Raw genomic sequence first — 57671 nt, forward strand, 5'->3', positions numbered from 1 at the left:
TAATGGCTGCCGTTTCCATATTCCGCAATCCGCAATCCGCAATCCGCAATTTACTTGGTTGCTTCGTCAATCTTTAAATCCTTCGCCTCGACCAGCAAGACCAGGACGTGCTCCAGGCGATCAATGGGGGCTGTGGGCTTAATGACAATTTTATTGAACGGCGCGTTCGGGTCTTGCTCGATGCGCTCGACCGTGCCGATCAGCAAGCCTTTCGGGTAGATGCGGTCCAGCCCCGTCGTCACCACCGATTCGCCTTCCTGCACCTCGATGGCCGTCGAAATGTTCTTCAGTTCGCAGTGCGCCAGGTCGAGGCCGCGCACTTCGCCCATCGCCCGCGAGGTTTGCAGCATCGCGCCGACGCCCGCCTGTTTGTCGGTGATCACCTGCACGGTCGCGAAGTTCGGGCCGACCGAAATGACCCGCCCGACAATCCCCCCGGCGGTCATCACCGGCATATTGAGGCGAACCCCGCCGAGCGTGCCGCGGTCAATCGTCAGGCGGCGAAACCAGGTTGTCGTGTCACGGGCGATGACGTTGGCCGCCAGGCTGTGGTAATCGGCATGCGGCGGCAGAGCCAGCTGTGTGCGCAGGCGCTCAAGCTCGACGGCGCGCTCGCGCAGGTCGTTCAGCTCGCCGAGCAATTGATCGTTCTTCTCGCGCAGGTCGATGTTTTCGGCGCGCGCGTGGCGCAAATCAATGTACCCGGCAAAGAAGCCGGTGACGCCCGAGACCGCGCCATTGACGATGCGCTCGACAAACGCCAGCGGCGTCATTATCCATGTGCCGAGGAGGGATTGCTCGCTCTCGGGGTGTTTGGCCAGCGCCGACATCAAGACCACCTGGCCGAGCAGCAAAGCCGCCAGCCACCACGCCGCCTTCCGTTGTGAAGCAGGACTCGCCGTCATAGCCACGACGACGGACGACCGATGACCGGCGACCGCCGTCGGTTCGTCTTGCGGCGGTCAACGGTCGGTCGTCGGTCGTTACAAGGAGTGATGCACCATGGTGTTTTCCCAGCTCACGCGGTTGAGCAGGTCAAAGTCGGCAAGCATCTTGCCGGTGCCGAGGGCGACCGACGAAAGCGGATTTTCGGCAAGCGAGACCGGCACGCCGGTCTCGTGCATCAAGCGCTTGTCAATGCCCTTGAGCAGCGCGCCGCCGCCGGTCAGTACGATGCCGCGCTCGGCGATGTCGGCGGATAATTCCGGCGGGGTGCGCTCAAGCGCCACGCGGACGGCGTTGACCACCGTAGAGATGGGATCGGCCAGCGCCTCGCGCACTTCCTCATCGGTGATGGCGATGGTGCGCGGCACGCCTTCGATCAGGTTGCGTCCCTTGATCTCCATCTGCAACGGCTCTTCCATCGGCCAGGCCGAGCCGAGCTCGATCTTGATCGATTCGGCGGTGCGCTCACCGATCAACAGGTTGTACTTGCGCTTGATGTATTGAATGATGGCTTCGTCCAGCTCATTGCCGGCGACGCGCACGGCGCGCGAGTAGACGATGCCCGACAGCGAGATGACGGCGATGTCGGTGGTGCCGCCGCCGATGTCAACGATCATGTTGCCGTAGGGCTCAGTGATCGGCAGGCCGGCGCCGATGGCGGCGGCCATGGCTTCGGCGACCAGGTAGACCTTCGAGGCTTTGGCGCGGTAGGCGGCGTCTTCGACGGCGCGGCGCTCGACCTGTGTAATTTCGCCGGGGACGCCGATGACGACGCGCGGGCTGATCCACGAGCGCCCGTTGTGGGCCTTGCGGATGAAATGTTGCAGCATCTTCTCGGTGACTTCGAAGTCGGCGATAACGCCGTCCTTCATCGGGCGGATGGCGATGATGTTGCCGGGCGTGCGCCCGAGCATTTCCTTGGCCTCTTTGCCGACGGCCTCGACCTTATTGGTGATTTTGTTGATGGCGACGATGGAAGGCTCGCTGACGACGATGCCGCGCCCTTTGGCGTAGACTAGCGTGTTGGCGGTTCCCAGGTCAATGGCGAGATCGCTTGAAAATGGGTTGAACAGATTTCTCATCTTCTTTACTTTGTGCTCTCCAATCAATTCATGGGCCGCGCCGCTCGCGTGGCCAGGCGGCGGCCCAAACGACTTTCCTCAAATCAGGGGGGCGGCTAGTTGGACCGAGTCCTTACGATGCTGTTTGGCTTCGTACATGGCCGCGTCAGCCAGTTCAATGAGCTTTTCAGCTATCGCCGCATGCTCCGGGTAGCTGACAACACCGAAGCTGGCGGTCAAATGAATTTCGGCGCCGACATTGCCGGTGAAGCGGTGCCGGGCAATCGCTGCGCGGACGCGCTCAGCCATCTGCATGGCCGCCTGCGAAGCGGTCTCCGGCAGCATCAGCACAAACTCGTCGCCGCCGTAGCGTGCCACAAAATCCGACTCGCGCACCGAGGCGACCAGCAACTGCGCCACTTCGGTGAGCGTAAAACTGCCTGCGCGATGGCCGTACACATCGTTGACCGATTTGAAGCCATCCAGGTCAATGAAGACGACCGAGACCGCCGAGCTATAACGCCGGGCGCGGCGAATCTCGGCGTCGAGCGATTCGTAGAGGTAGCGGGCGTTGTACAGGCGCGTCAGATCGTCGGTCAGGGTCTGCCGCGTGGCGCCGCGATGCTCGATGGCGTTACCGAGCGCCAGCCCGAACGAGTGGCTCAAGACGCCCAGGTCGCATGCCTCATCTTCGCTGAACGGCTCGCGCCGCGCCGCCAGCACGACGCCGATCAATCGCGGCCCGGCTACCAGCGGCGCGACAAGCATCGCCGCCGGCGCGTCGGTTGTCTCGCCGCTCCGCACCGCAACCATCTGGCGCTCGCGCGCCGCTTCGGCCACCGGCGAAGTGTGGTCGCAGAGGTCAACGAAGGCCCCGATTGGGACGGCGGCGACGTTCGTGGCGCGCACGATTTCCAGGTGGTCTGCGTGCATGTCTTTCAGATAGACGGCCCAGGCATCGGCGCGCAGCAACCGATTGAGCGCATGGAGCGCGCGCTGAATGATCTCGTCCGGCGCCAGCGAACCGTGGAGCGCGATGGCAGCTTCAAAGAGCTCGTGTTTTATGCCCGTTTCTTGCATCTGCAAACACAACAGGCGGAGCCATCAGCGAGGCGTCTCAGGCCCCGGCGGCCTCATAGCGAGGCGGCGCGCGATGGTTTCCGCCCGACCATTCAAGTGACTTCCCAGCAGAGCAAGAGATGATACAAGGGAGAACGACGATGCGGGCTTAAAGCCGAAGCGGTGGATGAGTCGCGTTTAAGGTGTCGTGAGACCGCCCGGCATCGCTCACCGAATGCGGCTGCCGGTCTACCTGGAATCTACTACTCGCCTCGCGCCGGTTCAGTCTGCTCCCATTCTTCGTAAACTCTTCAGAGAATGAAATCTAACACGCACCTATCTAACGCGCAAGAACTATTGCATAACCGTGGCGCGGAATTATCAAAAAGGCGGGGCCTGAAGCGGGCGGGCCGCGCCGCTGGTCTCACCGCCTGAAACCGTCTGGGCGGGCCGGCTGGCGTCTAAAAAGAGAGCGGGCCGGCTGCGCGAAGCAACCGGCCCGGTTGAAGGGAAGTCGGAGCCTCCCTGTTTATCGATGATTACGCCTTAGCGCAGGGTTACCGGCGGCGCGGCGGCTCCGCAAACACAGGTGTCATTGCGGATGTCGCGATCACTGATTACGCAGATGGTCTTGCCTGCCGGCACTTGCAGCGACGCAGTGCCGTTGGGCGGCGAACCACCGGCGTTGAGGTTGATCTGCACGCGCCGGTCTGCGGGAACATGCGACAGCGAGTAGGTGTTGCCGGCGCGCGTCACCTTGGCGCGACCCGTGAAGATCGTGCCGTGACAGCACCAGCGGTATTCACCCGTGATCGTGTTGAACAGCACCGTGTTGTTGCAGCCCTCGAAGTCATCCTGCAACCTGCCGTCGAAGACCGAGACGGTAAAGCTGCACGTCGCGGTGTTGCCCGATGTATCAGTCGCCGTGCAGGTGACCGTGGTTGTCCCAATCGGGAACATCGAGCCCGAAGGCGGCGTGCAAGCGGTGGTCACGCCGGGGCAGTTGTCCGACGCCACCGGCGGCGGGTAAGTAGCCGTCGCGCCGCTTCCAGGTGCCGGGGAGACGACAGTGACGTTGGCCGGACAGGTGATCGAAGGCGGCTGCGTGTCGTTGACCGTGACGGTAAACGTGCAGCCTGGGCCAGCCGTCGTCGTGCAGGTGACGGTGGTGGTCCCCTTCTGGAAGGTTGAGCCCGAGGTCGGCGTACAGGCGGCCACGCCGCAGGTGCCAGTGGTCGTGGGATCGGCGTAGGTGACGACGGCACTGCACTGGTTCGGGTCGGTCGATTGGGTCTTGTTCGGCGGACACGTGATCGTGCAAGGCTGACACGGGCCGTTGCCGGCGGTGTCGCAGATCAAGCCGTCAACACTGACGCTGTAGCCGCTGCAATCGCCGGTCGACATCGTTTGCACGACGACGACCAGTACAGTATTGGCCGGCACGTTGACCTTGAACGAATTGGTCGGCTGCGGGCTGCCGCCCGGATCGCCGAGATAATTCGTGCAGAAGTTGGCCGGGTTGTAGCTCGTCAGGTAAGCCACGGCCATGATCTGGTTGACCGCCGCCGTCCCGCAACTCGTAGTTGTCGTGATCGTCACGCAGGCCGCCGTCGGGCCATTGGTGAAGTTGTAGACATCGTAGAAATGCGGGTTCGTATCGCCGGCAAGGGCTCCAGGACAGGTCTTGGTAGTGCCACAAGCGGAGACGACCGAATCGCGGCCCATGCGTCCGGTCTGTGTCGTATCGCCGGCAACCAGGCTTCCTGAGACGGTCTGCGTCGTGCAACCGCAGGTCGGCAGCGAGAAGTTCATCGTGCTTGATCCGCCCGTGAAGGTGACCGTCAGCGTGAAGTTGATCGTCGTGCCGCAGACGAAAGCATTCGACGTGCTTACAGAGAATGGCACGCTGTTGGTCGAGGTGGCGCCCTCGGCCGTCGCCGGGTACGGCGAATTCGGCTGGGTGATGGTCACGCCCGCCGTCGAACTGGAGAGTGTCGCCGTGATGTTCGCGCCGGTGATGCAGCCATCATTCAGGATGGTCACGTTGAGGTTGTTACACTCACTCTTCTCGATGACGCCATCGCCGTCGCCGCCGGAGATCGCCGCTGACGAGTAGAGGAACTTCGCAACGCCGGTCAGACAGCCGTTCTGCGTCGTCGTCGCGCCATCGGTGATGGTGACCATGAACGGGCCGGTCGTCATGCAACTGTGTGGCGCCGAGGTGATCGTCACCGAGTAGGTGCCGGGGGCGAGTTTCAGCGAATAGGTGCCGTTGGCCACCGTCGTCGCCGAGAAGCCGTCGGAAGGCCCGCCCGTCGCCGTCACCGTGGCGTACTGCACCGGCAGGCCGGTATCGCAGAAGGTCACCGTGCCGGCGAGCGTGCCCTGCGCGGGCGCCTGGCACGAGGCGAATCGCACCTTGCCGATGCGCGTCCGCCAGTTAAAGGTCGTAGCCGTCGTGGTGTAGTACTCGTTCGTGTACCAGAAACTGCAATCGTCCGATGGATCGAGCGCCATGGCGCTGTAATCGCCCCAGCGGTTGTTGGTGCCGCGCTGCACGCCGGCGCCGGTATACATCGCGCCTTCGCCCTGGAACAAACCGTTGGGCGGATCATTGAAAGCGCGCGCCGCGTAGTACAGCGAAGGGGTATGGCCGGCGGTCACGCCCGACCGCGTGTAGCCGACCATCAGGTTGCCCTGATTGTCCATTGCGGCGCTGGCCATCCAGCGGTTGTCGCCGCTCGCGCCGTTGCCCGCGTCGGGCGAGAAGGTCGCCTGCTCGTTGACGCTGTAGAGGCCGCCCGGCGACGTCTTGCGCAGCTCGAAGTAGCGGAAGGCCGCCTGATAGTTAGCGGCGCTGCTCGGCGCCACCCCGCTGGCATTGACCGTGAAGTTACCGACCAGCGATTCCGTGCCGTTGCGGTTGATATACTGGAGCCGGTTCATCAAGCGCGTCGAGACCGAGTCGAGCCGGTCGGTCGAGTTATTGCCCGCCGGCGGCGGCTGCTCGACGTCGCCGCGCCCGCTGGGGTTGCGACCGTCGAAAGCGGCCAGCGCCAGTGGCGTCGGGTAGGTGCTCTCGGTGCGCTCGGTAAACGTCGACAGCGCCGGCGTCGTGAAGTCCGCATGGAAATCGAAGAGCCGCAAACCGTCCGCCGGGTCGCCGAGATCGTTGTCTGTGAAATAAGCGAAGACTTCGGGGGTGCCCGCCGCCGGCGGCAGAATGCCATCCTGGTCTGCCGGCAGCATGCCGAAAATGAATTCCGGGTGCGTCGCCAGATTGAGGTTGAAATAAATCAAGCTGGCGGTCGGGTCGCCGTTGAGCATCTTCTTGCGGTCGAAGGCAAACGCCCCTGTCCCATCATTGGGGCCGCCCATGAGGAACTGGTTGGAGGTCATGTAGTAGCCGTCCGGCCAGACGCCGAAGTGCGGGTAATCGGGGAACTCGTTGCCCGGCAGCACGAAGTCGTATAGATACCAGGAGCCGGTCGGGTCGCCATTCTTCGAGACGGCGATGGCTTCGTGATACGGCGGCATCGTGCCGGTTCCGGTGAAGACGAACTGGCTGATCATCCAGCGGTCGGCCATGCGGTCGTACAGGACGATGGGATCGCCCGGATTCAGCACCGTCACAATCCCGCTGAGTGACGCAAACAGGGTGTTCAGCTTAAAGTAAGGCACGAGCAGCGTGCCGCTCTTATTAAAAATGCCAACCGTTGTATTGTTGGTCATCTGGATATAGTGGTTCGGGCCGACATCACCGACCGTATCGGGCGGCGCGCCCGAATTGCCATCCGTGAAGGCGATGCCGTCAAAGTCCAGCGATGGCGTCGGCAGCGCCGATGGCGTTCTTATATTCGAACGGGTTTGCAGCGCGCCATCGAAGGAAGCCTTGCTGTTCCCCCATGAGCGCACTTCCTCGCTGTTCTTCTCGTTGATCTCTTGCGGCTCGACCTCTGGCGCGCCGGGCTTGGCGCTAATGATCGAGCGGTTCGCGGTGGCAAGCGAGCGGACCGGCTTGCTCACGGCGAAGTCGACCGCCTGGGAGTATTGCGGCGTAAGCACGGCTTTTTGCCCAGGACGGCCAGGCTTAACCGCGGCTGTTTTGGCGCGCGGCGCGCCGCCAGTGGGCGACGACCTTTGACCGTCCCGTTGCGCTTGACTGGGCCAAAGCCAGGCGCCGGCCACGAAGAGGAGAATCGTACAGATGCCTGCCAACCTGAATTTCATAGAATCCTCCGGGAAAGTGTTTTGCTGAAAGACATTGAAAGCGGACAAACAATAAAGCTGTACCGCACCTTTTCGGTTACATCAGAAACCTTCGAGCGATTCGACTGCGATATTGATTGCCGTAAGGAATTGCGAGATAAAGCTTCGGGCCAAGTGTGCTGCTACCTGTCGGGCGCTATCCTACTGCTTAGTCAACAGCGAAGTCAAGCCGAGGCCAGAGGAATTCTCATCGCGGGCCAGTGAGTTGCCACGAGAATTGAAGGCCGCGCAACCGCGTGGTAAAATTGAACATAAGTTGGGAGGGAGATTCCCTAGATGATTAGAGAGTTGAAACACACGCCGCGCATCGTCCGCCGCAACCTCTTCGGCGACTAATTCCCTGCCCTTTGAGCCTTGCTCTGAGCCGCGGGATTTTCGATCCCGTCCAACATTCAAGCAAACTGACGAGGAGGCTTTATGCAGACTATGCCGAAGAAACACCTGCCGGAGATTAAGACGGCGCTGCCTGGCCCGCGGGCACAACAGATGCTCGAACGGGACGCGCGCTACATTTCGCCGAGCTACACGCGCAGCTATCCGCTGGTCGTCCAGCGCGGTTACGGGGCGATGATTGAAGACGTTGACGGCAACCTCTTTTTGGACTTTAACGCCGGCGTCGCTGTCGCCGCGCTCGGCCACGCGCACCCGGCGATCAGCGAAGTCATCTACAAACAGGCGCAGGAGTTCACGCACATCTCCGGCACCGATTACTACTACCCGCACCAGACGGCGCTCGCCGAAAAACTGGTCGCCATCACGCCGGGTGAGTTCGCCAAGAAGGTTCACTACGGCAACAGCGGCGCTGAAGCGATGGAGGCGGCGCTCAAGGCGGCGGTCTATGCGACGGGCCGGCAGAAGTTCATCGCCTTTCGCGGCGCATTCCACGGGCGCACCTTCGGGACGCTGTCGCTGACTGCGTCGAAGGCGGCACAGCGCCGCGGCTTCGGCCCGCAGGCGCTCGACGTGACGCACATTCCTTATGCCAACCCGATCCGCTTCCCGCTTGAGCGCCGCGCCGGTGAAAGCGTTGGCCGCCGGGTGGCGCGCTACCTTGAACAGACGATCTTCAAAACGACGGTGCCGCCCGAAGACTGCGCCGCCATCATCGTCGAGCCGATTCAAGGCGAAGGCGGCTACGTCGTGCCGGATGCTGATTTCTTCCCAGAGCTGCGCCGTATTTGTGACCAGCACGGCATCCCGCTCGTCGTTGACGAAGTCCAATCGGGCGTCGGGCGCACCGGCAAGATGTGGGCGATTGAGCATACCGAAGTCGTGCCTGACATGATCTGCATGGCGAAAGCCATCGGCGGCGGTCTGCCGCTCGGCGTGCTGGTGGCGCGCGCCGATTTGATGAGCTGGCACGTCGGCGCGCACGCTTCGACCTTCGGCGGTAATCCTGTGGCGATAGTCGCGGCGCTCAAGACCATTGAGCTGCTTGAAGGCGGCGTGATGCGGAACGCCGCGGATGTCGGCGCGCACTTGATGGAGCGCCTGCGCGAGCTTCAGCAAAAGCATAAAGTGATTACCGACGTGCGCGGGCGCGGGCTGATGATCGGCATCGAGATTGCCCGCGACGCCGAAAGCCTGGAGCCGTGGACGGCGCTGCGCGATCAGGTCGTCCTCGAATGCTTCAATCGCGGGGTCGTCGTGCAGGGCGCCGGCGAATCAGCTATCCGCTTCTCGCCGCCGCTGATCATTGACCTTGAGCAGGCCGACTTCGCCGTCCAGGTGCTGGACGAAGCCATCGAAGCGGCGATGAAGTAGTCGCAACTACAAATACAAAAGCGGGAGGCAGCCTGGAAAGCCGCCTCCCGCGCCTGCCAATCAACCTGTCAGCCGTTCACTTGAAAGCGCTCGATCTGCGTCGCTTTGCCATTGCGCTCGTCAATCTCGACGACGACGCCGCAAACCTTCGCGCCCTCGGTCGCCGTCTCGAACCGCGTCGGCATGCCGCGCAAGAAGCGCCCGATGATCAAATCGCTCTGAACGCCGATGACGCTATCATACGGCCCGCTCATGCCGAGGTCTGTGATGTAAGCGGTGCCGCCTTTTAAGACTTGCTCGTCGGCGGTCTGCACATGCGTGTGTGTGCCGACGACCGCCGAGACGCGACCATCGAGATAACGGCCAAGCGCCTGCTTCTCTGAAGTGGCTTCGGCGTGATGGTCAACCAGGATGATGCGGGCGCGGCTGCTGACTTCGCCGATCAAACGGTCGGCGGTGCGGAAGGGGCAATCGCTTGGCGCCATGAAGACGCGGCCTTGCAGATTGATCACCGCCACAGGCGTGCCCGATTGTGTCGAGCCAACCCAGGCGCCGCGCCCCGGCGTTTCGGGCGCATAGTTGGCCGGGCGCAGCAGGCGCGGCTGGTTTTCGATGTAGGCGATCACTTCGCGCTTGTCGTAGATGTGATTGCCTGAGGTCATCACGTCAACGCCGGCGCTCAGGATTTCATCGCCGATCTTGGGAACGAGGCCAGCGCCTTCGGCAGCGTTCTCAACATTGGCGACAACGAACTCGGCTTCGTGCTGCACCTTCAACTGCTTCAAGTTGGCGAGCAAAGCGCGGCGACCGGGCTTGCCGACAACGTCGCCGATGAGAATGACTTTCATCTAACCTCCGTTTCTATGATTCAATTAAACCACAGATAGAATCAAATGATGAATGACGAATGATGAATGATGAATTGCCGACTGGGGCCAGATTGTTTAGATAATCCCCTGCCGTTTCCTCTTTTATACAGCATTCATCACTCATCATTCATCATTTCCCCTGGTCGCGAGCTGATGCTATAATGCCCGACCGGGACGGCCTCACGCACGTTGCCCTCGATTTCAAACGAAAAGAGACGCGGTTATGAAACGGGTATTTGTACTGTTTATTACGATTGCTCTGCTGGCGGCGCTGACCGTCCCCGAGGCACTGGCGAAGCGTTCGCGAGGCGGGCGCGGCTCGTCACGCGCTCACGCGGCGCGCGGCAAGTCGGGCCGCCGCGAGGCGCGCAGCCGATCTTCGCGTGGCCGCGCTGAACGACGCGGGCGCAACGAGCGGGCCGACCGACGCGGGCGCGGCGAGCGTGCAGGGCGGCGCGGCAAACTGTCGCGGCGCGAACGGCGCGAGCTGGCACGCAGCGAGCGCAGCGAACGCGGCGGGCGGGTGCGCGAGCGCATCGTCGTGCGCGGTCGCCACGGTCGCCGCGTCGTGCGCTACCGCTATGTGCGCCGCCGTTCCGAGCCTGAAGTCGCGCCGGTTGCCGCCACGCCGCACACCTCTGGCAGCGGCATTCCGACCGAGCGCGTGTTAGAGATTCAGAACGCGCTAATCAAGGCCGGTTACCTTACGGGCCCGGCCTCCGGTCAATATGACGACGCCACGGTTCAGGCGATGAAAGGATTTCAAGCCGCTAACGGCTTTCCCATGACCGGCGCACCATCTGCACCGGCGCTCAAGAAGCTCGGCGTTTCCAAGCGCAGCAACGACGGCTTTGCGATGCCCGTCAATAGCGTCAGCGAGGGTGAGCGCAAGGCGCGTCCGCCACAGACGCCGGAATAAAGATCAAGCCGCAAGGCTCGCCGTCAACTGTCGAGTTAAGCGCCCGTCGCGAATCACAGTTTTATCAGCGCCGGGCTCAGTCGCGAATTGTCAATCGCGGGATTTGGCTTTGCCGCCGACGACGATTGGGCTATAATCCCGCTCGGAAGAACCGGAATCGCTAACCGTCAAAGAAGCGGTCAGATTGTTTATAGGGACTGGCCTCCCCCTCGGTTCATCAAACTGATTGCTGAAAGGTTGTATCGCGTATGCCAGAGGAGTATTTCATCGAGCGGTTACGCGCTCAGGAAGACGAGATTAAATCCCTTCGCGCGATATTCGAAGCCGCCCACCAGCGTGGCAATAAGAAGCTGATGGGCATTTCGCGCAAGAAACTCGAAATGGCCATGCGTCTGCGCGAGATGTATCGCCGCATGCTCAACCGCGAAGGCGTCTCTCTCTAACCGTTGCCAGTTGTCAGTTGCCAGTTGATCACAGCTTTGTCCGATGCATTAACTGACAACTGAGAACTGACAACTGGCAACGGCTCTACCTACCTGCTGCCGATCCGCACACGCAAGCCGGCGCTGAAGTTCAAGCGATAAGCCGGATAGCCAAGCACTTCCTGATAATCCTGATTCAAGAGATTCTCGATTCGCGCAAACGCCCGCAGCGCCCGGTTGAGGCGATATGAGCCCGATAGATTCAGCTTCGCATAGCCATCGTTGGTGAACGCGCGCCCCGCGCCATCGAAGCGCGCCCCGGTCACCGGGTCTATGTCGCGCCGCCGCCCGACCAGCGAGCCATCGAGCGTGACATCCCAACGATCAGCTACCCAGCTTGCTTCAATCGTCCCGGCGTGGCGCGGGCGGCGAATCAAGGGTAAGCCGAGTTCGGGATTCAAGAGGCTCGCCGCGCGCACCAGCCGCGAGCGCAGGAAGGTGTAGCTCGCCTGGAGCCGCAACTGCCTTGTCGGTCGTGCCGCGCCCGCCAGCTCAAGGCCGCGCGCCGTCGAGCGTTCGACATTGATGAAGTTTGTCAGCGTCCCATTCTCCAATTTCACAGGCCCGAAGGTCAGCGGGTCGAAAACAAAAGCGATCTGGTCGCGGAAGCGGTTGTCGAAGTAAGTCAGGTCAAGGCTCGCCCGGCGATTCCAGAACTCCTGCGACACGCCGGCATCAAAACTGATGGCGCGTTCGGGATTGAGCGCCGGGTTGCCGAGAAAGAAGAAGCTCGGGCTGAAGGCTTCGATCAAGCGCGGCTCTTTGATGCCTGTGCCGAAACTCGCCTTGACACGCGTTGCGCCCAGCGCCGCGCTCTCCTGATGGCGACGCGCCAGCACGGATGCGGCCAGCCGAGGGTTGGCGCTGGTGCCGAACCCGACATGGCCTGTGGGCGCAGTCGAGCCGAGTGAGATTAAAGTTGCGCGCAGGTCCTCCGGCACGTTTGCCGTGTTGCGCTCGACGCGGACGCCAGCGGTGATGAACAGGCGCTCGCGCCACGCCAGTTGATCCTGAACATAGACGCCGAGATTGTTCCGCGTCGGCGCGACGCGGCTGAAGCCATCGTCGAAGACGCCCGACTCGTGCTCGAAATCGAGGCCGCCGGTCAAGACATTCGCCCTGCCGAGCGCCGCGATGATTTGATACTGAAAGCCTGCACGCTTTTCATGATCGGCAAAGCTGAAAGCGAAATCCGCGCCGAAGGCGAACGGCGGCAGCGGCGGCGTCTCTGGCTGCGTCAAGTCCTGGGCCACTGGATCGAAGTTAAAGGTCTCGAACTCCGAAAAGATGAATCGCGCCGTTTGATTGATGCGCGGCGTGATGCGCCATTCCAGCCCGGCGCTTGTGGCCAGGTCACGATGCTTCTGGCGCTCGTCCGGGTCCGCAAACAGCAAGCCGGTCGAACCGGCAACGCCAAGCGTGCTGTTATCTGTGCGCGCCGTGACCCGCAACTCCAGGTCGGCAGCGAATTGCCATCCGAGATTCGCCGAGGCCGAACGGTTGATGTAATCGCTATTACGAAAGCGACCATCCGTCGTTTGAAAGCCGAAGCTGCTTGCGTAATCGAAGCGCCCCCGCCGGCCCGCCAGCCGCGCCGTCTCGCGGTGAAAGTCGAAGCTGCCGCCTTCGCCGCTCAGCTCGAACTCAGGCACCGCCGTCGAGCCGCGCCGCGTCATCAGTTGCACAGCGCTGGTCATAGCGTCAGAGCCGAACAGGGCACTCGCCGGGCCGCGCACGACTTCGACGCGGTCGAGGTTTTCGGGCGTAAGCGGCGCGAAGTCGAACAATCCGCCTGCCGAGTTGACCGGCACGCCATCAATCAGCACTTTGTTGTAATCCGATTCGCCGCCACGCGCAAAGACTGAGGTGATGCCGCCGCGCCCGCCGCTCTGCGCCACCACGAGGCCGGGAATCAAACGCAAGGATTCGGACACTAGCGTTTGATTCATGCGCTGCAAGTCTTCGCCGGTTATCACGCTAATCGAGCCGCCCAGCTCTGCGGTCTGTGCCATCGTGCGCGTCGCCGTGACGACCATGCGGTCGGTGATAGCGGCGACGTCGAGCCGCAGGTTAACGCTCGACGTCGCATGCGCCGGCACGTCAACGCTCACGGCTTCAGCCTGGGTAAAGCCGGTCGCTTCGGCGCCGATGGTGTAATGGCCCGCGGCAATGTCGTTGATCCTGAATTGTCCGCTCTCGTCTGTGCGCGCCTCGGCAACGATTGCACCGGCACGGTCATGGAGGATGACTCGCGCGCCGGCGATTTTCGCGCCGGACGGATCGCTGACAACCCCTGTGACCTGCCCGCGCTCGGCGGCGATGGCAATCGGGGTGAAGATCAAGCAAGCGATGATGACCACGAGTCGCGCAACGCGTTGTGTGGTAGGCAAGCTCGCCAATGAATCATTCAACATAAAACGCTCCTTTCGTCCGGCTCCGCCACTCGGCATTCAGGACTTTCGTGAAACCGTGATGCGCGGCGCGCCGCTTGCCGGGTTGGCGTCAACGGTGAGCGGCGCATGAAAGACTTCGCTCAGATTAGTTTCAGTCATTACATCAGCGGGCGGCCCGTGCGCGGCGATTTCGCCCGCTTTCAGCAGCAGCACGTCGGTGGCGAACTCTGCCGCCAGGTTTAATTCGTGGGTGATGACGATGGCCGACATCTCGCCGCCATCGGTCAGGTGCCTGACCAGCTCAAGCATTTTCACCTGATGCTCGATGTCGAGATTGGCCACAGGCTCGTCCAACACCAGCAGGCGAGGCGACGCCACCAGCGCCCGCGCCAGCATGACTCGCTGGCGCTCGCCGCCCGAAAGCTCTTGCACACGACGCGCGGCGAACCCTGTCGTTTCTGTAAGCTCCATCACACGCCGCGCCTCGCGCAAATCCTCATCGCTTTCAAAGCCGATCAAGCGGCCCTGCGCGAATCGCCCTTGCAGCACGTACTCCAAAGCCGTCAACGGAAACATCAGGCTCGATTCCTGCGCGACGTAGCCAATCAGCCGCGCCGCCTCGCGCCTCGACATCGCCGGCAGGTCGCGGCCTTCGAGCAAGAGCCTGCCGCCGGCCGGGCGTAGAATGCCGACGATCAATTTGACCAGCGTGCTCTTCCCCGCGCCGTTCGGCCCCAGCAATGCCAGCAACTCGCCCGCGCGCAGCGCGAACGTCAGGCCCTTTAACACCGGCCCGGCGTAGCTGAATCGAATGTCGCTGACTTGAAGCATGATCTGGTTTTGGGTGTCGGGTGTTGGGCAGAAAACCGCGCCGGCCCCCAACACCCGACACCCGACACCCAACACCTCCCTCAACTCGTTCGCCGCAGTAGATAGATAAAGACCGGCGCGCCGATGAGCGCCGTGATGACGCCGATGTTCAACTCGCGCGGCGCAATCACCGTGCGCGCCAGGGTGTCGGCGAGTAACAGAAACCCGCTGCCCGCCAGTGCCGACGCCGGAATGACGAGGCGGTTGTCGCTGCCGCCGACCAGCCGCACCGCATGCGGAATGATCAGGCCGACGAAGCCAATCGCGCCGCTCACCGCGACTGCCGCGCCGGTGATTAGCGACGCCGCAACGTAGACCATCAGCTTGACGCGCTTGACTTCGACGCCGAGCGCCACGGCGTCGGCTTCACCGACCATCAACAGGTTCAGGCCGCGGGCGTTGGCGTAGATGGCGACGATGCCCGCCAGCACGAACAGACTGACCAGCGGCAACAGCGAGGTCTCGGCGCTCATGTCGCCAATCAGCCACGAGATGACGCCGCGCTGCCGCGCTCCCGCGGCGGTCGTTACTAGAAAGATCACCACGGATGAGAGCAAGGCGTTGGTAATCACCCCGGCCAGTACCAGGCGTTCGGACGAGCCGCCTTGCCGGCTCTGCCCCATCGCGTAAACGAAGGCGATGGTCATCACCGCGCCGGCGAACGCCGCGAGGGGCCGGCTGAGCGGCAGCGATTCGGCGAAGACCGTGGCGACAATCGCGCCGATGGCCGCGCCGCTCGACACGCCAAGCACGCCGGGGTCGGCCAGCGGGTTTTTCAGCAATGCTTGATAAGCCGCGCCGGCGACGGCTAGCGCGCTGCCTACGACCGTCGCCATCAAGGCGCGCGGCAAACGAATCCGGGCAATGATGATCTGCTGTTCAGGTGTAACCTCTGCGACTTGTCCGCTCAGTTTGGCAAAGATGATCTTGAAGATTGCCGCCAGCCTCACCGATTCGCTGCCGACGCTTACGGCGACGATCAACAGCCCGGCGACTGCCAGCAACAAGACGGCGAGTGTCACCGCCAGCCGCCGTGCCGTCAGCCGCTCACGGCTGATGAGTCTTCCTGTTGTCGCCATGCCTGTCATCGTTCGGTTGCGCGATTCAGTGATTGCCCGGCTTAAAGATTTCCGGGTGAAGCTCTGCGGCCATCTGTTCCAGGCCATCAACAATGCGCGGGCCGGGCCTGAGCATCAGGTTGTCATCGATGTGATAGACGCGGCCCGCCCTGGCCGCCGGTGTTTCTTTCAGCCGGCCGGGTAACGGCGCATCCTGCGCTTGCAGAAAGATCACCTCGGGGCGAGCGGCCACGGCGGTCTCCAGGCTGTACTGCGGATACTCCGCGCTTTCGTTTGCCGAGATCGATCTGCCGCCGGCGCGTTCAATCAAGTCGTTGACGAAGGTGCTGCCGCCGGCGGTGATCAGCGGCTCGGCGTTGAGAATAACCAGCACGCGCAGGCGCTCCGCTCCCGCCAGGCCGGCATCAATGGCGGCCATTCGCTTTTGTAATGAATCCGACAATTCGCGAGCGCGCTCAGTCGCGCCGGTCAGCGTGCCAATGCGCTCAATCGTGTCGGTGACGTCGCCGACACGCCGCGGGTTGCTGATATAAACGGGGATGCTGAGATCATCGAGCTTAGCGATGAACTGCTCTAACTGGCTTGAGGTCGAAGCGATGACGAGGTCGGCGCGCAAGGCGACGAGCTTTTCGACGCTTGGGCGCACGGTGTCGCCGACTTTCTCTTTGCCGGTTGCCTCTGGCGGGTAATCGCAATACGAGGTCACGCCGACGACGCGGTCGCCGAGGCCGAGCGCGAATAAGATTTCGGTGATCGAAGGCGCGAGCGAGACGATGCGCTGCGGCCTTGCTGGAGCGTTGACCGTGCGGCCTAACTCGTCGGTGACGGTTTGCCCGCCGGCGGGTGACGTCCGCCGCGTCGAGCAGGAAGTAATCAGGCAAGCGGCGAGCAGCAAGATGATGACGCCCGGCCGTCTGCGGCTCCGGGTTGCCCTGCTTTGCAGTTTGAAAAAAGCGCGCAAATGAAAAGCTCCCGCCGATTCTTTCGCGAAAGAACTCGGCAGGAGCGTTAATGCGGGCAGCCCTGGCCACGACCCTCTCACGCGGAAGGCAATCGGCTATGGCTTCGGGCAGGTCTCCTGACTTAGTCTCGTGGACGGCCAGACATTGGCTGGCATCCTGCCGCCGGCGGCCTTCCCGGTTGATGACCGGTGGCCCTGAGGCCGGCGACTTCGAGAAGCAATACAGTGGCGCGACCGTGCGGGATTCTCACCCGCTTCCCTATTCTCCTCGAACTCGCGTCCGAGGCACCCGAAGCGCTCACACTAAAAAAGAACAAAACTAAGAAGCAGCAAATTAGCACGTGCCGGCAACCTGAGTCAAACGACGCCATCCGCTAAACGAGCTTTGGCATCGCGACGCATCAAGGCTATGATGTGGGTTCAGGGCCGGCGGGGTGCCGGCTCGCCGCCATCTGCCATCTTCTCTTGAAAGGACGACTGCCATGTCGCAAGCGCAAGCCGACGAATTTGCCGCCCTCGACGCCACCGCTCAGGCCGAGCTGGTGCGCCGCAAAGAGGTCAAGGCCATCGAGCTGGTCGAAGCCGCCATCAAGCGCATCGAGCGGATCAACCCGACACTCAACGCCGTCATCACGCCGATGTACGACGAGGCGCGCGCCACCGCGGCCGCGGCGCTGCCCGACGGGCCATTCAGCGGCGTCCCATTTCTCTTGAAAGACTTGCTCGCCGCCTACGCAGGTGTGCGCATGGCGTCAGGGTCAGAGTTCGTCGGAGATTTCACGCCAGACTATGACTCTGAGCTGACGGCTCGCCACAAACGCGCAGGGCTGGTCATCGTCGGCAAGACCAACACGCCGGAGTACGGCATTCTGCCGACGACGGAGCCGACGCGCTTCGGCCCCTCGCGTAATCCCTGGGACACGACGCGCAACACCGGCGGCTCAAGCGGCGGCTCGGCAGCGGCGGTCGCCGCGGGGTTGGTGCCGATGGCGCATGCCAACGATGGCGGCGGCTCGATTCGCATCCCTGCCTCGTGCTGCGGCGTCTTCGGATTGAAGCCGACGCGCGGGCGCAACCCCCTGGGGCCGGATTTCGGCGATATATTCAGCGGCCTGGTCGCCGAGCACGCCGTCACGCGCTCTGTGCGCGACAGCGCCGCGCTGTTGGATGCCACAGCCGGCCCTTCGCCGGGTGATCCCTACTACGCACCGGCGAAGGCCCGACCCTTCGCTGAAGAAGTCGGCGCGCCCACAGGCGCGCTGCGCATTGCCTTGATGACACAAACTCTGCTCGGCACGCCCGTTCATGAAGACTGTGTGAAAGCGGCGCACGACGCCGCGGCACTGTGCGCCGAGCTGGGCCACGAAGTCGCCGAGGCCGCGCCCGTCATCAACGGCGAGCTGTACATGAAATCCTTTATGGCGCTCTGGTCGGCGGGCTGCGCGTGGACGATTGACGGATTGGCGCATGTCCTGGGCCGCGAACCGCAGGAAGATCAGTTCGAGCCGGGCACCTGGATGCTTTATCAAATGGGCAAGCAGACACAGGCGACCGATTACCTGATGGCCTTGCAGTGGCTGCAAGGCATGTCGCGCACGGTGGCGCAATTTATGACCGACTACGATGTGTGGCTGACGCCGACGCTTGGCGAGCCGCCGGTGCCGCTCGGCTCATTCGACGCGCAGCCTGATGACCCGATGGCGGGGATGCGGCGGGCGACTCAGTTTGTGCCCTACACGCCGATCTGCAACGCGACGGGCCAGCCGGCCATGTCCGTGCCGTTGTATTGGAACGAGGAAGGTCTGCCCATCGGCACACACTTCATCGGCAGGTTCGGCGACGAGGCGACGCTGTTCCGGCTGGCGGCGCAGCTTGAGCAAGCGCGACCCTGGGCCAAACGTCGTCCGCCGCTGAGCGCGGTCTGATACCGCGCGACGAGAAGCTGTTTATCATGCCGCGCATCTCTTACGTGATCGAAACAAGGACCGCCGCGGTCGAGCCGGGTGAAACGATCCTGCAAGCCTCGCTGCGCGCCGCCATCCCGCATGCCCATGCCTGCGGCGGTCAGGCGCGCTGTTCGACCTGCCGCGTTCAGATCGTCGAAGGGCTCGATCACTGCCCGCCGCGCAATGAGCGCGAAAGCGCGCTGGCGACGAGATTACACTTCGCGCCGGAGATCCGCCTCGCCTGTCAAACTGCCGTCATCGGTGACGTGAAGCTGCGCCGCCTCGTGCTCGATGCCGAAGACATCAAGCTGACGGCGCAATCCGGCACGACCGGCGCAGCCGCCTCGATTGGCGAAGAGAAGAAGCTGGCCATTCTGTTTGCCGACATTCGTGGCTTCACACCGTTTGCCGAACACTTGCTGCCTTACGATGTCGTCCATGTGCTGAACCGCTACTACTACGAAGTGGGCCGCGCCATCAGCGATAACGGCGGCCGCATAGACAATTACATGGGCGATGGCCTGTTGGCGCTTTTCGGAATTGACGATTCGAAAGACGCGGCGCAACAGGCGGTGCGCGCGGGGCTCGGCATGATCGCGGCGGTCGAGCATCTGAAGCCGTATGTCGAAAAGATTCATGGTAGGAGCTTTGAAATCGGCATCGGCATTCACTATGGCGAGGTCGTGGTTGGGGCAATCGGCGCGCCCGACATGAAGCGGGTCACGGTGATCGGCGATGCGGTCAACCTGGCTTCGCGCATCGAGTCGGCCACCAAACGGTGCGGCGCGCGGCTGTTGATCTCGGAAGCGACTTTTGACGAATTGCGCGAAGTGATTCAGCCCGGCAACAGTCACCGCGTTGAGCTGGCGGGCAAGAGCGGCGAGTACCTGCTTTATGAAATCGGCGGCTTGATCGAGCCGACCAGTTGAATCAGCCGCGGGTGTGAATAAACCGCAGAGGCCGCAGAGGGACGCGGAGGATTGATTTGTCCTCCGCGTCCCTCTGCGATCTCTGCGGTAATCCTGCCCATGTCATCACGCAATCTCACCGCCAATCGCCGAGCAGGCGGCGCGTCTGCACCAACTGGCCGAAGTGATAGGCATTGTGGTCTGCCACCAGCAACAACTGGCGCAGGTAGGTGCGCCCTTCGCCGTGCGGAATCTCCGCCGTCAAATCACGGTCTTCATCTGCCGCCAGCTCGATCAAATCATTAAGGTCAGAGGTGAACCGCCGCACAGAGTCTTCCCACATCTCATCGGTGACTTCGGCGACCTGGGCCGGCCAGTAGCCCGCCGGCCAGTCGGGCGATTGCCAGTTGGCGTCGAGCGTATAGTGCAGGATGTCTTCCTGCGCGATGCGTATATGCTCCAGTTCTTCCCAGACCGAATGCGCCGCGTCAGCCGGTCGCACGTGGCGAAGCTTCGGGTTGACCTTTTGCAGCGCGGCCTCGGATGAAACGTGCGCCGAGCCGCCGCGTAAAAATTCAACCACCGTCTTTCTGAGCGCCTTGTCATTCATCTTTCATTCCCTCGACTATTCGATCTCGCCATCGTCTTTGCGCAACTGCTTGGGAGTCAGCAGCCAGACGAGCTTGCCGTGCCCGTCTTCAACGTCGTCCCAGCTATCAACCTGGAACTCGATGCAGGCAATCGCCGCCGTCGGCATACGCCCGCGCTCGCCGGACAGCCGCGTCAGCAGGTCTTCAAAGCCCGGATTGTGGCCGACCAGCAGCACGCGGTGGCACTCGTCCGGCAATCGCCGCACGATCCGCATCAACGCCGCGGTCGAGGCGTCGTAGATCGCTTCGTCGAAGGTGAGCGGCGCGGTCAAACGGGCTTCAGTAATTACCGCCTCAATCGTTTCGCGGGCGCGCCTTGCCGGCGAGCTGACAATACAATCCGGCGCGGAATCGAGCGCCGCCAGCGCCTGCGCCATGCGCGGCGCGTCGCGGCGGCCCCGCTCGGCCAGCGGGCGGTCAAAGTCGCGCAGGCTGGCATCGTCCCAGTTCGATTTCGCATGCCGCATCAGTAGCAACGTCTTGACATTCATGTTTGGGTCCCCGGCCTCCTGCTTTCATGCTACTCGACTCGGCGTCCGCGCGCGACTCCCGTCGGCAGAATTCAGGGGCCGCCGGTCGGCAACTCGCCTGACTCCGCCCGACGTGTTAGGATAAATCTTCCAGAACAGCTTATGAGCGGACTTGCAGGCAACACGTTTTTTGAAGGCCCGGCGGGGCGCATCGAAGCCATCCTTCGCGATGCCGAGCCGCCTGTGCGACGCGCCGCCATTGTCTGTCATCCGCACCCGCTCTTCGGCGGCACGATGCATAACAAGGTCGTCTTCCGCATCAGTCGCGCCTTTCAAGAAGCCGGGTTCGCGGTGCTGCGCTTCAACTTTCGCGGCACGGGTCGCAGCCAGGGGACGCACGACGAAGGGCGCGGCGAACAAGATGACCTGCGCGCCGCCATCAGCTTCATCGAGCAGAAGTACGCTGAGGCGGAGGTCTGGCTGGCCGGCTTTTCATTTGGCGCGGCGGTGATGTTGCGCGTCGCTTGCGGCGACCCGCGCATCGCGGCGTTGATCGCGGCGGGCGCGCCGGTCTCGAAATACGATTTCAGCCAGTTGATTCACTGCGGCCGGCCCAAGCTCTTTGTGCAAGGCGGGCTCGACGAATTCGGCTCGCCCGCCGAGCTGGCGCGCTTTGTCGCGAGGCTGGACGAACCGAAAACCTTGAAGGTTATCGAAGGCGCGGATCATTTTTTTGCCGGCCATCTCGACGAGCTGGCGCAAACCGTTACCGACTTCATTGCGAAAGGCTGACCGTCACCGGTCGTTGTTTACCTGATGCAGAAACGAAACCTCATTAAGAGATTCAAGATTGCCATTGTCGCATTCTTTTTGATCACCGCTATCGTTGGACTGCGCTCGGGGCGCGCGGCAAGCGGAGAGCAAGAGCAGCCACGCCGCCCGCTTGAATTTGTTGCCGTCACAGCGCCGCTTGAGACCCGCGCCGGCACGGATGATGGCGCGGCCTTTGCCATTCAGTTCATCGGCAGCACCCACGGCAGCCTCGAACCGTGTGGCTGAAAGCCCCCCCGGATGGGGGGACTGGCGCGGCGCGTCAGCTACGAAAAACTGTTCAAGGAAAAAGTCGGCGGCATCCCTGCGCTCATCGTCGACAGCGGCAACTCGTTTACCAGCGAGAGCAACGCGCATGGCGGGCCGCGGCCCGACGTACAGGTCAAAGACGACTGGATTTTGAAGTCGTACGATGACTTCAAGGTTGATGTCATCAACGTCGCAGCGCCCGACCTGCGCTATGTCGCGACGCTGCTGGCGAAACCGGAATATGCACGCCATGCGGGCGAGCGGCCCGCGCTCAAGCGGATGGTTTCGGCAAACACCGCGGGCGATGCGGCCCGCGCCGTGAGCCTGCCGCCTTTCGTCGTCCGCGAAGTTCCGGCGCGCGCGGCCAACACCAAACCCGTGCGCGTCGCCTTTGTCGGTTTAACCGAAGCGGGCGACAGCCTGCCGCATGGCTTTCAGATCAACGACCCGGTTGAAACCGCGCGCCGCGTCGTCCCCGAAGCGCGCAAGCAATCCGACCTCGTCATCGTCCTCGGCTACTTCAAAGCCGACACCGCCTCACGCCTGGCGGCTCAGGTTCCGGGCATTGATGCCATCATCGCCAGCAACAGTCAGAGCGAAGGCACTTTTTTCACCCCGCCACTAACTGTCGGGCCGACGCTGATTCTCTTCACCTCTTACGAAACGCGCATGCTCGGTGAGCTGCGCGCTTACCGCGAAGCATCGGGCAAGTATTCGTTGCGCACGCGCTTCATCACGCTCGACGAAACCTTCCCCGATGATGCCGCCTCGATGAAACTGGTCAATGCGGCGCGCGATGCCGAAGAGCAGACGCGCGGCGAATCGAAGAAATTATTGGAGAGCTGGCTTGAAGCCTCGCGCAACCCGACGGCGGCCGGCGGCGCGGGGGCGGCTTACATTTCTTCGCAAGCCTGCGCCGGGTGTCATCAAGCGCAGTACATTCAGTGGGCTAACAGCGGCCACGCGCACGCCACCGACAAGCTGCCGCCGCGCTGGTCGGAATTTCAAGCCGGCTGCCTGAGCTGTCACGCGACCGGGCAGCGGACGGACGCGACCGGCAAGCTCGTGTTAGCCAGATTACAAAGCGTGCAGTGCGAGCAGTGTCACGGGCCGGGCGGCGAGCATGCGCAAAAGCCCGCCAAGGGATACGGTCGCGTCGGCAACGTGCAACAGATGTGCGCCACCTGCCATACGCCTGAGATGAGCCCGAAATTCGATTTCGCCTCCGCCTGGGCAAAGATCAAACACTGAATCGCTTCGGGGGTCAGCCTTCCACACGATGCGGCCCGCGTCACCAGTTTATTCGGGCTGGTGACGCGGGTCACGGCATCCCATGTGGCGCAATCTGTTAGATTGCGCCACATGGCAAACACAATCGGAAACGGCTCTAGGAGCTGGTTTGATCGCCGGGATTCTGCGCGGCGAGATGTTGCTCGCGCAACTTGAACTTCTGCACCTTGCCTGAAGCGGTCATCGGGAATGATTCGACGAAGCGAATATGGCGCGGCACCTTGAAGCGCGCGATTTTGCCGTCGCAGAAGCCGCGCACGTCGTCGCCGGTCATCGCCTCGTTGGCATTCAGGCGAATGGCCGCGGCGATCTCTTCGCCCAAGCGCTCGTCCGGCAAGCCGTAGACATAGACATCGGCGATCTTCGGATGCCGCCGCAGCAAATCTTCGATCTCTTTCGGCGCGACGTTCTCGCCGCCGCGAATGATGATTTCTTTGATGCGCCCGGTGATGCGTATATAGCCGCTCTCGTCTATAGTCGCCTGATCGCCGGTGTGCAGCCAGCCGTCCGCATCAATCGCTTCAGCGGTCGCCCTGGGATTGTTGTAGTAGCCGCGCATCACGTTGTAGCCGCGACAGCACAGCTCGCCGGCGACGTTCGGCGCACACGGCTCGCCGGTCGCCGGGTCAATGATCTTCACTTCAACTTCGGGCAGCGCGCGCCCGACCGTCTGTGTGCGCAGCTCGACGCTGTCTGTGCGCGGCGTGACCGTGATGCCCGGCGACGCTTCGGTTAAGCCATAAGCGATAGCCAGCTCCGTCAGATTCATGCGCCCCATGACCTTGCGCATCAAGGGCTCGGGGCAGAGCGCGCCGGCCATGACGCCTGTGCGCAGACTCGACGTGTCGAAGCCGTGATAATCCAACTGCTCAAGCTCGGCGATGAACATGGTCGGCACGCCGTAGAGCGCCGTGCAGCGCTCGCTCTCGACCGCTTGGAGCACGCCGAGCGGATCAAAGGTTTCCAGCGGCACGATGGGCACGGCGTGTGTGTAAGCGCCGAGCACGCCGATGACGCAGCCGAAGCAATGAAAGAAAGGCACCGGCACGCAGAGCTTATCTTGCGGCGTGTAACCGAGCGCTTCGCCTAGCCAGTAGCCATTGTTGACGATGTTGCGGTGCGTCAGCATCACGCCTTTCGGAAAGCCCGTGGTGCCCGAGGTGTACTGCATGTTGATCACCTCATCGAGGTCTTGCGCCGCAAGATGCGCGTCGAGGCAGGCGTCGCTGACGCTTTCGGAGCGCGCCAGCAGCGAATCGTAGCGAATCATGCCGCCGGGATGCTCGTCGCCGACGTAGATGACGCGGCGCAGGTGCGGCAGCCGCATCGAATGTAAGGCGTTCTCCTGCGAGCCGCGCAGCTCAGGGATCATCTCGTAGACGGTTGCCACATAATCCACGTCGCGGAAGCCGGAAATTGTGATCAGCGTGCTGGCTTCGGACTGCTTGAGCAGGTATTCCAGCTCGGCGGCGCGCAAAGAGGTGTTGACGGTGACCAGCACCGCGCCGATCTTCGCAAGCGCAAATTGCAAGACCACCCATTCGGGAATGTTGGTCGCCCACAACGCCACGCGCTCGCCGCGCTCGATCCCAAGACTGAGCAGGCCACGCGCGATCTTCCGCGCCAGCCATTCAAGCTGGCTGAAGTCATAGCGCAGGCGGCGCTCCGGGTAGATGAGCGCTTCCTGCCGCGGATAATCCTGCGCCAACCGCGCCAGCAGCTCGCCGACCTTGACATCAAGATAGGCGCGCGGTCTCTCTAATGCTTCCCCTGTCATAATCCCTCCGGGACAGTGGCCAGTCGGCAGTCGTCAGTTGCCAGTCGGCAGATATCGACTTTCAAAACTTCGCGGTGGGCGCTGAAGGCCCGGAACAAACTGATAACCGATAACTGGCAACTGGCAACTGGCAACTACTCATCGTCTTCCGGCAGTGCGCCGAAGTAGCGCAGCCATTCGTCGAGGTTGCCGGCTTCAGGCTGTTCGCCGTCGGCGAGGGCTGGCCGCGTGGCAATCGCTTCGGCCATCTGTTTGCGAAATTCTCCCGACCGCACGACGCGCGCGCCGCGCGCCTTCACGACAAAAGCGAGATGATTGTCAGAGGTCACGACCGTCAGGCCGCGGGCGTTCGGCGAAGCGTCAACCATGCGCTCAATGCGTGTATCGGCGTCCGAGCCGCGCTCGCTGTATAGCACTTTGACGCCGCGAAAGGCCGACTGGTCGGGCATCAGGCGATCCGGCCCGCCGTCGAAGACGACGGTGACGCGGGCTTTCTTGAGTCGCGCGAACTCGGCCAGTTGCTCGACCAGCCGACGCCGGGCGCTCGATTTGTCGCGGTGCCAGCCGGGCGTCTGCCCCATCACGTTGTTGCCGTCAACGATGTATGACATGGCCTGACCTGCAATGTCTCTCGCTCGCCGCGGCCATTCTAGCCCGATTGGCGGGTGATGAAAAGCGCCGCGTCTTTGAAAACAAAGCGGGCGCTCCGGTCATTGCCAGAGCGCCCGCTTAAGGCTGCGTATCGCGCCGCGTCGTTAGTTGTTTTTGTGATGCCCGCCGCCGCCACCGCCGCTAACCGACGGCGAACTGACCGGCGCGCTCGGCATCGATTGTGACGGCATGCTCGGAGCGCTGGACGGGGCGCTGTAATGTGGGCTGCTACCACCGCCCGACGAGTACGAGCGGTTGGACTGACCGCCATCACCTCTTGACGGCGGGTTGTAGCGCGGGCCGTCATCGCCTTTCCAAGACGTGTGGCTGCCGGCATTGCTGTCTGACCGGCCCGGCGGGCGCGGCAGGCCCATGCCAGGATTGTCGCCCCTGCCGGCCTTGTGGTGACCGCCGCCGTTTCCTCCACCCGTGCCGCCGCTGCCGCCGCTATAACCGCCGCTGCCGCTGTTGCCTGAACGGCTGCCGGTGTAATAGCCGGTTCCCCAGTAATAAGACGGGAAGAAGGAATAGCTTCCATAGTAGGGATTGCAAACGGAATAGTCCCAGCCGTAAGGCGACGAGAAGCCGGAGCCGAACGGCAGGAAGGTGTAACAACCGCACTGCCGCGAATAGATCCAGGCATTCGACACGAAGGCGAGCGTCGTCGGATTGATCAGGCCGCGCTGCGCCAGCCGCTTGTTCAGGGCGATCAAATCGCGGGCGCGATCCTCGCTCCAGGTGTCGAAGCCGTCAACCTGCTTCTTATTGAACGAAGCGACCTGCGGCTGTCCGCCTTCGACAATCGCTTTGTTGTCGCCTTTGACGACCGTGTTGCTGACCGCCAGGCGACCTTTGCGGACGATGGCTTCGGCGCGACCGTCAGCGGTCAGGTTGAAGCGGTAAAGCCCTTCCTTGATGATCGAGAATTCGTTTTTCGGCGTCGCCACCGTCATCGGGCCGTCAATGGCCGAGGCTTCGACAATGGCCGTGCCGCCCGTCAGATCAATGCGGAACTGGTAGACGTGCGGGTTGGTCAGCACGAAGGCGCTGTTTTCGGCGAGCCGCAAGTAACAGCCCGGAGTCAGCAGAATCTCTGCGCGTCCAGAGGCCCCGGTCTTCACCGCGTCGCCTTCGCGTAGTTCGTCGCCCGCCATCAAGCGCACCCAATCGGCCTGGTCGCGCTTGTAACTCACGTCGCCTTCGACGATGTTCAGCACGCCGACCTTCGCCGAGACGGTGTACATATCCTCCTGGTCTGCCGGCAATGGTTTGCGATCCTGGGCCAATGCCAGGCCGGCCAGCAGCAGCAGCGCTAGCGCTGCCAGAGCGATTCGTGTGGCTTTCATAACAATCTCCTTTGTGAGGCCGGAGGTTTTCCTCTTCTGGACATCATTCAATCGGCATATCACCGCATTGCGAAGCAGCAGCGGCGATTCACCCCCATCTGGCGGGATTATACTCTTAATATCGGGCCAGGCAAATTAAAAACGAGCAGTCCGCAAGGCTCAGTGTTGATTGCCGCCGGCGGCGCCGGTTTGCGCGTAGAAGTTGCGGACTTCGGCATCAGACTTGAACAGGCGGTTAGAGCCGAGCGTCAGCACGACATTGTCGCCGGGACGCTGCGTCTTCAGGCGCGTCTCGCGTTCGAGCGCAATGTTGTGCGCGCCTGGGCGACCGTCTTGCTCAAGGTAATCGAGGCTCAGTACGACCTTGGCATGCGCTTCGGCCAATTCGTGGAAGGTGATCTGCCCGCCGGAGACAAAGCAATTGGTGCGCAGGTTGAACCAGCGGGCCGCCGGGTTGATGCCGACCATCGCGTCAAAGCCTTGCGGCGGGCGCTCGACATCGAGCTTGCGGCCATTGCGGCGGTAGGGGTTGATGCGGCTGTCGTAGTTGTTATCGAGATTAACCCCGCCGACGATATCGATCATGCCGCCAAGCACAGGGCCGCGCTGGCCGATGTGCAGCAAATAATTCTGCCCGCCTTCGACCAGTTGCGCGAGCAGCAAGAGTCCTTCGTTGCCGTTCAGGTATTTGGCAATGCGCAGCGGCGCTTCTTCAGCGGACACCTGATCGGCGCCCGCGACTTCGGCGAGCAAACGGTGATCGATGCGCACTGCGCCCTTCTCATCCAGGGTGAGCAACTGCGGGTTGTCGCCAATGATGTAACGCAGCCGCTCCAGCGCGCCCTGGCAATCACCCGAAATCCACAGGCCGCCGTGCCCTGCGCGATTGTTGTTAATTAAATTCATCGCCAGGTAAACCGGGTCAGGCCGTGGAATCTCTCGCAGGTCAAGCGCCGGCACGAGCGCCAAGGCGCGGCCGCTGACCACGGGCAGCTTCAAGTAATCATCCGGCAGCGGGATGAACCAGTCAGACAGCGGATCTCTCGTTAGTGGCGGCGCGCCGGGCTGAAGCCCGGCCGGCGAATTCAGCGCCTCTAGCGAAGTGGTCAGGACCGCAGGCCGCGGCTTCGCGGAATTCGCTGGCGCGCTTGCGGTGCGGATGGCGAGGATTTCGCCGGTGGGAACTTTAGAGAGATTGGCGGGTGCCGCGCCGGCTTTCGGCTTCGCAGTTGACTGGCCCACTAACGGCTCATGTTTGACGGTGTGCGGGCGGCTCAGCGATTGCAGCTCGCGCGCCGTTTTCACCAGGTATTCAACGATCAGCCCGCGACTGACGAGCGCCTCGCCATACTTGCGCGCCTCTGTCGTGGACTTGAACGAGCCGACATAAACCCGCGTCCAGCGCCCGCGCGCGGCCAGCTCATAGGTGCCGAAGCCAACCGTTTCGCCGGCGCATAAGAGGTGCTCGGCATACTGATCGGCAAGCACGGTGTCAGGAAATGACGCGACCTGCAACGTATAAGGGAAGGTACTTTCAGCCGGCTGGCCCTGGGCCGGCGGCGTCAGCAGGAACAAGAGCGCCGAAGCGATGAATGCCAGTTTCGAGTGCATGGCTTATGCCTTTCGACTCGCGATTGATGGCAGCGTCCGTCAAGCGTTCCAGTGTCGGGGCTGGCATTGGGGTGGGGGGAGATTGAAGAAGCGTCCGGGGTGCGCCTTGTATTGGAGGCTACAAAGGCAACGACCGCAAGCCTCTGTGGGAGCTTGCGGTCGCGTCAACAGGTTTTATGGTAGGTCACCCGGCAGATGGTGTCAAGAATAATTCACAAACCGCCCTTTGCTACCCCTATCAGGGAAGCGGCGCAGCCGCGAACCGGGGACGCATTTTTTACAATCGGCGGCTGACATTTTTCGGCCCGTCTGTTAGACTGATGCCGTTCTATTCAAACCCCTGATTAGGAGAATCCATTTATGAAGTGGCTGAAATCTATCTCCGCGCTCGTGCTGCTGCTGCTCGTTGCAGTCGCCGCCGTCGCGCAGGAGAATCCGTCGAAGCCTAGCGGCGGCGCTCCCAAGATGGTCATTGAGTCGCCGACGCATGATTTCGGCGAGGTCAAGGCTGGCACACCGCTGCATTACACCTTCAAGGTCAAGAACGAAGGCAGCGCCGACCTGCTGATTCAAAACGTCCAGCCTGGCTGAGGCTGCACTAAAGGCGACTTTGACAAAGTCGTGCCTCCTGGTAAGGAGGGAAAGATCGAATTAATGGTCGAGCACACGAACGGTTACGCCGGAGAAGTGGCGAAATCCGCGGCGGTGCAAACCAACGACTCGAAGTACGCAAACTTCACATTGACCATGCGCGCCCGCTTCGTCGGGGAGTCGGGGCCGACGCCGACCGACGCGCCGGTATCGAGCAAGCGCGGCCCGGTTTTCATCGAGCCGACGGATCAATTGATTACCAGCGTGCTGGTCGGCAACACGACCAACACCAGTCTCTACCTGGTCAACAAAGACGCCGCGCCGGTCCACGTCAAATCAGTAGACGCGGGCGGCAAGAATTTCACTGCCACGCTGGTGCCGATTCAGGACGGCAGGCGCTATGAAATCCAGGTGCAGAGCGCCGCGGGCCTCAAGCCGGGCACCTACCGCCAGATGCTCAAGGTGATGACCGACAACGCGACGATGCCGGAGGTTCCTGTGCAGTTGACCATCACGGTCTATCCGCGCATCTTCGCATCGCCGACCTCGATCATCATGCCGCAATTGCCGATCAACGCGGAGCTGGGCGCCATCACCTGGCCCTCGATTACCGTGCGCAAGGTGCAGGCAAGCGGCCTGGAGATCAAGCGCGTCAGCTCGTCGCTCGCCTTCCTGACCCTGACGACCGAAACGCAGAGGGCCGGCGAAGCCTACCAGATTCACATCAAGATCAACGCCGACAAGGTGAAGGCCGGCGACTTCAAAGGCACGATCCGCATCGAGACCAACGACGCAGACATGCCGGTGATCGAAGTCCCCGTGCAAGTCACCCTCAAGTAATCCTGTCCTGACGGTGGCAGCCGTTCGGCGAACGGCTGCCACCGTGATTTGCCTCACAAATCCGCCTTCAGCCCGCCCCCGCGCTTGCCTGCCCTGCCAGCGCCGCTTATCATTCACTTCGAGTGGGAGAGAAAGCCGAAGTCCCGTCATGCCTCACCGAGCGAATCGTGGCCGCAGCCCTCATGCCCGTACTGTGCGAGGAGGTTTAATTCATGCGGAAGCGAGTTCTACTGCTGCTACTGGGCGTTTCGTTACTGTTGGCGGTCTCAGCCACAGGCTTCGTGCCCACCGCGGCGTCGGCGCAGAGCGATCAAGCCATCACGGCGCCGACCGCCCTGCAATTACAAACGGTCATCAGCGGCCTATCCGGCACGGTCTTCGTCACTCATGCGCACGACGGCACTAATCGCCTCTTCATCATCGAACAGGTAGGGCGCATCCGCGTGGCGCAGCCCAGCGATTATTCGACGACGACCGTCTTTCTCGACATCAGCAGCCGCGTCCTAAGCGGCGGCGAGCGCGGATTGCTTGGTCTCGCCTTTCATCCGCAGTACGCCATCAACGGGCGCTTCTTTGTCTATTACACAAGGCAGACGGACGGCGCCTTGACCATCGCCGAATATCACGTCACGCCGGGCAACCCCAACACCGCCGACCCCAACTCTGAAATCGTCATGGGCGGCGCGGGCAGCAACATGCCGATCAATCACTCGGCGAACACCAATCACAACGGCGGCATGATGGCCTTCGGGCCGGACGGCTATCTTTACGCCGGCACGGGCGACGGCGGCTCGGGCGATGACCCGCCGAACAACTCGCAGAATATCAACGTGCTGCTCGGCAAGATGCTGCGCATCGATGTCGACACGCCGAATGGCGCGATTCCCTACTCGTCGCCGCCGAGCAACCCGTTTTACGGCTCGACGCCGGGGGCAGACGAAATCTACGCCTATGGCCTGCGCAATCCCTGGCGCTGGTCGTTTGATCGCGCCACCGGCCAGTTGATCTGCGGCGACGTCGGCCAGAGCGCCCGCGAAGAGATTGATTACATCACCAACGGCGGCAACTACGGCTGGCGAGTGATGGAAGGGATGATCTGTAATCCGAGTTTCAATGGCGGCGTCTGCACGCCGCCGCCGGGCAGCATCCTGCCGATCTTCGACTACACGCACGCTGCGGGGCGCTGCTCGATCACCGGCGGCTATATTTATCGCGGCTACCGCTCGACCGTGCCGGTGAGCGCCTATGTCTATGGCGATTACTGCACGGGCGAAATCTGGCAACTGCAAAGCGGCACGAATGCGCTCTTGCTGGATACGACGCTCAACATCACCTCGTTTGGCGAAGACGAAGCCGGAGAAATCTACGTCGTCGGCCAGAACGGCACGATCAATCGCCTGGCGCAGACGCCCGCCCCGCCGACCTGCACCTATTCGCTGACCGCGACCGGCCAGTTGTTCACGCACGCCGGCGCCGAGGGCAAACTGGCGCTCGCGGCGGCCAGCGACTGCGGCTGGCTGGCGGCGGCCAGTGTGCCGTGGATTACATTGAAGCGGACCAGCGGCGCGGGCAATGACTCGCTCGGCTTTGCGGTGCGTGATAACCTGACGGGCAGCCCGCGCAGCGGCTTGATTCGGCTGGGCGGACAAACCTTCACGGTCTTGCAGGAAGGCGCGCTGACGGAGGCCGACTGTCCCAAGACCTTGTCGCCGTCGTTTACGGTCTTCCCTTCAGCCGGCGGCTCGGACAGCGTGGCGCTAACAGTTGATTCGGGCTGCGCGTGGCAGGCGACGCCGAGCGCTAGTTGGATCACGATTACCTCAAACAGCCTCGGCACCGGCAGCACGACGCTAACTTATTCAATCGCCGCAAACACCACAGGCCAGACTCGCAAGGGGAAAATCACCATCGGCCAGGCGGTGTTCAAGATCAAGCAGCGGCCTTGATGCGATAGAGACTGCGATAGAGATTCATGAAGAAACGGCTTGCCCTTATCTTCACCGGCGGGACTATCTCAATGAGGCATGACGCGGCCATCGGCGGCGCCGTGCCAGCGCTGTCAGGCTCTGAGATTCTCGCCCTCGTCCAAGGCGTAGACGAGGTCGCCGACGTCGAAGTCATCGAGTTTGGGCGTTACCCCGGCCCGCACATGACCTTGCCGCGAATGATCGAGCTATCCGGCGTGGTGCGCGCGACGCTTGAGCGCGACGACATCGGCGGCATCGTCATCACGCACGGCACCGACACGCTCGAAGAGACCGCCTACCTGCTCGACCTGACGACGGCAAGTGATAAGCCCGTCGTTCTGGTCGGCGCCATGCGCAACAGCTCTGAGATGGGCTGGGACGGGCCGCCCAATCTGTTGTCGGCGATGCGCGTGGCGGCGGCAGACACCGCTCGCGGCCTCGGCGTGCTGGTGGCGATGAACGACACCATTCTCGCGGCAAGCGAAGCCACCAAGACGCACAGCGAATCGTTCGACGCGTTCCAGAGCCCGGACTTCGGGCCGCTCGGCGTCGTTGACCGCGGCGAAGTCATCATCCGCCGCTCTGCAATCAAGCGCCGGTACCTGCCTGTCACTCAGACTGTCGAGCCGGTCTTTCTCATCAAGCTGGCCAGCGGCGTTGACGCGACCTTGATTGACGCCGCGACGGATGCGGGCGCGCGCGGGCTGGTCATCGAGGCGCTCGGACGCGGTAACGTGCCGCCGGCGACGCTCAAGGGTCTGCGCCGCGCCGTCGAGCGCCGCCTGCCGGTCGTGCTGGTGTCGCGCTGCCTGCGGGGCCGCGTCTTTGACAGCTACGGCTATGAAGGCGGCGGCAAGCAACTGCGCGAGATGGGTCTCATCTTCGCCGACTTCTTGAATGGCCAGAAGGCGCGCCTCAAACTGTCGCTCGCCTTGAGCCTGACCGATGACCCGGATGAAATCCGCGCCTTCTTTTAATTGCTTGTGGCACATTTGTCGCTTGCGTTTTCGAACGGGCGTTCGATAGAATAGAGCCATAAGCAGGAGCTATTGATTTCGACCGGAGGCGCAAGATGGCTGCAACCTACACGACCGAGACAATCACGCCGAAGTACCACGACGCCATAGTGGACTGGCAGCGGCGCAACTTCTCAGACCTCGCCCTTCTGGAAAAATACTGGGGCGATTACTTCAAAGGCGTGACGCCTTTTGAACTGGTCGCCAAGGTTGGCCAGACGAAATCCGACACCATCGAAGTCGGCCAGTACGCCGGGCGGCGGCGTTTCGAGCGCGCCAAAGAGATGGTCGGCAACACCTTCTTTAGCGCCCGCGATATCATCCGCGCCCAGTGCTCGACCGAGCTGGGCTCGATTCAGCAACACCGCGAAACGCTCGACCAGGCCGTAAGCGATAAGAGCAAGTTCGCCGTCCTCCGCATCATGGCCGAAGAGCTGCGCCACGCCTACCAGATGATCTGGGTGCTGGATCAAGACCCATCGTGGAAGAAGCCAGGGCTCGGCGACGTCGCCAAGCAGACGATTGAGGAGTTGCTGGCGATGGAACTGGGCGGCCACGTTCTTGACGCCTTCAACATTGACTTCGGCGATTTTCTCGACAACATCACCTACGCGACGGTGATCGATCTGGTCGGTAAATATCAGTTGGAGATGCAGCAGGTCTTCAGCTACGCGCCGATGGCCCGCAGCATGGGGCCGATGCTACAGGAAGAAGCCTTCCACCTGGGCAGCGGGCGCACAGTGTTGCGTGAGATTGGCCAGATGGCGGCGCGCGGCGAGGGCGATTACAGCGTCGAAGACATTCAGCGCGCCTTGAATCTCTGGGTGCCGCGCGGCCTGGAGATGTTCGGCAACGAGCACGGCGGCGAAACCGCGATGACCTTCGGCTTCAAGGACAAGACCAACGGCGTGGCGCAGGACGAGTATTACGAAGAGGTGCGCGGCGTCATCCGCAACGTCAACATCGCCATCATTCAAGAGCGCCTTGCCGGCAGCTCGCGTGAAGAGGCGCGGGCGGCGCTCGACGAGATTGAGCGCAGCGGCGACCCGCAAAAGGGGATCAAGCCGGAAGAGCTGCTGCGGGTGCCGAGCAAGAGCTTCTTCCGCAAGCGCGGCCCGGAAGAGGTCGTCTTCAAGCCGTTCGATTACCACGGTCAGTTGCTGACGGAAAACGGCCAGGTGCTGACGCCTGAAGCTTACTTAAACTACCTGGCGGCGGTGCTGCCCGCGAAGTTCATCGGCAGCCGCGAATATCATAAGTTCGTCGCGCAGTTGCGCGAGTATCACGGCCTCAACTGATAACGTGCTTGTGGTGCGTGAGTCAGGCTTTCGTTAATGCGCCGCCTTATCGTTGGCTGAGTAAGTAGATGTCCCAGGCCCAGCGGCCAATGTGCGCGCCGTGTGCGTCATAGGCTTTTGCGCGGTAGCGGAACCAGTTGCCTTGCTCGTCACGCCGCCTCGATTCTTTGTAATCCAGATCAAGTGTATAGACTCCGAGTGATAGGAGGCTGTGGAGTTCGCCCGGCTCAGACATGCCGTTGTGATTCGTGTCTTGCCAGAGCAGCAAAGAGGGGAAGACCGCGTCACGCCGGTCGATGACGCCATCGCCATTGCCGCCATTAGCGGGTTTGTCGAATTCGGCTAGGGCGATGAAGCCGTTGGGCTGGGGCGAAGGCGGCTGCGGTGTGAAGCTGCCGAACAACTCTGAGCCATTATCGATGCGGCCATTGCCATTGCGGTCAAGAGCGAGGAAAGCATCATCTGAGCCAGCAGCCGTCCAGGCCATTGGTTGGGCGATGCCAGTGCTCTTAAGATCAAAGCTGACGCCGCCGCTGATGTCGGTGAGGGCGAAGCCATTACCGAGCATGTCAATAAGAATCGGGCTGCACTCGCAATCGCAGATCGAGCCGTCCCAGTAGCAACCGTATTGCGCGCCACCGCAGTTCTGCGGCGGGCAATAGCCGCCTCCCAGTTCGTCGCCGCGGCTACCGCAGTCAGGCCCCTGGTACGTCTTGATCTTTACAGTTTCGGTAGAACCACAGTAGTAAGAGAACGAGGCGGTAGCCCCACCAAGATTGTTACTGCCACAGGTAAGATTAGACACGACGTATGAGCCGGCACCGCAAGCTATCGGTATACTCTGGCAGTTGGTAGTGCCTGATATTGAACAACTGAGAGTACAATCAAGATTGACACATTTATGGCCTTCAAAATCGGTATAGAGTTCACACCTTGGTGAACAGGCGGCCCATACGGTGAATACATTTTTTATCAGCGGGATGGTCAAAATTACGATGAGCAGAAATAGCAACTGAGCATATCGCTTCATTGCACTCGTCTCCATCCTGATGCGTCAAAAGGCCGTCTGATTTCCGTTTCAATTTGAGTAGACCCATGATCAATATAGGAATGGCGCAATCGTTCGCGGACTGCACTGACCCCGAGTTGAAAGCCATTTACCCACTCGGGCGAGCGGTTAGAGGGTGGGATAACATCTGCGGCGTTTGATTCAATAGAACTTATTACGGCGACAGGGCCACCGGATTTCAAGACTTTGTTGAACAATTTTAACGCTGCGCGCGCACCGACACGCATGCCAGCTAGCTTTTCGCCGGATTGAAAGCCATCAGGTCCCCAGGTTACGCCGTCCGTGAATTCGACAAAGTCAATGATAATTTTGATGACCTTGATGGGGTCGGAGTAGCGGACGCCGTCGCCAAGGGTTACTTGCTTGAATTGCCCGGGCTGGAAGATCGCCTGAACCGAAATGGCATTACTAAGGTCTACACCGCCCTTTTGCCATTTTTCTCCCAAGACATCGAAACGGACTGCATAAGCACTAATCGGGTACGTACTCACATTGGTCAACGTCAGTTCCACTTCCGGTATGTAAGCAGTCAGCGAATCCGTATTGATTTGCGAGACACGTAGCGGTGAATCGGCCTGCGTTTCTACCGAAACTGCGGGGCGGGACATGGATAGTATCGTTGCCTGAGAATCTTTGCTGGACAATCCTGAGGATGCACTGACACCAAAAATGGCAATGCAGAGGAAACTCAGCACAAGAGGGATCGCATAACCGGTTTTTGACTTAGCTTGGTGCTTCATACAAGTCTCCTGTCGCCGCCAGAAAGTTTGCGGCAATGATCTTACAACGTCCCGGCCTCACCGCCTGGCTATTTCGATTCTCGGCTCAGACGGCTTGGAGCCATCACGTCTCTGCCACGGTAGCTCTCGTGTTTGCCTGCGGCAAAGTCGGCCCGGATGTAGTCAACTTCGATTGGCTGGCCTGGCTCCAGTTGGCCCATCAACAGGAAGTCGTGGGCGGAAATCACCTCTTTGCCGTTCCATGCGGTGATGACATCGCCCTTCCGCAACCCCATTCGTTCGGCTGGACTTCCTGGCTCCACTTTGTAAACTACAAACCCTATGCCGCCGACAACGCCCAGACCAGAGCGGTTCGGAATATCCCCATTATGCTGATCTTCTAGCCGTTCGTATGGCCGCTGTAACTCCTGTTGCGCCGAGTGCCCGCGGCCAGTCAGAATCGAACCCAGGAAAAAGGCGACCCCCGCCAGGACGAGTGCCGCGATGATTTTAGTGAGTTTCATTTTATCCTCCCATGACTCATTGCGTGTTGATTGATCTCCGGAAGCAGGTGGCACAGCAGCGACCGTTCGCGCCGTCCCCACACCCGGATGTGTAGTCGTTAATCTGAATGCAGTTGCACCCCGGCTCGCCGCGACAGTAGAAATAATATTTAACGTGGTCGCATTGGCCGAAAGGGTCTCCTCCGAGTTGGGCGACGGCCAGCGTAGGCACGCTCCTAGATTTGGCTGTTGCCTTGCCCTGCCAGGTCCCAAGAAGAAAACAAGACAATATCAATAGTACAAAGGCCAGCTTTCTCATGTTCACCTCTTTGAGAGGTCTCGTGCGTTCGCTACCAGAGAACAATTCTCCAGCGCGACCTTGCGGTATCGGTTATTTCTGAAGCGACCAGGTCTCTTTGAAACAGGCTCAGGCGCTTATCAGAGAACGCATCAGGTTGATGGGCAGCCACATTAAAGTCTGCTGTAGCCAAGTATCAGCCCAAACGCTTGATCGAGCAAGCAAAAAAAGGTGGCTAAAACTACTGTTTAGTGGCTAATTCTACCGTTTTCTTTCTGACGGCTCATTTGCGGTAAGCAGGGACGCCGACCGACGCGCCCGGTATTGCGAGGGCGTCTGGCCGAAGAACTTTTTGAAATCCTGAAAAAAGTACCGCTGATCCTGGCAGCCGACGGCAAGCTGAATCTGCTTGATCCTCATTGCCGGGTCTTGCAGCAGTGCGCAGGCTTTCTCCATTCGCAAGTTCTTGAGATATTGCATCGGCGGCAGGCCCAGTTCGGCCTTGAACAAATTGTGGAGGCGCGAAGGCGATAAACCGGTGATCTCGCCCACGCGTATCTGCCGATGCAGATTGGCAGCGAAGAACTCTAAGACGCTTTGTATCTTCCGGTTCATGTTTGAACCTCACCGATGGCTCTCGAAACTGGGGAAGCGGCAAGCGAAATAAGGAGCAATTGAAAATCAGCGATGCAGTATGCGAACTTAATCCATTAATCCGACGGGCTGGCAGAGCCAGAGGCTTTTAAGATAATCCAATAGGTGTTTGTGGTCAATGACATTCGCCGACAATTTGGCTTAACCGGCGGTCGCCAGTGTTCTATTGGCATGCCGCGATGTCCGGCGCGGTTGCGGCGTCGTGGGTGGAGATGCTAAGTTGTCGCTTTTAATCATGAAGCAGAAACCCGCGAATTCCCGCGCCTTTTTTGCCATCTATCTGGCAATCGCCATCAGCTATGTCGGCGTCGGCCTGGTGGCGCCGCTGATCGCGCTGGTGCTCGGCGAGCACGGCGAGAACAACTTCGTCATCGGCCTGATCGGCACGACGATGTTCACGACCTTCACGCTGGCGTCGTTCCCCGTCGGCGCGGCGACTGACCGCTTTGGGCCGAAGCTTGTGCTGGTCGGCGGGCTCATCGTCTACGGCGCGGCGATTGCCCTGTTCGCGATGCGGCTGACGACGCCGCTCTTCTTCGCCGCGCGAGCCCTCGAAGGCGTCGGCGCGGCGGCGATCTCGGTCGCGACCGAGACCATGATCGGCAAGTTGAGCGCCCCGGACGAACGCGCCCGACGCATGAGTTATTACGCGCTGTCGGTCGGCCTGGGCTGGGCGGTCGGCCCGATAAGCGGCACGCTGCTGTACAGCCTCAACCCCCGCACGCCTTTCATTGCATGCTTCGCGCTGAGTCTGCTGGCGGCGCTCATCGCTCAAGTAATGATTCCCCAGGTCGGCTCGACTTCGCATCACGTCGAATCGCTTACCCGCGTCTTCAGCAAAGCCATACTGGTGCCGGCATCTGCGGGCATGCTTTATGGCTATCTCATGTCTTCGCTGGTGACGCTGGTGCCGCGTTACCTGACGCAAGTCCTGGAGGCAAGCAGCAAACAGATGGGGATCATCCTCACTGCGGTCATTGCTGGCGTACTGGTCAGCCAGGTGCCGATGGGCCGCGCGGCGGATCGCTTCGGCAAGCGCCGCATGCTCTTCGTCTGCGCGGTTATGGTTGCCATCTCGTTCGCGCTGATGGCGGCGATCAGCAACTGGCGGTGGTTTATTCCCACAGGGATCGTCGCCGGGGCGATGGCCGGCGGCCTCTACCCGCTCGGCCTGGCGATCATCGGCACGCTCGTCCCGCACAAACGGCTGGGCGCGGCCCATTCGTTATTCTCGCTCGCCTTCGGCATCGGCAGTCTGATGGGACCGGGGCTGTCAGGGCTGGCGATGACTCACTTCGGCGACCGCTGGCTGTTTTACCTGCCACTCGCGTTAGCAACTTTATTCGCCATTGAAATACTTTTCCTTTACAAAGCGACGTCGCCGCATCGGGCGTCCTGAGCCATGCAGTCTCAGAAAAGCAGGGCGATGCGCAATCTTTCAATGTAGCGCGCCAGGTGGCCTGCGTAGCCCGCAAGACGCCAATCAACGGTCGCCCTGCCCTCCGGTTTGTGAGCCGCGTGACCGGCCTGCGTAGCGCCCCCTTTTTCCCATTGTCCTGGCACAGCCGTCCAACTGTCATATCCCCTCTCGGGCGAAGTAACTGAAGTTTTGTTTCTTTGCGGCGCATCCCGTGGCGCCAAGCGCATCATTGTAATATGGATAACGAGAGAACCAACCGTACTCCACTACCTTCAGGCGAAGCAAGAGGGTGGCTTGCGTCACAGACTGCCGCCATGATAATGAAAGAGTCTAGGGGATAAACAAATCGACTCAACCGAAGCTTTGCTGAATCTTTGAGAGCTGCTGCGCCTTAGCCGCTAAAAATATTAAGCAGCAGCTTAGCAAATTACGCAATAACCTGGGTGGAAAAGAGGAGATGACATTGGCAACTGCTGCAAAATCGAAAGCAAAAGCGCCGGCCCGGAAGAAGCGAACCAAAGGCACAAGCGATAAAATCCGGGCGCTGGCCGCTATGAGCGTAGGCCGCAAGGTCGGCTATCTGACCCTCGCAGACCTGACCGGCGGCGACGACCCGAAGATCGAGAACGCCATCAACGAGCTGGCGCGCAAAACCTTCAAGCCGGGCGACACGGTCTACCCGAGCAACGTCAAGCAGGGCACCCTGTTCCTGCTCAAGAGTGGGCGCGTGCAGGTCAACCGCACCTCGGCAAACGGCACGACGCATACCGTCAAGACGCTCGAACCGGGCACCATCTTCGGCGACGCGCCGGCGCTCGGCCAGGGCATGTTCGGCACGACCGCGACCGCCGTCGAGCCGACGAAGGTGATTGTCATTGCGCCGGCGGATTTTGATCGGCTGGTGGCCGGCTCGCCGGAGCTTGCCATCAACATCCTGCGCAAAGTTGGCAGCCGGCTGGTCGAGGCCGACCGCCAGCACGAGCAGGCGGCGTTCCAGCCGGTAGCCGGGCGCATTGCCGCCATGCTGCTGACCAACGCCGACAAGCAGGGCAACGTCAGCGGCCAGACTCAACAACAGATCGCTGAAACGCTCGGCGTCTACCGCGAGACCGTTACGAACGCTATCGGGGAGATGAAGGCCGAGAAAGTCATTTCAGTGGGCCGCAAACGCATCACCATTCAGGACGCCGACCGCCTGCGCAAGATGGCGGCCATTTAACTTGATCGATCCGAGTGATTGCTAATAGGCCGGGCGATTTGTAGAATAGGGTGTGCTGGTAGGACACGCCGGAGCTCGGCCCTATGCAAATTCTTTGGATCATCATTCTCGTCGGCTACGCGATTTGTGTAGCGCAGTCCATTTTCACGCTAACGACGAAGCGGCCAGCGTTGCGGCGGTTTTCGCTTGCAACGCTGGCCGTTGCTTTCGGCGCGCACACTAGCTGGTTGGTACTTAGAGGGCTGCACACGGGCCGCTGCCCGCTGGTCGGCACGCAGGAGATGTGCGCTTTCCTCTCCTGGGGGCTGGTCATCTGCTACCTGATCGCCTCCCGCTGGTATAACGCCAACGCCCTGAAAGCTTTCATCTTTCCCATCGTCCTGGTGCTTGCGGCGATTGCCGCGATCTCGCCGAATACCGCAGGGCAGTTGCAGAGCATTCAAGGTCCGCTCCAACGTCTTCTCTTCCCGGTTCATGCGGGGTTGATTTTGCTGGCCTATGCGGCGTTCTTCATCGCCTTCGGGGCCGGGTTGATGTACATCATTCAGGAGCGCGAGCTGAAGCAGCGGCGCTTTGGCATGATCTTCTACAAGCTGCCGTCGCTCGACACCTGCGACGCCATCAGCTTCAAGGCGCTGGCCATCGGTTTCGTGCTGCTGACGCTCGGCATCGCCGCCGGGTTCTACTGGCAGGGCTTGGGTGACGGACGGTTCTGGCACGGCACACCGATTGAGATTTTTTCGGTCGTCACCTGGGTCATCTATTTTTTCTTTATCCAGACGCGAATGAACGCACGATGGGGCGGACGCGCGGCGGCGCTGGCTTCCATCGTCAGTTTTCTAATCGTTATCTTCAGCCTCATCGGCTTGCGGTCTTTAGGCAATTTGCACACGCTCAGCTTCATCATTGGTTCGTAGTCAATGAACATTGTTCTCATCGGATTGAGTCATAAGACCGCGCCGGTCGAGATGCGCGAGCGGCTGGCGTTCGCCGAAGCGCGGCTGTCGGACGCCCTCGGCAGCCTGGTGGATCAAGAAGTCGTCGAAGAAGGGCTGATCGTTTCGACCTGCAACCGCGTCGAGCTACTTGCCACCACGGCCAACGGCCCCGACCGTGGCATCCACCACCTCGAAGAGTTCGTTTGCGATTTTCACCAACTGCCGCCCGACTCGCTGAATGGCCATCTCTACCGCCACGCCGACGCCGCGGCAATCAAACACCTGTTCCGCGTCGCTTCGAGCCTCGATTCGCTGGTTGTCGGCGAATCGCAGATTCTCGGCCAGGTGAAGGAGGCTTATCAGCACGCCGCCGACGCCGGCACCGTCGGACGTGTGCTGAGCCAGTTGATGAATCGCGCCATCAACGTCGCCAAGCGCGTGCGCACCGAAACCGGCATCGCGCAGAACCCTGTCTCCGTAAGCTCGGTCGCCGTCGAGCTGGCGCGCAAGATTTTCAACGACCTTTCAAACAAATCCGTGCTGCTGGTCGGCGCAGGCGAGATGGGCGAGCTGGCGGCGCGCAACCTCATCGATGCCGGCACCAGTAAACTGCTCGTCACCAACCGCACGGCGGCGCGCGCCGAAGAGATCGCCCGGCAGTTCGGCGGCGGCGCCGTCAGCTTCGAAGCGTTTTATGATGTGCTGCCCGCCGCCGACATCGTCCTCTGTTCGACGGGCGCGGCGGATTACGTCATCCGCCCGGCGGAGGCTCGCCGGGCGCTCAAAGGCCGCCGCCGCGGGCCGCTGCTGTTTATAGACATCTCGGTGCCGCGTAATGTTGACCCCGCTATCGCCCATCTGGATAACTGCTTTCTGTTCGATGTGGATGACCTGGAAACGGTCGTCAAGGCGAATATCCGCGAGCGCCAGAAGGAAGCGGCGGTCGCTGAAGCCATCATCGAAACGGAAGTCGAAAACTTCCTCAAGCAGATGCGCGCTTTCGACATCGGCCCGGCGGTCGTCGAAGTCAAACAGCTGCTCGGGCAGATGGCGACGAACGAGTTCAAGCGCAACCGCAAGCGGCTGGGGGCGCTGACGCCAGAGCAGGAAGCGGCGATTCAAGAGGTGCTGCTGCCGGCGCTGGTCAACAAGCTCTCGCATCCGGTCATCGTCCACTTGCGCGAAGCGGCCCGCGACGGCGATTCGACCCGCGTGCTGGAAGAGTTGCGAAAAATGATTCGCATTGATTGAGCCTTTATCGAAGCGGAAGGGTTACCTTGAGTCAGACCATCACCATCGGGACACGTGGCAGCAAGCTGGCGCTGTGGCAAACCAACTGGGTGAAAGGCGAGCTGGAGCGCCTCAATCCCGGCCTGCAAGTCAACCTCGAAATCATCTCGACCAAAGGCGACCGCGTGCTTGACGTGTCGTTGCCGAAGCTCGGCGAGCAAGGCAAGGGGCTGTTCACTAAAGAGCTTGAGGAAGCCATCCGCGAGCGCCGCGTCGATCTGGCGGTTCATAGCCTGAAAGATTTGCCGACAGAGCTGCCCGCCGACCTCCACATCGGCGCGATCAGCAGGCGCGAAGACGTGCGCGACGCGCTGGCGGCGCGCAGCGGCATTCGGAATTTCAGCGAGCTTCCGCGAAACGCGCTGGTCGGCACCAGCAGCCTGCGCCGCCAGGCGCAGATTCGCGCGGCGCGCCCGGACTTGCGGCTTGAGCCGATTCGCGGCAACGTCGACACGCGATTGCGCAAGCTCGATGACGGCCAGTTCGACGCCATCATTTTGGCCGCCGCCGGTTTGCACCGGCTGGGATTTGCCGAGCGCATCACCGAGCATCTGAGCCCGCAGCTGGTGCTTCCGGCAGTCGGCCAAGGCGCGCTGGCAATCGAAACGCGCAGCGATGACGCCACGGTGAATGAACTGGTCGGTCAATTAAACCACGAAGCGACATGGCTGGCGTGTCAGGCAGAGCGCGCTTTCTTGAAGGGACTTGGCGGCGGCTGCCTGGTGCCGATTGCCGCGCATGCCGTGATCGAATCAGCGTCGCTCAAGCTGACGGGACTGGTCGCCAGCACCGATGGCACCGAGATCGTTCGCGGCACGGTCGCGGGCGCGTCCGAGGAGGCCGAAGCGCTGGGCAAGCGGCTGGCCGAAGAGTTAATCGCACAGGGCGCGGATCGCATATTGGCTCGCGGTTAACCGCGCTGGCTTCGCCCCGCTAAGGTTTCTCCACCCTCCTCACTTGACGCGCATACCGTATTTGCTTGCCAGGATCGGGCGAATCCGTAGCACCGTGCGATTGATGATCGAGCTGACGGCGGGCTCGGTCAGCGCGCCGCCAAGCGTCCTGACGATTTCAGCCGGCCCGATTCCTTCAAAGAAGCGCAGCTTAAAAATCAGTATGTCGCGCGCGCCATTGCGGCCCTTCATGACGGCGCCGAGCGCCTCTTCAATCTCGGCTTGCGTCACCGCGAGGTCGCGTTGCGCGTCGGGCGATGACGAAGCGATATCGAAGCCCTCTTTGGCCAGCATCTGATCACTGTCGCTAGTCAACTGGTCGAGCGAGAATGTCACCCGCGGACGCTTCAGCGCCAGCACGACGCGGAAGTGATCGCGTACGACGTTGGCGGCGATGATGCCAAGGTACTGGAAGATCGAGTTGTCGAACTCGCCGGCGAAACGTTCGAGCGTGCCAGGGTCATTGATGAGCTTGGCATAAACCGCCTGCACTAGATCATCGTCGGTCGCGTCCGGGTTCTGTTGTTTCAGCTCGGGGTCTGTATATAGCCTTTGCTTTAAGGTACGCGTGACGAAGGCGCGAATCGTCGGGTGGTAGCGGCGAACGAACTCCTGCCAGGCGTCCTCGTCCACTGGCCGAACGGCGCAGCGACGCAATAGCTCATTTACGGTCAGCTCTCTCAGTGCCGAAGCCATAATCCCCTATTTGCCTGATTCTAATGATCTGCGGTGCGCTCGACTTACCGGTTGCTTGCTTTGCTGCGTTTTTTAATCCGGCCAATTGGATTACAGAGGCCCCGCACAAGAGCCGTGAAAGTATAGCAAATCACCTTGGCGACCTGACAGCCAAAACGCCGCGCAGACAATCTTCGAGCGGATTGCGCTTGGGTTTGTCCTGTGGCGCAATGCGGTTAGATTGCGCGAGTCGCGGCGCAATCTAACAGATTGCGCCACGTCCAACAGATCAAGAATTATTGCGCCGCGGGAAATGATTGAGCGGGCCATGCCCATGACCTAAGGCCGGGGCATGGCGAATGGCTTCGACAATATAATGCTTGGCTTGCTCGATGGCTCCGGCAAGCGAATGGCCGCGCGCCAACAAGGTCGCCACCGCTGCCGCCAGCGTACACCCGGTGCCGTGCGTGCTTGACGAGGTGACGCGCTCGGCGGCAAACAGCCGCGCGCCCTCATCGTCGAGCAGCAGGTCTGTGGCCGTTTCAGCCATCACATCACCGCCTTTGACGAGAACGGCGCGCGCGCCCATCGCGCGAATTGCTGCGGCGGCCTGCTGCATCGTTTCGAGATTGATAATCCGAATGCCGGTCAGGCGCTCGGCTTCAGCGGCGTTGGGTGTAACGACGGTCGCCAGCCGAAAGAGCTTTTCTACCAGCACAGCCAGGGCGCGGTCATCTACCAGGTCAAAGCCGCTCGTGCTGCGAACCACCGGGTCAACGACCAGCGGAGCGAGGCGGCGGTTGCGGATGATGGCGGCGACTTCTTCGATCACTTCGGCGGTCGGCAGCATGCCGGTCTTGACGGCAGCGATCTGAAAATCTTCGAGCAGCGGTTCGATCTGCCGGCGAATGATCTCGCGGCTCTGGTGGGTTGCGCCGAAAACGCCGAGGGTGTTTTGAAAAGTCAGGCTGCTGATGGCGGCGACACCAAAGCCGCCCATCGCCGAGATCGCTTTGATGTCTGCAAGGATGCCTGCGCCGCCCGAAGGGTCAAACCCGGCAATCGTCATCACCACCGGCGGTTGGTATTCGCTCATCTCGTCCGACTCATCGCGCATCATGCACCTGGCGGCTCGATTTAATCTTCTGGACGAGCCCGCTCAAATCATCCGCTTCGACAAACATCGAGATCGCGGCGACACCGGCGGCCCCGGCGTTTAGCACCTCATGAAAGTTAATCGGCTTGATCCCGCCGAGCGCAATCACCGGGATCGTCAATTGTTCAACTACCGCTCGCAAAGCGGCCAGGCCGACCGGCGGCCCATAAGCCTTCTTGCTGTCGGTCTCAAACACCGGCCCGAAGACGATAAAGTCGGCGCCGCCGCGCTCGGCCTCGCTCGCTTCCTGTAGGGTGTGCGTTGAAGCGCCAATCAGCAACGATTCACCAAAAGCGCGGCGCACGGCATCAGGCGGCAGAGAGCGCGTCGTAAGATGGACGCCGGCCCCTGCACAAGCGGCCACGTCGGCACGATCATTGATGAGCAGGGCCGCGCCTGTAACCTGAGCAAGCGGTGCGATGGCATCGGCAATGGCGAGCGTGGCGCGCGGCGCAAGGTCGCGCTCGCGCAGTTGAATCAGGTCAACGCCCGCGGCAATGGCGGCGCGCAGGAAATCAATCAACGCCGCCGTTTCCGGGGCGCGGCTCCGGGGCTTCAGTTGCCGCCGGTCGCTGATCAAGTAGACGAGTGGCGTCTGCCGTTTGAGGATTGCTTTCATGGCTCTGCCATCGCTGTTGAAAGCTGCGTGTGGTGCGTGTAAAGTTCGCGGCTTCCCACATGCCGATCAGGATGTTGACCACTCCCAGGCCGGTCACCGCGCCGCGCATATAAGAACTTTTCATCGCCATTGCCAGCGACGGCCAGTGGAGGTGATCGGCGGCCAGCACCAGTAAGTAGTTTTCACCCCACGACGGGCGTTGTACCCACGGCAGGATAATCAGCAGCGCGCCGATCTCGAAACAGATCAGGATGAAGAAGATGATGGTCAGCTTGGCGGACATATTGAATCAGGAGTCAGGAGTCAGGAGTCAGGAGTCAGAATAAGAGAGGCGGCAGTTTGTTTGTCTACGCCCCTATTCTGACTCCTGACTCCTGGCTCCTGACTTCTAACTCTATCACTGGCTTTTCGCGGCCTGCAACTGGCGAATCTTGGTGGCGGTTTCGCGGTAGTTGACGTCCGAGCCATAAACTTCCATGAAAGCATCGAGCGCCTTGTCAAACTCGCCGAGTTCTTCGTAGCACAGGGCGATTTCGTAGCGCAGCGCCTGGTACTCGTCCTCCAGGCGATGAGGAATCTTCAAGCCGCGCTCGAACCACATGATGGCGACTTTCGGCAATTGCTTGCGCTTGAAGCAGACGCCGAGCATATTGCAGCACTGGATGTAATCACCATTGACGTCTTCCGAGCCGGCCATCCTGAAGGCACGCTGGAATTCGCTGATGGCGTCGTCCAGCAAGTCCATGTCTTTGTAGGCAAGGCCGAGGCTGAAATGAGTTTCGAAATCACCGGTCTCCGAGAGCGGGCCGCTCTCTTCGCGCAGCTCTTCGAGAATGTCGTCGAGGTCGGAGCGTGGCGGCGTTTCCGCCAGCAGGTCGGCGCTCCACGAGGTGGTGTTTTCAAACGACTCTGCTTCGTCGGCTGCCGGCAGGAAGGACGGGTTAAAGCTCAGCGGCTCGTCCGTCTCGGCGAGGTCAAAGCCGCTTTCGGCGCCCTCCGTACCGCTCGTTGCGGTCAGCGGCGATTCGCCGAACATCTCCAGCGGCCCGCTCGCGAGCGCCAGCGGCCCGTCATCTTCCGCTTGATTGGCTTCACCGCCCTGCTGAATGTGATCGAACGAGGCATCAATGTTAGAGACCAGGGAATCGAGCAAATCCTGTGTGCCGCCCGATGCGCTGCGTTCCATTGATGAGTGCTGCTCCTGATCAAACAGGTTATTGTGCAGGAGGTCGCTGCTGTTGAACTTGACGATCAAATCTGCCTGCAACGGGCCGGTCTCTTTGTGAATCATGAACGGCTCGTGCTTCTCTTCTTCGGGCGGCGCAAAGGTATTCAAGGCTACATCGCCCAGGTTATGGCCGGCCAGTGAGCCCGTATAAGACGGTGGGCGCTCGGCGGCTTTCGGCTTTATCGCTTCAGCGGGCTCATTCGTCGCCGCCGGCGCGGCGGGCGGCAGCGCGGCCTCAGGCATTGGGAGGCTATCGGCAACGAACATTGAAAGATCAATCTCGGCGGGCCCGTCAGTGTCTTCGGCATCTGTGTTTGCAGCGGGCGCGAAGGCGAAGCCATGCGTATCGGCTTCCTGCTCATCCGCCACAGGCGTGAGATGTTCTTCGACCGCCGGGTCTGCGAAGGCGACTTCGGCCTCGCGCGCGGGGCTCGCGGGAGCTTCAACGACCGCTGCGGGCGCGACGACTTGCGGCGCTTCTGCCGCGCCGATGCCCAGTTGGGCGAAGCGCGCCAGGATTTCTGGGTGCGCCCCATTTTCGTTCTGCAACCGTTCGAGCGCATCCTGGGCAATCTCCAGGTAGCCCTGTGCGATGTAGAAATCAATTCCCTCTAACTCGTCGCGCAAGACGCTGCTCATCGTATCAGACGGCAACTTGTCAGTAGCGCTGAATAGTAAATCCGGATGCGGCTCGCCGGCTTGCCCGTCTGCCTCGCCGACCAGCGTGTCACTGTAACGGAAGCCCTGCGAGTCGGCGAGCGCGGCCATCGCGCCGTCCGGCGCATGTGCCGAGGCATTCAGGCCATTTGTCGCCGCGCCTTGACCGGGCACGGTGACAAAGCCCCCAACGTCGCTCAACATCCCTGTCTGGTAGCGGCTCCAGTCCATCTCGGCTGGCGACTCGGGAAGTTCAAAGCCGTTCGCGTGGCCTGCGCCGTTGCCATTGCCGTTGCCGTTTGGCGGGGCCGCGGCGGCAGCGTAATCGAATGAACTGCTCGCCTCGCCCATCCAATCGTTTGTCCGTGCCGCCCTCTCTTCCGCGGAAGTATCGAGCAGCGGGTTGAGTTGCCGCGCTTCGGCCAGATAGTCGCTGGCGCGCGCCGCCTCGCCGCGCCGTTCGTGAATGCGCGACAGCTCCAGGCACTCCTGCGCCGCTTTGTCCATCTGCCCGGCGCGCAGGTAGATGTCTTTGAGCTTCAAATGCACCTGCACGTTCTCCGGCGCGTGTTGCAGAATGCCCGTGAGGATGTCGATGGCGTGCGTGACCTGCCCGTGCCCTGCAAGAATCTCGGCTTCCGAGACCTGGCGAACCACAAAGGTGTCGTCAAAGGCCGCGGCGCCATAATCGAGCGGCCCGGTGGCGCGCACCACATCCGGCGCGCCTGATTCAACGATGTCTTTGACGCCGAGCGTGTAGAGGCGCTGCAAGTGCATCGGCTCGTCCGGCTCCATGCGCGCCAGCTCTTTGAGCGCTTCGATGGCCGATTCGTCGTCGCCCTTGCGCATGGCCGCTTCGACCAGCGAGTTGAGCGTGGCGATGACGTTGTGGTCTTCGCGGATGCGCAAAAAGATTTGCACCAGCCGCTTGAGTCCGCCGACGTGATTCATGTCGCGGTCTAAAATCTTGCGCAGGAAATCTATGGCCTTGTCCTCTTCGCGCTTGCCGATGAGGACGTCGAGGCAGCCGTCTATCTGTTCGGCGGCGCGGTCGAGGTCGCCCATCTGCAAGAAACGTCGCCCGACTTCGAGCAGATAGTGATAGCGGTTGCGATCCAGCTCGACCAGGCTGAGGAAGGTGCGCTCGGCGTCGTCCATCATGCCGGCTTGCAGGTAAGTGCGGCCCAGAATCGTCAACAGCTCGACGTCGCCGGGGTTGCGCTCGAAGACATCGCAGAGCAGGTTGATGGCGCGGTCGATCTGGCCGTGCTGCGTGTAGATCGTCGCAATGGCGGTGAGCGCCTGCATGGAATCGGACTTGATCGAAATCGCTTTGAGGTTGGCGTTGAGCGCCTGTTCCGTGTCGCCTTTGCGGAGGAATTCGCCGCCCGCCATGATGAACGACTCGTGCGCCTGATCGGTGAAGCCTTCGCGCAAGTAAATCTCGCCGAGCTTCATGCGCACGGAGGTATTCGCGGGGTCGAGGTCGGCAATCTTCTGATAGGCTTCGAGCGCCTTGCGGGTCTCGCCTTTGCGCGCGTAAGCGTCGGCGACTTGCAGATACTGTTGCCGGGCTTCGACCAGTAGCCCCTGCTGCGAGTAAAGGTTCGCCAGCTTCATCGCCGTTTCGATATTGGTCGGGTCGAGCTTGGAGATCTTCTTCAGCATCGCGATGGCCTTCAAGGTGAAGCCGCCTTCGCGGTAGCTGTCGGCGATGCGCGAGAAATTCGTAATCGCGTCTTGGATGCGACCGGCGCGCACATAGAGGTCGCCGAGCGTGTTGATGGTCGTGAGGTCTGCGGGATCTGCGTCAACGACTTTGCGGTACTCGTCTATAGCCGCGGGAAGCTTGCCCTGCAAGACATATTTTTCGGCGCTGCGCAGAACCTTCGACTTGTTTAACGACATAAACCCCTCCCCAAGGCAAACGCCTCACGGACTTTTCAGAACTCAAAGCGAGGGCGGCGGGGTGCGCTTAATCATTCGGTGGAAGCGACGGTAGGGGCGTCTCCTCTGCTTGCAGGTCCAGGGCGGCTTGGCGGGTGAGCACGCCGTGGAAGCTCAGGCGGTGAATCGCCGACGGGCCGAGCTGGCTGAGGGCTTGCTGGTGCGCGCGCGTGTTGTAGCCGACGTGCCGCGCAAACCCATAGCCGGGGAACTGCTGATCCGCTTCGCGCATCCAGGCGTCGCGCGTTACCTTGGCCAGAATAGACGCCGCCGCGATGGATACGGATAGGCCATCACCTTTAATAATCGCCGATTGGGGGCAGGCTAGTTGGGGGACATCAAATTTCCCGTCTATTAAAACATAGTCAGGAATCGGATTCAATGCTTTTACTGCCTCACACATCGCACGCAGCGAGGCGCGATGAATGTTGATGCGATCAATCTCGTCATGCTCGATGCGGGCGATGGCAAAACTGAGGGCGCTCTGGCTGATTTCTTCGAACAAACGCTCGCGCTGCCGCCGTGTGAGTTGCTTGGAATCGTTGATGCCGGCGGGCAAGCAGAAAGGATTAAGGATGACCGCGGCAGCGACGACCGGCCCGGCAATCGCGCCGCGCCCGACCTCGTCGGCGCCGGCAATCAGCCGATGCCCGGCGGCAAACAGTCCGCTCTCGATACTCGTGTCACACGCCATGCAGAAAGTAAAAAGTAAAAAGTAAAAAGTAAAAAGTGTGGGGCCGGATTAATCACGCAGGCTTGTGCCGCCTGTTCATTCCCTGCCCACTTTTGCCTTTTTACTTTTTACTTTTGCCTTATCTTGAGACGCCTTCGAGCGGACTCGAAGCGGTCGCGTAGAGTTTTCGGGGGATGCGCCCGGCTTTGTGTGCCAATCGCCCGGCGCGCACGGCGTAGCTCATCGCCTCGGCCATGGCCACGGGGTCGTCGGCGCCGGCGATGCCTGTGTTCATCAGGATGCCATCAACGCCAAGCTCCATCGCCAGCGTCGCATCAGAGGCCGTACCGACACCCGCATCAACGATCAGCGGCACCTCCGTGATCATCTCGCGCAGGATGCGCAGGTTGGTGAAGTTCTGTATGCCCAGGCCTGACCCGATGGGCGCCGCCAACGGCATGACGGCCGACGCTCCTGCATCGATCAAACGGCGCGCGACGATCAAATCGTCATTGAAGTATGGCAGCACGATGAAGCCTTCTTTGACCAGCGCGCGGGTGGCTTCGAGCAGCCCGGCGTTGTCGGGGAACAGCGTCCGCTCGTCGCCGATGACTTCGAGCTTGATCCAGTTGTTGTCCAGCACTTCGCGCGCCAGCATGGCTGTGCGAATGGCTTCGTCCGCCGAATAACAGCCGGCGGTGTTCGGCAGGATGTGGTACTTCTTCAGGTCAATATGATCGAGCAGCGACTCTTTCGACTTATCGGTGAGATTCACGCGGCGCACGGCGACCGTCACCATGTCGGCGCCCGCCGCCGCCAGCGACCGCTCCATGAGATCGTTGCTCGCATACTTGCCGCTGCCGAGAATCAGGCGTGAGCGAAACTCGCGCCCGGCGATGATGAATGCGTCTGTCATAATTGATTACCCGTCATGAAACTTAATCCAAACCTGCGGGCCGCTCGGCTTCAGATTCAACCTGATGCTTCGGCCCGCCTCACCGTTATGTTACCGGTCGCGTATGCAAAGGACAACAGCATTTGAAGGGCGCAGGGACGCGGGGGCCGTGACTTGCGGCAATTGATCTGAAGGCGGGAGAGGTGAGCCGGCCTCGTCGCTTACGCCGCGCCACCGCCGACGAAATGGACGACTTCGACTTTGTCACCTTCGGCGAGCGTCGTCGCCGGCCAGTGGCGGCGGGGGCTCCATATCTTTCATAAGGTGGATGCTGATGTTTCCGACTTCTCAGACTATTTAAGGTAGTGGCTACTACTTTAATCAGGACGATTTGAGACCGTCAAGCGATTTGCTAGGATGCCGGCAAGAATGACGTAGCCGGGCTGGTGGCCTTGCGGCTACCAGCCCGGCTACGTCGGTCGGCTGCGCCAGGAGATGAGGCGAATTAAGCCCTGCGCTCAGTCCCCTACCCGCCTGGTCATTCGGCTAGCTTGCTATTGTTGGCAAACGTTTTGGCTGTGGGGCCATACTCAATCAGAGCGGTGTCAGTGGTGTGCAGGATCTTGCTATACACCTCTTCACCATTAGCTCTTAATACGCGGAAGCGCACGGAGCGGGACCATCTGGCAACCGCACTCTTGGATGGAATCGTGATCTTGGTTTCGACCGTTTGCTCGGCGTATTGACTTGAAGCGGACTCGCTTTGGATGCCAAACTCGTAGTTCAATTCGGTCGAAACTTTGAAACTGCCGCCGCCGCCGCCCGGCCCCGAATATCCCGCTTCGACGCCGACCTTTATGCCCAGCGTCTCGGACACCGTGGTTCGCTCTTCTTTGCTCCAGCCCACCTTATCCGAATGCGTGTACTCGTAAGCGCCGCTGCCGGCGTGCATGGTGCTCAGACATTGCCAGGCTTCGCTCCTTTCCAGAATGTAACCCGGCGAATTATCGATCTTCCATCGCGTCGTTCGGTTACGATCAACCACCGAAACAAAGGGAACCTCGGTGGTCCGAGTAACGATCCACTGGGTATGGTCATTTTGCGTGGGCACGCCAAGACTGGTCAGCTTATCGGTCCGTTCCTGCTGGGTCAGCGAAATCTCCTGATGCGTCTTGTTGGGCATGATCAGCTTCAGAACATTGAGCGGGGTGGTCTCCGTCTCCCGCGGCCTGTCCGTCGACCGGTGGCCCACAAAGCTGTTCGCCGATATCCGAATGTACGCATCAAGTGGGCCTTCGGTTATGTCCACTTCCCAGGCGCTGAAAGGATCATCATGTTGCCCGTGCTTGTTGTACTTCCACACCGGCTTGTCACGGAGTCGGCCAACCTCGGTCAGGTCTTTCCGCACACAGGTGATGGCATCTAGCTTGGGCTTCGCGTGCGAGACGCCCTCTCCGTACTTCAGCGTCACCACGCCCAGCCCAACATAGCCCGGCGGTGGCACGGGCTCCCAAACCGAGACATTATATTTACCGCTATACCCGGTCGTGTTCCAGACTTCTTTATAATCGACCGGGGATTTTAACGCCTCTGAACCTACCGGCGCTTTAACCGCCACGACGGCGACCTTGTTGGTGGGATTATCCTGAGCTTCATAGGGCACCTTGGCCACCACATAATCGCCAAGTGATTGATACCCGGCTGGAATTTGCGGATGCCAAAACGAACATTCGGCCACCTCTGAATACGGCCTGCCGATGGTATTCCATGTCTCTCTGAAATCGGTCACGTATTTAATGTATAGCGCCTCCACCTCCTGCCCGTCTTTCATGGTTTTGGTCAATATTTCCTTAGAGGTCGAAGTGGGAGGTGCGGCGCTCGCTTCGACCGGGGCAACGCCGGAGGGCTGGGAGATGGCAGTGGCGTCTGCCAGCAGCGACAAGGGTTGCGCGAGCAGCAAAAAGGCGACGGCCATGAGGATTGCGCTAGCGCTCAATTTCTTCCTGTTGTTGGTTTGCATTTGATTTCCTCCATTTAGGGTTTTAGTTAATTACCTAATGCTTGATGTCGGGCCGCGTCATCGGCAGTCCCTGGCGATCAAGCACTATCGGTCAAGCTTTCGCGGCCAGCAGTCGGCGCAGGTCGAGCAGGTTATCTTTTGCCACGAAGCCAACGGCTCCGGCCTTGTGCGCCGCTTGGCGCATATCTTCGTCATCGTAGTTACTGACGATCACCACTCGTGCATCCGGGAAGCTCGCCGTGATCTTGCGCGTCGCCATCAGCCCATCACAGCCTTCCATCTTGATGTCCATCAGCACCCAGTTGGGACGACGCTCGCCGTAAGCAGCCAACGCCTCTGAGCCATCGCTGCATTCGTAAACCTCATCGGCCAGCTTGCCGACGACCTGGCGCAGTATGCGGCGCATAGGCCGGCTGTCTTCGACGATCAGCACTTTCATGTGATCCTTTGAGGCCCGAATAATGACGGTCGCATCATGGCGCAAAAGTTATCGCTTGAACATTCGCTCTTGAGCGTATTTTGCGCCTGTGGGTGCGCACCTTTTGCCTACGCTCGAGAGCGTAGGCGGGCGGATTCATCGCGGTGTTGCGAGGCAGGAGAAGGCAAACGCGGTCAGAGTTTGGTTTTGTGTTCCAGCGCGAAGCGCATCAGGCCATGATTGCCTTCGAGCGCCAGCTTGGCGCAGATGTTCTGGCGGTGTGTGCGGACGGTGTGCGGGCTGATGTGCAGTTGGTCGGCGATCTGTTTGCTGGTCTTGTACTCGGCGATCAGCCTGAGTATCGCGCGCTCGGTCGGCGTCAGGCTTTCGATGTCGAAAGGCGGCGGCTCGGCTCGCCGCGCCTGCTTGAACAGGTAAGCGGTCAGCGCCGGGCTGGCGAAATTCTCGCCGCGGGCGACGGCGTGGATGCAAGCCAGAATGTCTGTGGTGACACTGTCTTTCAGCACGTAGCCGCGCGCCCCCAGGCTCAGCGCCTCCTGGAAGAACTCTTCCTCGCGGTGGACTGAGAGGACGATCACGGCTACCGCCAGGCCCGCCTGGCCAATCGCGCGCAAGACTTCAAGGCCGTTCATGCAGGGCATGTCAATGTCGAGGATGGCGACCTCTGGCCGCAGGGCGATCAAGGTCTCGAACGCCGTCCGGCCATCGCCGGCTTCGGCGACGATCTTGAGCTGCGTGTCGCGCTCAATTACATAGCGCAGCCCCTGTCGCACAATGGGATGATCATCAGCAATTAAGATTCGTATCTCGCGGGTCATGGCTTGCCATCCTTGAGCGGCAGTTTGAGAGAGAGCTTGCAGCCGCGCCCCGGTGCCGACTCGATCAGCACAGGGCTGCCGAGAATGCGCGCCCTTTCGGTGATGCCGAGCAGCCCGAAGCCGCCGCCATTGAGCGAAGCGCCGGGCGCGGTCGCCGGCGTGAAGCCTTTGCCGTTGTCTTCGACGGTGATGTCGAGAGCCTGCTCGACTCGTGCAATGCGCACACACGCTTCTGTGGCGGCGGAATGCTTGATGATGTTGTTGAGGCTCTCTTGAATGATGCGATAGAGATTGATCTCCATCTCCGGCGACAGCAGCCCGTCGAGATTGTCTATGCTGACGATGAAGCGCAGCCCGCTGGTGCTCGCCCTTCTGACCATCGCTTCGAGGGCGCGCGTCAGGCCGAGCCGGTCGATCTGGAAGGGCCGCAGGTCGTGAGCGATCTCGCGCACCTCACTGAGCGCCTGGTCGGCGGCCTCGCTGATCTCTTCCATCTGCTCGAAAGCCTGCTCCGGGTCGTGGCGTTCGCCGAGGCTGATGAGCGCGCGGTTCTTGATGATTACCAGATTCTGACTGAGGCTGTCGTGCAGCTCGGCGGCGATGCGCTTGCGCTCCTGTTCTTGCAGCTCAATCAACTGCCGCGAGAAGGCTTGCTGCGCCGCCTGTTTTTTCTTCAAGCCGGCAACGCGCGCCCTGAAGATCAACAGCGCAACACCGGCGACCGCGACGCCGCAAGCGAGCAGAAACCACCAGCGCTGATAAAATGGCGCGAGCACGATGATGCGGATGCTTGCGCCTTCCAGATTCCAGATGCCGTCCTGGTTCGCGGCGATGATCCGAAAGGTGTAGCGGCCCGCCGGCAGGTACGGGTAATAGGCGACGCGACGATTGTTGGCCTCCGTCCACTCGTCGTCCTTGCCTTCGAGGCGGTATTTGAACTTGATCTGCTCAGGCTTGATGAAGCTCAGCGCCGTGTAAGCAATCTCCAGATCGTCCTGTCCCGGTTGCAAGATGACATCTTTTGAATAATCGACCGGGCTGCGGTCGGTCGTAATCTGCTCGATCAGCACGGGCGGCGGCAATTCATTGATGATGGCGGCGTCCGGGTCAATCACGACGACGCCATCCATCGTCGGAAACCACAGCTTGCCGTCGCGCGATTTGAGTCCTGCCGGCTGCCGCCCGCCGTTGCATTCGATGTTGCGCATGCCGTCTTGCTTGCCGTAAGCGACGCAGTGGATTTCTTTGATCCGCCCCTCCGCGAAATCATCCAAGTCGCGCCTGTCGACGCGGTAGATGCCTTTGTTCGAGCTGATCCAGAAGCGCCCCTGATGGTCTTCGAGGATCTGAAAGACGCCGTTGTTGAATAGCCCGTTCTGCACACGGTAGTTGACAAAGCGCCCGCCTTGAAACCGGCTTAAGCCTTCGTCGTAGGTGCCGATCCAGAGCACGCCCTCGGCATCTTCGTAGAGCGAGCGCACATGATCGCCCGTCAGTCCGTCGGCGCTTGTGTAAGAGATGAACCGGCCATCTTTGAGCTGCGCCAGCCCGCCGTAGGTGCCGAACCAGAGCGTGCCGTCGCTTGCTCGGTGAATGACCTTCACGTCGTCGCCTGGCAAGCCATCGGCGGCCGTGTAGCGCGCGACCAGCTTGCCGTCACGAAATTTGTATAAGCCTTCAGACGTACCGACCCAGAGGTTGCCCTGGCCATCGTCGCGAATCGCCCAGACGTTGTTGCCGTTGTTGATCGCATCGTGAAGATACCGCCTGCCGTTTGCATACCAGTACAGCAAGCCATTGGTGCCGATCCACAAGCGTCCGTTCGGCTCTTTCCAAAGCGAGGTCACGCCAAACGTCGCGCCACCTATGAACGTGCTGAACTTGCCATCTTTGAATCGGCTGATTCCCAGAGTGCCGGCGAGGATTTCGCCATCGGCGGTTTCCAGCAGCGGGTAGATCTCTTTATTGAGCAGTCCACTTTCGGTCGAGTAGGCCGTGATGACCTGTTTGTGGATGCAGTTCAAGCCGCCTGGCATGCCGACCCAGATCGTGCCTTCGCGGTCTTTGAATATCTGGTTGATCTTGTTATCCAGAAGCCCTTCGGCCTTGCCGTAGAGCGTGTAGCGACCGTCTTTAAAGCGCATCACGCCGAGGCTGGTGATTTGATTATTCCTGCCGACGGCCACCCACAGGCCGCCGCCGTCGTCTTCGCAGTAGGGACGCAAGACCGTGAAGGCGGGGAGCCTGGGAAGGCCATGATCGGGCAGGTAGCGAGTCACCGCGCCATCATGCAAGTTGTAAAGGCTGCCGTAATCCCCGAACCAGAGGCCGCCCCGATGATCCTCGTAGAAAGTCATGTGCCGGTGAAGCTCGTGCGAGAAATCGAGATGGAAAGCGTATTGGATGACATGCCCTGCCTTGGACTGCGTGACGCCATATTGATCCAAAGTCCACAGCGTCCCTGAAGGGGCGCGATAAAACCGTGTGTTGGGGGCATCATAGTCCGGCGGGGCGGCGGTGAGCTTACCGTCATGTAGGGAAAGCGGGCCGTCCGCAGTGGTGATGAGCGGGCGACCTTCAGGGTCGGGCTTGATCGCGTGGATTTCCGAGATTCTTCTCGACTGATCGGTGATCGGATAAGGGACGAAGACGCCGTTGCGATAAATGACGAGGCCGCTGTCTTCTGTCCCCGCCCACAGCGCCCCATCACGGTCGACAAACAGTGCCGTAAAGCGATTGCTGAGGATGCCTTTCGTGTAGCCCCTGTCAAAGACTGTGAAGCGGATGCCGTCAAAGCGGACAAGCCCATCGAAGGTCGTGAACCACAGATACCCGTCCGGAGTCTGGACGATGCTGTGGACAGTGTTCTGCGGCAGGCCGCTAGCGGTCGTCCACGAGTCGAAGCGATACTGCGCCGCCCGCGCCTGCGGCGGGAGAGTCATCAAGGCCAGGGCAATGACGGTTGGCCACAACCGTCGCCGTCTTTGCCAAGACCCGGAAGCTTGCCAAAGCAGAAAGAAACCTTGCCGCACTGACTCTCGATCCTTTGCCCGATCTTCTTCAACTTAGGGGAGGTTTGTAATACGTGTTCCTTACCACATCAAAGTTGTGCCCATCATACTCCGTTCAAAACGATTTTCAAAGGGATAGGCGACGCGGCAGTGAGCTTGCGGGTTACCGGGTGGGGTGCGAAATGGCAGGGCTTACGCACCGCCGCCGACGAAATGGACGACTTCGACTTTGTCACCTTCGGCGAGCGTCGTCGCGGGCCAGTCGGCGCGGCGAATGATGCGGCGGTTGACTTCGATGGCGAGGCGTTCAGACGGCAGGCCGAGCGTTTCGATCAATTCGGTAACGGTCAGGTCGGCA

The 57671-nt window shown here is 61.2% G+C and carries 50 protein-coding genes, 1 pseudogene and 1 riboswitch (1 of these 52 running past the window's edge); of the genes and pseudogenes, 18 read left to right on the forward strand and 33 right to left on the reverse strand.

Annotated elements, in window-relative coordinates; all coding sequences use genetic code 11:
* Positions 1–50: 50 nt before the first annotated feature.
* The 4 genes from mreC to VJ464_18675 all read right to left on the reverse strand — a co-directional run bounded on the left by mreC (position 51) and on the right by VJ464_18675 (position 7091).
* Positions 51–905, reverse strand: coding sequence for a rod shape-determining protein MreC (gene mreC / locus VJ464_18660; protein ID HKQ07157.1), 855 nt, complete (start codon positions 903–905; stop codon positions 51–53).
* 78 nt (positions 906–983) lie between these two features.
* Positions 984–2027, reverse strand: a complete 1044-nt coding sequence (locus VJ464_18665; protein ID HKQ07158.1) for a rod shape-determining protein — start codon at positions 2025–2027, stop codon at positions 984–986.
* Between the two features lie 78 nt (positions 2028–2105).
* Positions 2106–3086, reverse strand: a complete 981-nt coding sequence (locus VJ464_18670) for a GGDEF domain-containing protein (protein HKQ07159.1) — start codon at positions 3084–3086, stop codon at positions 2106–2108.
* 525 nt (positions 3087–3611) lie between these two features.
* Positions 3612–7091, reverse strand: coding sequence for an HYR domain-containing protein (locus tag VJ464_18675; protein ID HKQ07160.1), 3480 nt, complete (start codon positions 7089–7091; stop codon positions 3612–3614).
* A 669-nt stretch (positions 7092–7760) separates the two neighbouring features.
* On the opposite strand from VJ464_18675, the gene VJ464_18680 reads away from it, so the two are divergent.
* Positions 7761–9098, forward strand: a complete 1338-nt coding sequence (locus VJ464_18680; GenBank protein HKQ07161.1) for an acetyl ornithine aminotransferase family protein — start codon at positions 7761–7763, stop codon at positions 9096–9098.
* Positions 9099–9166: 68 nt separating this feature from the next.
* On the opposite strand, the gene VJ464_18685 is transcribed toward VJ464_18680, so the two are convergent.
* Entirely contained in the window at positions 9167–9946 is a 780-nt protein-coding gene (locus tag VJ464_18685; GenBank protein ID HKQ07162.1) for a TIGR00282 family metallophosphoesterase, read from the reverse strand.
* 244 nt (positions 9947–10190) lie between these two features.
* On the opposite strand from VJ464_18685, the gene VJ464_18690 reads away from it, so the two are divergent.
* Both VJ464_18690 and VJ464_18695 read left to right on the forward strand, forming a co-directional pair.
* Entirely contained in the window at positions 10191–10886 is a 696-nt protein-coding gene (locus VJ464_18690; protein ID HKQ07163.1) for a peptidoglycan-binding domain-containing protein, read from the forward strand.
* Positions 10887–11134: 248 nt separating this feature from the next.
* Complete coding sequence (locus VJ464_18695) at positions 11135–11329, forward strand: hypothetical protein (GenBank protein ID HKQ07164.1); 195 nt, start codon at positions 11135–11137, stop codon at positions 11327–11329.
* Between the two features lie 89 nt (positions 11330–11418).
* Here the strand turns inward: VJ464_18695 and VJ464_18700 are convergent, their stop codons facing one another.
* The 4 genes from VJ464_18700 to VJ464_18715 all read right to left on the reverse strand — a co-directional run bounded on the left by VJ464_18700 (position 11419) and on the right by VJ464_18715 (position 16671).
* Complete coding sequence (locus VJ464_18700; protein ID HKQ07165.1) at positions 11419–13782, reverse strand: TonB-dependent receptor; 2364 nt, start codon at positions 13780–13782, stop codon at positions 11419–11421.
* Between the two features lie 36 nt (positions 13783–13818).
* Positions 13819–14592, reverse strand: coding sequence for an ABC transporter ATP-binding protein (locus VJ464_18705; protein HKQ07166.1), 774 nt, complete (start codon positions 14590–14592; stop codon positions 13819–13821).
* A gap of 80 nt (positions 14593–14672) precedes the next feature.
* The gene (locus VJ464_18710; protein HKQ07167.1) at positions 14673–15710 is read right to left on the reverse strand and encodes an iron ABC transporter permease; all 1038 of its coding nucleotides are present in this window, start codon (positions 15708–15710) and stop codon (positions 14673–14675) included.
* Positions 15711–15735: 25 nt separating this feature from the next.
* The gene (locus tag VJ464_18715) at positions 15736–16671 is read right to left on the reverse strand and encodes a helical backbone metal receptor (protein HKQ07168.1); all 936 of its coding nucleotides are present in this window, start codon (positions 16669–16671) and stop codon (positions 15736–15738) included.
* A gap of 89 nt (positions 16672–16760) precedes the next feature.
* Positions 16761–16979, reverse strand: a riboswitch (cobalamin riboswitch).
* Between the two features lie 174 nt (positions 16980–17153).
* On the opposite strand from VJ464_18715, the gene VJ464_18720 reads away from it, so the two are divergent.
* Both VJ464_18720 and VJ464_18725 read left to right on the forward strand, forming a co-directional pair.
* Complete coding sequence (locus VJ464_18720; protein HKQ07169.1) at positions 17154–18596, forward strand: amidase; 1443 nt, start codon at positions 17154–17156, stop codon at positions 18594–18596.
* Between the two features lie 26 nt (positions 18597–18622).
* Positions 18623–19546: an adenylate/guanylate cyclase domain-containing protein gene (locus VJ464_18725; protein HKQ07170.1), complete on the forward strand. Its 924-nt coding sequence runs from the start codon at positions 18623–18625 to the stop codon at positions 19544–19546.
* A 115-nt stretch (positions 19547–19661) separates the two neighbouring features.
* Here VJ464_18725 and VJ464_18730 read toward each other — a convergent pair whose 3' ends face one another.
* Both VJ464_18730 and VJ464_18735 read right to left on the reverse strand, forming a co-directional pair.
* On the reverse strand, positions 19662–20135 hold the full coding sequence (locus VJ464_18730; protein ID HKQ07171.1) for a DinB family protein: 474 nt from the start codon (positions 20133–20135) through the stop codon (positions 19662–19664).
* Positions 20136–20150: 15 nt separating this feature from the next.
* On the reverse strand, positions 20151–20666 hold the full coding sequence (locus tag VJ464_18735; GenBank protein HKQ07172.1) for a histidine phosphatase family protein: 516 nt from the start codon (positions 20664–20666) through the stop codon (positions 20151–20153).
* Between the two features lie 141 nt (positions 20667–20807).
* Between VJ464_18735 and VJ464_18740 the strand changes: the two genes are divergently transcribed.
* The 3 genes from VJ464_18740 to VJ464_18750 are packed head-to-tail and all read left to right on the forward strand — an operon-like array spanning position 20808 to position 22976.
* The gene (locus VJ464_18740) at positions 20808–21437 is read left to right on the forward strand and encodes an alpha/beta fold hydrolase (protein HKQ07173.1); all 630 of its coding nucleotides are present in this window, start codon (positions 20808–20810) and stop codon (positions 21435–21437) included.
* Positions 21438–21461: 24 nt separating this feature from the next.
* A complete protein-coding gene (locus tag VJ464_18745; protein HKQ07174.1) occupies positions 21462–21704 on the forward strand; it encodes a hypothetical protein in 243 nt (80 codons plus the stop codon).
* Between the two features lie 12 nt (positions 21705–21716).
* Complete coding sequence (locus tag VJ464_18750) at positions 21717–22976, forward strand: multiheme c-type cytochrome (protein ID HKQ07175.1); 1260 nt, start codon at positions 21717–21719, stop codon at positions 22974–22976.
* A 136-nt stretch (positions 22977–23112) separates the two neighbouring features.
* Here VJ464_18750 and VJ464_18755 read toward each other — a convergent pair whose 3' ends face one another.
* The 4 genes from VJ464_18755 to VJ464_18770 all read right to left on the reverse strand — a co-directional run bounded on the left by VJ464_18755 (position 23113) and on the right by VJ464_18770 (position 28400).
* Complete coding sequence (locus VJ464_18755; GenBank protein ID HKQ07176.1) at positions 23113–24792, reverse strand: AMP-binding protein; 1680 nt, start codon at positions 24790–24792, stop codon at positions 23113–23115.
* 134 nt (positions 24793–24926) lie between these two features.
* Complete coding sequence (locus tag VJ464_18760) at positions 24927–25403, reverse strand: NYN domain-containing protein (protein HKQ07177.1); 477 nt, start codon at positions 25401–25403, stop codon at positions 24927–24929.
* A gap of 144 nt (positions 25404–25547) precedes the next feature.
* On the reverse strand, positions 25548–26789 hold the full coding sequence (locus tag VJ464_18765) for a FecR domain-containing protein (GenBank protein HKQ07178.1): 1242 nt from the start codon (positions 26787–26789) through the stop codon (positions 25548–25550).
* A gap of 159 nt (positions 26790–26948) precedes the next feature.
* Entirely contained in the window at positions 26949–28400 is a 1452-nt protein-coding gene (locus VJ464_18770; protein HKQ07179.1) for an SPOR domain-containing protein, read from the reverse strand.
* 360 nt (positions 28401–28760) lie between these two features.
* On the opposite strand from VJ464_18770, the gene VJ464_18775 reads away from it, so the two are divergent.
* From VJ464_18775 to VJ464_18795, 5 genes are all read left to right on the forward strand, one after another.
* Positions 28761–28991, forward strand: a complete 231-nt coding sequence (locus VJ464_18775; protein ID HKQ07180.1) for a DUF1573 domain-containing protein — start codon at positions 28761–28763, stop codon at positions 28989–28991.
* A gap of 63 nt (positions 28992–29054) precedes the next feature.
* The gene (locus tag VJ464_18780) at positions 29055–29831 is read left to right on the forward strand and encodes a hypothetical protein (protein ID HKQ07181.1); all 777 of its coding nucleotides are present in this window, start codon (positions 29055–29057) and stop codon (positions 29829–29831) included.
* Between the two features lie 212 nt (positions 29832–30043).
* On the forward strand, positions 30044–31777 hold the full coding sequence (locus VJ464_18785) for a PQQ-dependent sugar dehydrogenase (GenBank protein HKQ07182.1): 1734 nt from the start codon (positions 30044–30046) through the stop codon (positions 31775–31777).
* Between the two features lie 26 nt (positions 31778–31803).
* Positions 31804–32775 carry an asparaginase gene (locus tag VJ464_18790; GenBank protein ID HKQ07183.1) on the forward strand — a complete coding sequence of 324 codons (972 nt, stop codon included), beginning with the start codon at positions 31804–31806 and terminating at the stop codon, positions 32773–32775.
* Between the two features lie 95 nt (positions 32776–32870).
* Positions 32871–34112, forward strand: a complete 1242-nt coding sequence (locus VJ464_18795) for a Phenylacetic acid catabolic protein (protein ID HKQ07184.1) — start codon at positions 32871–32873, stop codon at positions 34110–34112.
* 46 nt (positions 34113–34158) lie between these two features.
* Here the strand turns inward: VJ464_18795 and VJ464_18800 are convergent, their stop codons facing one another.
* The 4 genes from VJ464_18800 to VJ464_18815 form a co-directional block, all read right to left on the reverse strand.
* The gene (locus VJ464_18800) at positions 34159–35142 is read right to left on the reverse strand and encodes a hypothetical protein (GenBank protein HKQ07185.1); all 984 of its coding nucleotides are present in this window, start codon (positions 35140–35142) and stop codon (positions 34159–34161) included.
* On the reverse strand, positions 35139–35921 hold the full coding sequence (locus VJ464_18805) for a hypothetical protein (protein HKQ07186.1): 783 nt from the start codon (positions 35919–35921) through the stop codon (positions 35139–35141). The genes VJ464_18800 and VJ464_18805 overlap by 4 nt, the downstream gene beginning before the upstream one ends.
* A gap of 68 nt (positions 35922–35989) precedes the next feature.
* Positions 35990–36424, reverse strand: coding sequence for a PDZ domain-containing protein (locus VJ464_18810; GenBank protein ID HKQ07187.1), 435 nt, complete (start codon positions 36422–36424; stop codon positions 35990–35992).
* A gap of 538 nt (positions 36425–36962) precedes the next feature.
* Positions 36963–37253 carry a helix-turn-helix transcriptional regulator gene (locus tag VJ464_18815; protein ID HKQ07188.1) on the reverse strand — a complete coding sequence of 97 codons (291 nt, stop codon included), beginning with the start codon at positions 37251–37253 and terminating at the stop codon, positions 36963–36965.
* Between the two features lie 322 nt (positions 37254–37575).
* Here VJ464_18815 and VJ464_18820 point away from each other — a divergent pair, with 322 nt between their 5' ends.
* From VJ464_18820 to hemC, 5 genes are all read left to right on the forward strand, one after another.
* Entirely contained in the window at positions 37576–38754 is a 1179-nt protein-coding gene (locus VJ464_18820; protein ID HKQ07189.1) for an MFS transporter, read from the forward strand.
* Between the two features lie 484 nt (positions 38755–39238).
* On the forward strand, positions 39239–39994 hold the full coding sequence (locus VJ464_18825) for a Crp/Fnr family transcriptional regulator (GenBank protein ID HKQ07190.1): 756 nt from the start codon (positions 39239–39241) through the stop codon (positions 39992–39994).
* 83 nt (positions 39995–40077) lie between these two features.
* Positions 40078–40911 (forward strand): cytochrome c biogenesis protein CcsA, encoded by an 834-nt coding sequence (ccsA, locus tag VJ464_18830; protein HKQ07191.1) that lies wholly within the window; start codon positions 40078–40080, stop codon positions 40909–40911.
* Positions 40912–40914: 3 nt separating this feature from the next.
* Positions 40915–42183 carry a glutamyl-tRNA reductase gene (gene hemA, locus VJ464_18835; GenBank protein ID HKQ07192.1) on the forward strand — a complete coding sequence of 423 codons (1269 nt, stop codon included), beginning with the start codon at positions 40915–40917 and terminating at the stop codon, positions 42181–42183.
* A gap of 26 nt (positions 42184–42209) precedes the next feature.
* Entirely contained in the window at positions 42210–43136 is a 927-nt protein-coding gene (gene hemC, locus VJ464_18840) for a hydroxymethylbilane synthase (protein ID HKQ07193.1), read from the forward strand.
* A gap of 39 nt (positions 43137–43175) precedes the next feature.
* Here hemC and VJ464_18845 read toward each other — a convergent pair whose 3' ends face one another.
* The 14 genes and pseudogenes from VJ464_18845 to thiS form a co-directional block, all read right to left on the reverse strand.
* Positions 43176–43871 (reverse strand): sigma-70 family RNA polymerase sigma factor, encoded by a 696-nt coding sequence (locus VJ464_18845; protein HKQ07194.1) that lies wholly within the window; start codon positions 43869–43871, stop codon positions 43176–43178.
* 268 nt (positions 43872–44139) lie between these two features.
* Entirely contained in the window at positions 44140–44946 is an 807-nt protein-coding gene (gene thiD, locus VJ464_18850) for a bifunctional hydroxymethylpyrimidine kinase/phosphomethylpyrimidine kinase (protein HKQ07195.1), read from the reverse strand.
* A 10-nt stretch (positions 44947–44956) separates the two neighbouring features.
* The gene (gene thiE / locus VJ464_18855; protein ID HKQ07196.1) at positions 44957–45625 is read right to left on the reverse strand and encodes a thiamine phosphate synthase; all 669 of its coding nucleotides are present in this window, start codon (positions 45623–45625) and stop codon (positions 44957–44959) included.
* Positions 45522–45908 carry a hypothetical protein gene (locus VJ464_18860; protein ID HKQ07197.1) on the reverse strand — a complete coding sequence of 129 codons (387 nt, stop codon included), beginning with the start codon at positions 45906–45908 and terminating at the stop codon, positions 45522–45524. The genes thiE and VJ464_18860 overlap by 104 nt, the downstream gene beginning before the upstream one ends.
* Before the next feature lie 114 nt (positions 45909–46022).
* Complete coding sequence (locus tag VJ464_18865) at positions 46023–49418, reverse strand: tetratricopeptide repeat protein (protein ID HKQ07198.1); 3396 nt, start codon at positions 49416–49418, stop codon at positions 46023–46025.
* A gap of 67 nt (positions 49419–49485) precedes the next feature.
* Entirely contained in the window at positions 49486–50151 is a 666-nt protein-coding gene (locus VJ464_18870; GenBank protein ID HKQ07199.1) for a ribonuclease HII, read from the reverse strand.
* Positions 50152–50269: 118 nt separating this feature from the next.
* Positions 50270–51046, reverse strand: coding sequence for a thiazole synthase (locus VJ464_18875; GenBank protein HKQ07200.1), 777 nt, complete (start codon positions 51044–51046; stop codon positions 50270–50272).
* A 517-nt stretch (positions 51047–51563) separates the two neighbouring features.
* Positions 51564–53045, reverse strand: a complete 1482-nt coding sequence (locus VJ464_18880) for a Vps62-related protein (protein ID HKQ07201.1) — start codon at positions 53043–53045, stop codon at positions 51564–51566.
* 91 nt (positions 53046–53136) lie between these two features.
* Entirely contained in the window at positions 53137–53484 is a 348-nt protein-coding gene (locus tag VJ464_18885; GenBank protein HKQ07202.1) for a response regulator transcription factor, read from the reverse strand.
* Between the two features lie 173 nt (positions 53485–53657).
* Positions 53658–54302: a response regulator transcription factor gene (locus VJ464_18890; protein HKQ07203.1), complete on the reverse strand. Its 645-nt coding sequence runs from the start codon at positions 54300–54302 to the stop codon at positions 53658–53660.
* Entirely contained in the window at positions 54299–55510 is a 1212-nt protein-coding gene (locus VJ464_18895) for a triple tyrosine motif-containing protein (protein HKQ07204.1), read from the reverse strand. The genes VJ464_18890 and VJ464_18895 overlap by 4 nt, the downstream gene beginning before the upstream one ends.
* 58 nt (positions 55511–55568) lie before the next feature.
* Positions 55569–55748, reverse strand: a complete 180-nt coding sequence (locus tag VJ464_18900) for a hypothetical protein (protein HKQ07205.1) — start codon at positions 55746–55748, stop codon at positions 55569–55571.
* A pseudogene (locus VJ464_18905) lies at positions 55739–57244 on the reverse strand (two-component regulator propeller domain-containing protein). Before VJ464_18905 ends, VJ464_18900 begins: the two are co-directional and overlap by 10 nt.
* A 261-nt stretch (positions 57245–57505) precedes the next feature.
* Positions 57506–57671, reverse strand: partial view of a sulfur carrier protein ThiS gene (gene thiS, locus VJ464_18910; GenBank protein ID HKQ07206.1) — the 3' portion only. It continues 38 nt past the right edge of the window; only the last 166 of its 204 coding nucleotides appear in the window; the start codon falls outside the window, past its right edge; it ends in the stop codon at positions 57506–57508.

This window comes from Blastocatellia bacterium, assembly GCA_035275065.1.
Taxonomy (GTDB): Bacteria; Acidobacteriota; Blastocatellia; order UBA7656; family UBA7656; genus DATENM01.

Coding starts and splice junctions, on each gene's coding strand:
- mreC (HKQ07157.1), bottom strand. CDS start 905: ATGACGGCGAGTCCTGCTTCACAACGGAAGGCGGCGTGGTGGCTGGCG.
- VJ464_18665 (HKQ07158.1), bottom strand. CDS start 2,027: ATGAGAAATCTGTTCAACCCATTTTCAAGCGATCTCGCCATTGACCTG.
- VJ464_18670 (HKQ07159.1), bottom strand. CDS start 3,086: ATGCAAGAAACGGGCATAAAACACGAGCTCTTTGAAGCTGCCATCGCG.
- VJ464_18680 (HKQ07161.1), top strand. CDS start 7,761: ATGCCGAAGAAACACCTGCCGGAGATTAAGACGGCGCTGCCTGGCCCG.
- VJ464_18685 (HKQ07162.1), bottom strand. CDS start 9,946: ATGAAAGTCATTCTCATCGGCGACGTTGTCGGCAAGCCCGGTCGCCGC.
- VJ464_18690 (HKQ07163.1), top strand. CDS start 10,191: ATGAAACGGGTATTTGTACTGTTTATTACGATTGCTCTGCTGGCGGCG.
- VJ464_18695 (HKQ07164.1), top strand. CDS start 11,135: ATGCCAGAGGAGTATTTCATCGAGCGGTTACGCGCTCAGGAAGACGAG.
- VJ464_18700 (HKQ07165.1), bottom strand. CDS start 13,782: ATGTTGAATGATTCATTGGCGAGCTTGCCTACCACACAACGCGTTGCG.
- VJ464_18705 (HKQ07166.1), bottom strand. CDS start 14,592: ATGCTTCAAGTCAGCGACATTCGATTCAGCTACGCCGGGCCGGTGTTA.
- VJ464_18710 (HKQ07167.1), bottom strand. CDS start 15,710: ATGGCGACAACAGGAAGACTCATCAGCCGTGAGCGGCTGACGGCACGG.
- VJ464_18720 (HKQ07169.1), top strand. CDS start 17,154: ATGTCGCAAGCGCAAGCCGACGAATTTGCCGCCCTCGACGCCACCGCT.
- VJ464_18725 (HKQ07170.1), top strand. CDS start 18,623: ATGCCGCGCATCTCTTACGTGATCGAAACAAGGACCGCCGCGGTCGAG.
- VJ464_18730 (HKQ07171.1), bottom strand. CDS start 20,135: ATGAATGACAAGGCGCTCAGAAAGACGGTGGTTGAATTTTTACGCGGC.
- VJ464_18735 (HKQ07172.1), bottom strand. CDS start 20,666: ATGAATGTCAAGACGTTGCTACTGATGCGGCATGCGAAATCGAACTGG.
- VJ464_18740 (HKQ07173.1), top strand. CDS start 20,808: ATGAGCGGACTTGCAGGCAACACGTTTTTTGAAGGCCCGGCGGGGCGC.
- VJ464_18745 (HKQ07174.1), top strand. CDS start 21,462: ATGCAGAAACGAAACCTCATTAAGAGATTCAAGATTGCCATTGTCGCA.
- VJ464_18750 (HKQ07175.1), top strand. CDS start 21,717: ATGGGGGGACTGGCGCGGCGCGTCAGCTACGAAAAACTGTTCAAGGAA.
- VJ464_18755 (HKQ07176.1), bottom strand. CDS start 24,792: ATGACAGGGGAAGCATTAGAGAGACCGCGCGCCTATCTTGATGTCAAG.
- VJ464_18760 (HKQ07177.1), bottom strand. CDS start 25,403: ATGTCATACATCGTTGACGGCAACAACGTGATGGGGCAGACGCCCGGC.
- VJ464_18765 (HKQ07178.1), bottom strand. CDS start 26,789: ATGAAAGCCACACGAATCGCTCTGGCAGCGCTAGCGCTGCTGCTGCTG.
- VJ464_18770 (HKQ07179.1), bottom strand. CDS start 28,400: ATGCACTCGAAACTGGCATTCATCGCTTCGGCGCTCTTGTTCCTGCTG.
- VJ464_18775 (HKQ07180.1), top strand. CDS start 28,761: ATGAAGTGGCTGAAATCTATCTCCGCGCTCGTGCTGCTGCTGCTCGTT.
- VJ464_18780 (HKQ07181.1), top strand. CDS start 29,055: ATGGTCGAGCACACGAACGGTTACGCCGGAGAAGTGGCGAAATCCGCG.
- VJ464_18785 (HKQ07182.1), top strand. CDS start 30,044: ATGCGGAAGCGAGTTCTACTGCTGCTACTGGGCGTTTCGTTACTGTTG.
- VJ464_18790 (HKQ07183.1), top strand. CDS start 31,804: ATGAAGAAACGGCTTGCCCTTATCTTCACCGGCGGGACTATCTCAATG.
- VJ464_18795 (HKQ07184.1), top strand. CDS start 32,871: ATGGCTGCAACCTACACGACCGAGACAATCACGCCGAAGTACCACGAC.
- VJ464_18800 (HKQ07185.1), bottom strand. CDS start 35,142: ATGAAGCGATATGCTCAGTTGCTATTTCTGCTCATCGTAATTTTGACC.
- VJ464_18805 (HKQ07186.1), bottom strand. CDS start 35,921: ATGAAGCACCAAGCTAAGTCAAAAACCGGTTATGCGATCCCTCTTGTG.
- VJ464_18810 (HKQ07187.1), bottom strand. CDS start 36,424: ATGAAACTCACTAAAATCATCGCGGCACTCGTCCTGGCGGGGGTCGCC.
- ccsA (HKQ07191.1), top strand. CDS start 40,078: ATGCAAATTCTTTGGATCATCATTCTCGTCGGCTACGCGATTTGTGTA.
- hemA (HKQ07192.1), top strand. CDS start 40,915: ATGAACATTGTTCTCATCGGATTGAGTCATAAGACCGCGCCGGTCGAG.
- VJ464_18845 (HKQ07194.1), bottom strand. CDS start 43,871: ATGGCTTCGGCACTGAGAGAGCTGACCGTAAATGAGCTATTGCGTCGC.
- thiD (HKQ07195.1), bottom strand. CDS start 44,946: ATGAGCGAATACCAACCGCCGGTGGTGATGACGATTGCCGGGTTTGAC.
- thiE (HKQ07196.1), bottom strand. CDS start 45,625: ATGAAAGCAATCCTCAAACGGCAGACGCCACTCGTCTACTTGATCAGC.
- VJ464_18860 (HKQ07197.1), bottom strand. CDS start 45,908: ATGTCCGCCAAGCTGACCATCATCTTCTTCATCCTGATCTGTTTCGAG.
- VJ464_18865 (HKQ07198.1), bottom strand. CDS start 49,418: ATGTCGTTAAACAAGTCGAAGGTTCTGCGCAGCGCCGAAAAATATGTC.
- VJ464_18870 (HKQ07199.1), bottom strand. CDS start 50,151: ATGGCGTGTGACACGAGTATCGAGAGCGGACTGTTTGCCGCCGGGCAT.
- VJ464_18875 (HKQ07200.1), bottom strand. CDS start 51,046: ATGACAGACGCATTCATCATCGCCGGGCGCGAGTTTCGCTCACGCCTG.
- VJ464_18880 (HKQ07201.1), bottom strand. CDS start 53,045: ATGCAAACCAACAACAGGAAGAAATTGAGCGCTAGCGCAATCCTCATG.
- VJ464_18885 (HKQ07202.1), bottom strand. CDS start 53,484: ATGAAAGTGCTGATCGTCGAAGACAGCCGGCCTATGCGCCGCATACTG.
- VJ464_18890 (HKQ07203.1), bottom strand. CDS start 54,302: ATGACCCGCGAGATACGAATCTTAATTGCTGATGATCATCCCATTGTG.
- VJ464_18895 (HKQ07204.1), bottom strand. CDS start 55,510: ATGCGCAACATCGAATGCAACGGCGGGCGGCAGCCGGCAGGACTCAAA.